The sequence below is a fragment of the Rhodohalobacter sulfatireducens genome (assembly GCF_022012475.1).
Classification (GTDB): domain Bacteria; phylum Bacteroidota; class Rhodothermia; order Balneolales; family Balneolaceae; genus Rhodohalobacter; species Rhodohalobacter sulfatireducens.
In genome coordinates, this window is record NZ_JAKLWS010000021.1 from 1 (window position 1) to 57,671 (window position 57,671).

Consider the following 57,671-nt stretch of genomic DNA (forward strand, 5'->3'; position numbering starts at 1 on the left):
CCAACGCAATTGACACTTCATGTCAATATCCATACTGTACCCTACATCTAAACTAATAACCTTAACAAACGGTCAAGTCAATCCAGGGATTGACACTCTTTAAACCTTGAACTTTAAACTAGAAACCCACCTACCTTTGGCCAGGAATACAAGCTTAGCTACATTTCGCACCCTGTTTAATTCACTCAGAAAAAGAGATTCTATTAAACCTGTGTATTATCTCTATGGTGAGGAACCTTTTCTAATTGATATGCTGCAGGACGAAATTGAAAAATTGATTCCTGAAGAGCAGAAAGATTTCAATTTTGATTTGATCTATGGCAACGAGTCGAATCCGGCAGATGTATTAAATATTGCCAGCAGTTACCCGATGATGGCTGAAAAACGTGTTGTCATTGTCAGGGACTTCATGAAACTCGATGAGAATTCGGAAGGGGAGGGGATCAAAGAGTTTTCGGGTTATTTTAAAAACCCCAATCCCACAACGATTCTTTGTTTGATCGACACAAAATTTCCTCATCGAGGCAGAGAGCCCGGAAAAACCCTCAAAGAAAAGGATAAAGAGACAGACCTTTTTGAGATTCATGAGTTTGAAAAAATTGACGAGAGAAATCTTCCCGATTGGATTATTGACTGGACACGTCACTCACATAAACGTCAAATTAACCCGGAAGCAGCCCAGGTCTTGGCTCAACTTGTAGGCCCCAATTTGAAATTACTGTCCTCAGAAATAGATAAACTGTGTACTTTTGTGGACACTTCTGAGAAAGTTAAAGTTGAGCACGTAAAAAAAATAACGCAGTCATATCGTGATTATGACGTCATAGAGCTTAAAAATGCGGTGATAAAGAGAGATTTGCATCAAGCCCTCCAAATTGCGGAACAGATGTTGCTTAAAACTAATAACAGCACGGGTGAAATAATTAAGACCGTGGGGTTCTTTTACAGTGTGTTTAGTAATATCTGGCAAATTTGTCGTTTGACAGAAAAAGGCTTGAACAAACAACAGGTTCAGGATCAATTGAATATTCGAAGTAATTACATTTTTAATATTCAATACCAGGAAGCCTCAAATTTCAAGCTTGCAGAGATGCCATATATTTTTGAAGCCTTGCTGGATGCAGATAGCGCAGCAAAGGGCTTTAGCACACTGGATACTCCATCAATATTTCTACTGCTGATTAAGCGCATCACCGGCTGATATTTCCGAGTCGGTGTTGCGAGAAATTGCAACTAAGATTTCGGAGGTAAATATTATGGACGGTGCAACAGTAGCAAAGCTGCAAAATATGAACGATGAAGACGTTATGGAGCAGCTTCAGGATGGCGTAGTTCAGGCATTCGACATCATTGTTCACAGGTACAAAGACAGGCTCCATAATTTTCTGTACCGATATACTCATAATCATGAAGACTGCGAGGACCTTGTTCAAGAAACATTCTTAAGAGTTTATCGAAGCAGACACTCCTACCAACGAATTGCAAAACTCTCTACATGGATGTATACCATCGCTTTAAACCTGGCGAAGAGCATGTATAAGAAAAAGAAAAGAATGACATTGATCTCCATTCATGCCGACGAGTCTGATCCGGATGATCGTGAAATGGAAATTACGGATACCAATATTCTTCAGGATGATGAACTTCATTTAAAAAATTCAATGGGTGAGCTTGAAAAAGCCCTTGAGGAGTTAAATGATAACTTCAAAGAAGTCATCGTATTAAGGGATATACAACAACTAACCTATGAAGAGATCTCTGAAATCACCGGAGCAGCCATGGGTACCGTAAAATCAAGAATAAATCGCGCCCGTTCACAACTTCAAGAGTTAATTGGAGATTATGTAGGGCCTGAAACATTCTAGAGAATCGGTATAGTTTAGTTCGCTGGAAACAATTTACAATTAGCGGAGTATGGATGAATGTAATATTAACAAACCATACTCCGTGTTATGGCTTCAAACATAGATCGATTATCTGATTTCGACTCTCGTCAAAAGAAATCCAATGGTTCAAATTTGGATGCTGAGGATTTCGGTGAAACACTTGATGATTATTCATCGATAAGTGAGCGATTACAGAATCTGCCCAAAATTAAAACCAGTAACCATTTTGATCAAAAAATGGCAGCAGCATTTGCTATGGAGTTACAAAAGGAGGAGATCCAAAGGAATAGAAGCTGGCTGGAAAAACATCCTCAAATTTCTCTACCCGATGTTCTCACGGATCTTACCAAGAATTTCTTGTAAGTCACTGTGATTCGGATCTGTCTCTAATCCTTTTTCCGCATAGGGCAGGGCCTCCTCAAAAGCTCTTACTTCGGTAAGTACCCAGGCAATATTGTAGTAGGCATCAACAAAACTTGATTCTATCTGAATAGCTCTCTCATAATTTTTTACAGCTTTTATGTGTTCATTCTGGCGCAATTGAAAGTTCCCAAGGTTAAAAAAAGCCAGTGCATTCTCAGGTGCCAATTTTGTAACATATTCAAATAATTCTTCGGCTTTTTCATCCTCTCCGGATGCCTCGTAGCAATCAGCGAGGTTTGTAAGCGATGGAATATGATCGGGTATAAGTTCTAATGCATCCAGGTAAAATTTTTGGGCCATTTCAAACTCTTCGAGCTCGGAAAAGGCGTTTGCAAGGTTAAATAGATAAGTTGCATTCTCGGGTTCGATCTCAATAGCAGATTTCAAATGGTGTACCGCTTCTTCATACTCTCCAATCAGGTAGTAACCCACTCCCAAATCGTTTAAAAGTGAATGATTTTTGGGTTCACCTTCCAGTTCGTTTTTAATGGTTTCGATCTGATTTTTTATATACTGTTCGCTGCTCAAAATTGATATCCTATTTGAAGTTCTGCTCTAAATTTATCCAAGCTACCTGTTGAAAGTATAACTTTTGCCGGGCCTACAATTGTTAACGCACCTAATGAAAGCGAGATACCGTGTTCAAACTCATTCGATGGAAAATTAAAACTCCAGTTATCCTGAAATCTTCCAATATAAACGTTCAAGTTCACAAATCGGTGATAAAATGGTTCAACCTGCAAACCCAGCGACCCCATCTGCACGTTTCTTGACGATATTTCATATGGTTCAAGGCCGCCAAATCGAATAAAATTATAAATTGGTTCATAGCGATTCGGAGATTTCCAATACTCCCAGGGCAAATCTCTTCCCGTTGTATACCCCAACCAAAGAGTGTTTGTAATAGAGATCTCGTCTGTCAATGCGTAGTAACCCTCATAATATAGGTCTGATGATGTAAAATCGAGTTCACTCATAATCACATCATGGCTGTAATATCCTTCAAGAACAAGTTTACGGCCCGACGTAGGGTAGGCGTTCCTGTTCAGTTTATCTCTTATAAATCGGAGAAAAACGGAGTGATAATTTTGATCGCTGGCTTCTACTCCGTTGTAGTTTATTCGATTTGAATGGCGGATCAAATCTCTTCGGATACCGATCGATACGAGATTCTGGATACTGAAATAATTCCCACCTGAAAGTTCAACTCTGAATAGTTCATCTTTAAATTGAGCGGCTCTTCTGTCCGGAAAAAACCAATCAACATTCTCAGAGTTATACTCAAGGCTTGTCATCAATCCAAGGCTGGATCCCAATGCTCCATAATAGATGTGATCTGTTTGCATATTTATTCGATCACCAAGGCGAATTTCAGCCCGGCTTAGCGACCCGTTGTGTAATAAATTCTGAAAATTTCCTTCAAACAAAACAGATGCCTGGGATCCAGTTTCATACCGAAGGCCTACATTAAAATCATCGGTTTCATTTTCTTCTACATTGATCTGAAGAGTGTAGTATTCATTCGGCCCGGGAAGTAACCGGTAAGTAACATTATCGATATATTGTGAGCTGTATAGTTTGGATACTCTCTCCTCAATGGTATTAACTTCCAGCGTGCTTTGGGGTATAAAATCAAGTTGATTTAATATAAAGGCATCATCATATAGTGAATTTCCTAGTATCTCTACATTGCTAACTGGAAATTTACCGGTATTTTCAATACCGAATCGTTTAGGAGGGGCTGACTTTTGTTTTGATGCTATCTGTTTAAAATCCTCTAAATGCTTTATTCCTGCCTTTTGACCGATCTCCAGGAACTTATCGGTCATATCAAAATCGGCGGCTGAGTAGGGTTCGAGTTCATCAACCTGCACTACATAATCTGCCATTTGACGCTGAATATCAGCATAATCATGAATTCTAAATAAAAGGCTTTGGTTCAGTACCTTAGTGATTGTGTTCAGACTATCTTTTTCCATCAGGGGTGAACTTACATCTACAGCGATGGTATAATCAGCTCCCATCTCTATAGCATCTTCTACAGGAAGATTTCGAATTAACCCTCCATCTACATACAATTTACCATCTATTTCATGTGGACTAAATATGGATGGTATTGAGATGCTTGCACGAAGTGCGTCCGGTAAATAACCCGAACGGAACACCTTGGCCTCACCGGTTTCAAGATTTGTAGCTACAGCAGCAAATGGAATGTCAAAGTCATCAAATTCTTCAACACCATGTACATTTTGGGTCAGGCGGGAGAGAAAAGTATACACATTCTGTCCGGAAATAATCCCTATTGGCAGATCAATTCTTTTCTCATTGATTGGGAATGTAGCTATTGTTCGATCATCATAAATTTTTTCATAGTTGGATATATAACGCCGGTTGACTTTCTCAGTAAAAAGCTCAGTGAAGTTATTTGATTTTACAATCTCCACAAGCTGATCACTTGTATACCCAATGGCATACAATCCGCCGATCAAACTTCCCATACTAGTTCCTGTAATGTAGTCGATGCGTATTCCTGCCTCTTCTATGGCCTGAATTACCCCAATATGAGCAATTCCAAGAGCACCGCCACCACTTAATACAAGTCCCACTCTCAAAGAGTCTCTCTCTTGCGACTCAATTTGTCGGGAGTTGAGGTTTTTAGCATCAACTGCAGCAGTTAAAAAAAGAAAAATAAGTAGGAAAAAACCCGTTACCCTAAATGATGAATACATCGATATTTTGCTTCAATTCTTAGACTCTGTCAATTTTACGAATATACAATCCGTGTTTGATTGAAATTGAAATACACTTTTTATCAAACGATATTCACAGGGGGAAAGTTACTTCACATCAGTATCAAATCCCTCTTTCTTGAGTATTTTTTCAACCTTCTTTGTATGTGAACCCTGTATAGTTATCGTTTTACCCTCAATGTGTCCGCCGGCACCACAGGAACTTTTAAGTTTCTTTGCCAACTTCTCGATAACCTGTGGGTTATGTTTGATGTTGGAGATTACCGTCATTTGATTTCCCGTTCGAGGATTTCGTTCTTCGTGAATTTTTAAAACCAAGATTGCTTTGTTTTATGCAGATTAAGATTCTAGTATATAGCAGTAAACAGTTTTAATGCGAATTAAACTGGAGTTTATCTGGTTAAATTAACGTTTTTGGTTTCAATTAAACTCTTTAAGTTTGCTAACTGTTTAAGAGGTATAAAAATAGTTAAATTTAATGCCATAGGTAAGTTTCCAGAAAGAAAAGGAGAATAACATTGCAAATTATTAAAATGGAAATATTGGGGCTTTCCACAAGTCCCAGTAGCGGTGGTGCATATGCACTGATTTTATCTGAGTCTGAAGGAAATAAACGACTTCCTATAATTATAGGCACATTTGAAGCGCAGGCTATTGCGCTAGAGTTGGAAAGTATTAAACCGCCAAGGCCCATGACGCACGATCTTTTGAAAAACCTGGTGCTCAGTTTTAATTCTGATGTTCAAAAAGTTGTGATTAACGACTTGAGTGAAGGCACATTTTACGCTCAGATTCACTATAACAGAGATGATAATGATGTACAACTCGATGCGCGACCCAGTGATGCTATTGCGCTTGCTATTCGTTTTGGTGCTCCAATCTACGTTGAACAAAAGGTTTTGGATGAGGCAGGAATAGAAACTGATGATACTTCTGAGGGCAAAAAGGGATCAGTAGCCAAACCACAAGAAGCAGAGAGAGAACTTACACAGCTTGAAAAATTGGAAAATGAGCTTCAAACAGCTATTGAGACCGAAAATTATGAAAAAGCGGCTAAGATTCGCGATCAAATAAAAAAATTAAAAGGATAAAGTGGACATATCAGAACTACCGTTTCTAAATCTGCCATTCAACAAATTATTTCAGGATTACATAAAAAACCCTCAAAAATTATCTCCCTTTTTCCAAACAAACCCTCTCTCGGAAGAAGATATTAATAAAGCCTTTGATTCTTTTTTGTTTAAAGCAAACAGGAAAAAAACCGTTTCTCTCCTAAAAAACTTCAACAACAAGTTTGGTGCTGGGAAGAAAACACTACAATCCATAGAAAAGCTTGCTGATGAAAAGACCGTAGCCGTAGTCACAGGCCAACAGCTGACACTTTTTGGGGGACCGCTTTTCACAATTTATAAGATTATATCAGCAATTCATTACGCAAAAAAATGGGAGGAAGAGTACAACCATCCTTGTATACCTGTTTTTTGGCTGGCTGATGAAGATCACGACTATGAGGAGATTTCAACTCTTGGATTTCCCCAAAACGATGATCACAAAAAAATTTCTCTTCCAAAAAAATCAGAAATCGATAAAAGAGTTGCTGAAATTGAATTGAACTCAAATTTTAAGGCTTTCAAACAGGAGGTTATTGAAAGTCAATTCGATACCGATTTCACCGATCGGCTTTGGAGGAAGCTGGACAATTATTACAAAACCGGAAATACGATTGGCAAAGCATTCGGTTCACTTGTGTTGGAGCTTTTTGAGGACTATGGTTTAATTCTAGCCGGTTCGGCTGACGATGAGGTCAAAAAACATCTCTCATCAATTTTAACAAAATCTGTTGGGAACGTTTCTAAACAGTTTGAATCCCTTCAGACCAAAACGGACGAGCTTATTTCCGTTGGATATCATGGACAAGTTCATCTCCAACCCTCTAATATTTTTTGGATTGATGATCGGGGAAATCGTACGAAATTATCTTACGAAGATGATCTCTGGATTACAGATGGTGATGGTAGAAGCTGGAGTTCAAGCGAACTTATTGATGAAATTAAAGATCAACCCGAGAGATTCTCACCAAATGTATTTTTGCGGCCTGTTATGCAGAATGCATTGTTACCCGTGATTGCTTACATCGCCGGTCCGGGTGAGATATCCTATCATGCTCAAATGAAGGACTTTTTTGAGGATTTCGAACAAACGATGCCCGTCATCATGCCGAGATTCAGTATGACCTTGATAGAATCCGGTATAGATCGAATTTTTGAAAAACTTCCATTCGATTTCTCTGCCTACAACGATCGGATCGAGGATTTAGAATCTCAGTTCATTGAGCAATCCGATTCACCTGATATTGAAGCCATTTTTGAGCCATGGAAAGCAGCTATAGACGAAATTAGCGAAGAACCGACTGAACAGATTAAGGAGATTGACCCAACATTAGAAGGTACATCCGAAAAGGCAAAAGCAACATTCTTTTCTGAACTCGATAAATTAAAAGGAAAGGTTTATCGATCCGTTAAGGACCAGGAAAAGACTCAGTTAAATAGAATTCGAAAGATTAAAGCTAATCTGTTTCCCAACAATAACTTACAGGAACGAGAAGTAGCATTTATATACTTCATGAATAAATATGGATTGAGCATCTGGGATGATCTTTTAGTGAAGCTTAAAGATCAGCAGCCAGACACTCATAAAGTAATTCGTTTGTAATGGGTGAAGATTCAATCCGAAAAGACGAGTTGCGCCGCAATTTTTTAGATAAACGGAAAAGTCTTTCTGAGGGTAAAGCAGAGCTTAAAAGCAAAATTATTGTTGAAGAACTCACTCAGCTAAACCGGTTCAAAGAAGCTGCGGTGATACACAGTTACGTATCAATCAAGAAAAACCGGGAAGTAGATACTATTAAGTTTATTAAGAGATGTTTAGAGACAGGAAAAAAAGTTGTTGTTCCAAAAATGGTGGGAGAGGGGAAGCTGAAGCATATACCTATTAATTCCCTTGATGATCTGGAGGAAAACAATTTGGGTATTCCCGAGCCGGACGAAGATAACAGTAATCCCATATCTGTAAAAGAATTAGACCTGGTTGTGGTACCTATGGTAGCCGGGGATCGTTTTAAAAACCGAATCGGATATGGAGCAGGCTATTATGATCGTTTCTTGGAAAATTGCTCTGCTTTGAAAGTCGGTCTCTTATTTGATTGCCAATTTTTTGATGGTAAATTACCGGTTCAGGAGTTTGATATACCTCTGGATATCTTGATTAGCGAATCCAGGATAATTGAATAATTGATCGAAACTGAATCTTTGGTGATTCGTAGCATAACAAGACAATCAAAAAAATAAATATCGCTGCAATGCCAAATCAGATGGAAAAAACATTAAATATATCGGACCAGGAACTGCACTCAACTCTGAATGATTTTCTTGAGGAAAAGGAGAAAAAACCCAAGAAAAGTATCTGGAATTTCTCAACTATTGCCGGACTGGTTTTAGTTCTCACTTCAGCTACATTTGTTGGAAACCTTGTTAGTACTCAGGTATTGGGATTGAGCTCTATTCCGTTGATCGGGACAGTAATGCAGGCTGCTCCCTATGTAGGTGGTGCAATTTTAGCTCTCATAGTGATTGGCATGTTCTCCAGAAGTAAAACAGAAAAAATAGAGGAGAAGGAAGAGCAGGCAAAAGTAAAAGAAACTTACGACAAACTGGATAAGTTTTTATATACAGAGCAAGAAAGTAAGAGCAGAGCAAAACAGAAGAGATCTGAAACCAGCAAGTTTGACAAATTTAAAGTCGGTGTATCAAATCGACTGATGAAATCTCGGACGGATAAAAAAATTGCCGGTGTTTGTGGCGGTCTTGCAAAACATTTAGGAATCAGTTCTACATTGCTTCGACTTTTGTTTGTAGCTGCTATTATATTGGGCTGGGGTTCTTTTATTTTAGTTTATATTGCATTGGCTGTTGTAATGCCAAAAGAGCCGGTTTATGAAATGGATGATTTTAACTCTTTCTAATTTTCTATTGTGCTGATATCGTTTGAAGGTATTGACGGTTGTGGCAAATCAACTCAGATTGACCTCCTGAAAAAATATTTCGCGAATAAGTCGATTAGTTACTTAATTTTTCGTGAGCCCGGGGGGACTGAAATATCTGAAAGAATCCGTTCACTTCTTTTACATGAGACGGATGAGATGCATCCGGTTACCGAGTTGTTACTTTTCTCAGCTGCCAGATCTCAGCTTATCCAGGAAAAAATTCGCCCGCTATTAAAAGAAAATAAAGTAGTAATCTTAGATAGGTTCTTTGATTCAACAACTGCCTACCAGGGATATGGTCGTAAATCAGCAGATCTCAGTAGCATTCGCACATTGAATGATTTGGCGACTCACCATACTACTCCGGATATCACATTTTATCTCAAAATTTCGCCCGAAGAAGCTGAAAAAAGGACAGATGGAAACCAGAAAGACCGAATGGAAAATTCTGGTGCTGATTTTTTTAGGGAAGTTAGTAAGGGATACGATCTACTTGCCAAAAAAGAAAGCCGAATTCATCCTATTGATGCCACTCTGTCCCCTGAGGTTATTCATTCTCAAATCGTGGAGATTATTGAGAACTCTTTTTGAGATTGATTTTTGGTTTCAACCAGTAAAAAAGTGCCGGCAAAAGGAATAGGTCTGCAAAGAGTGCAGATAGAATAGTCATACACACCAAAGCTCCCATCAACGTGGTGGATGTAAATGCACTTGTGATGAGAGTACCAAAACCTGCTACGAGTATTAAGCTCGTGATAATGATCGCCCGGCCGGTGCGAATGGTTGTGGTGGCAAGAGAGGGTAGAAATGCTCCACTGCGCATATTTTCAACTCTGAAGCGCGCCAGGTAGTGAATACTATCATCCACCGCAATACCCAGAGCAATCGTAAAGATAACGGCTGTAGAAGGTTTTATGTCGAGGTTCAGATACCCCATAAGACCGCCCACCATGAGTAGCGGAATAACATTTGGAACAAGCGCAATGATAATCAGACGAATATTTTTGAACATAAAGACCATTATTGCTGTGATTACAACAAGTGCAAGAATGATACTCCATGCAAGGGAATAAACAATTTTATCCGTCAAATCTGCATTCAGGATTGTAGTTCCCGTAATAATCACATTGCTCGCGGGAAATATTTCATTGATATCAGAAGAGATTTCATTTCGAATTTGGTTGATTCTCTGTGAGCCCGCATCTTCCGTAAAAGCAGTTATACGCAGTTTGCTAAAATCAAAATCAACGTACCTGGAAAGAGCTTCCGAACCATTAATTTCCAGGAGCAATACATACTGAGCAACAGCACTGTCTGATGTTGGCAACCTCTTATTCTGGCGGTCAGTTGAATCAGGGTTCATCTCTTGATGTATCTGTCCAATAAGCGTATGCAGCCCGGCAACACGGTGAATTTCGGGATATTCCCGGAGAACGCTGTCCAGCCTGGAGGCTTTATTTATGATTCCTGCTGTAATTGCAGAGTCGGGAGAGCCTGTGTCAATTACAAATTCAAGAGGAAATTGAGGCGAGATATTTTCGGTAAAAAACCGGCTGTCTCTCATCAATTGTGTGTCTTCACCTATATCATCAAACACACGTCCGTTAACATCAAGATTAGTAAGCCCGATACCGAAAAAAACCGTTACAATAATCCCTGCAATAAGAATTTTACCGTAACTCAACCGGGTATAGATCGCCAATTTTTTTAACAAGCTGTGTACCCGGGGATAGAATCCACTCGACTTTTCATCGACGATTCGTTTCTTTCGAGTTAACTTAATAGCTGCGGGTAGAAATGTAATCGTCACCAAATACGCAATCAAAACACCCACAGCTGTATAAATTCCAAACCGTTTCATTGGCACAACCGAACTGCTAATGAGGGAAGCAAATCCAATAGCTGTGGTAATACTTGTTAAAAAAGTAGCACTACCCAACGTCTTTAACATCTCAATAATTGACTTCCGTTTATTCAGCCCTGCTTCTCTTGAATCATCGTACTTTGATATCATATGAACTGAGTCGGCGATTCCCACACATAGAAGAATCGGGGCGATGGTGGTGCTCATCACTTCAAGATAACCTCCTGTAAGCTGCATGATGGCTACGGTAAGCAGCAGGGTGGTCCATACAATAACCATCGGGTATATAACACCCCATTTTGTCCTGTACATGTACCAAAGTAAAAGCATAATCAGTATAGAAGAAATTGCTATGTAGACTACAATCTCATCATTCAGCATATTTACATATTGATTCCTGAAATAGGGAATACCAGAAACGTGAAATGTATATTTTTGCTGGTAATCCTCTAATATTTCATTCACGCTGCCTATAATTCTCTCTTTCGATTCGTAAGTATTACTTGATTCCTCAATCACCAATACAATGGCGGTAGCAGTTGCTGAATCGTTGACCAGGTACCCGGAGAGAAGCGGATCTTCAGTCATCTCTTCTTTTAAACTGTTAAGGTCTGTATCATTTAAATTTTTTCCTTCGAGGTAGGATGAAAACTCAAGGGAGTTTCCGGATGACTGTACTTGTTGTGCATCCCAAAGTGAGAGGACATTTTTTATATTTTCTATCTCTTCAAACCGGCTCGTTATATTTTGAAGATCAGCGAGAACATCACTTGTGAAAAGTGAATCCGTTTTAAATCCAACGAGCATAGCATTGTCATCCCTGCCAAACTCTTGCTCAAGGAGTTGATAATCTTCAATCACCGGATCATCCTGCGGGTAGAATCCCTCAAGATCAAAATCGGTGCGAATATTCGATGCTGGATAGATAGCCAATAAGGCAAGAATTACAATCCCTGTGATGACCGTTTTGGGATAAGCTATTATAAAATTACCGAGTCGCTCCACTATGCAAAAGTTGTAGGTATGATTTGTTCAGGAGACGAAACCCAAAGTAGCAGAAATGAATTCCATTTTTTTAAAAATAGAGGGCTATCTTTGAAAAGATAAAACTATTCTCCCTGAATTGACTGAATGAGAGGTGTCCGGCAAGTTCATTGCTTTTTTCTCCGCCAAAGAGATTTGTGCCAAGAGATAGTTGTAGATTATCATTTAACTCATATTGTCCCTGCACTTGAATCCAATAATCTTCCGTATTGATGTTATATCTCGACAGTGCCAGGATTTGCAGCTTATTTCTTAAGAATGATCGTGTTGCAAACAATGTAGCGTATTTGTAGTACTCCTCCTGCATGATATCCTCTTCATAATCAAAGATCGTCTCTACAAAAAACTGGGCATCGATTGTTGTTTGAAATAGTTCTGTTCTGAATCCAGCCATAGAGTGTATCCATGGTTTTCTAGTTAAAAAATCTTGATTCGGATTGATAAGATTAAAGAGTTCGGTGAAGTCCTGAAAGGTTGATCTTAGATCAAATTCATGACTCCCGGAAAACGGAATGTTTGTGAACAGTTTTTCTTCAACAAACAAGGCCTCTCCAAGAAAAAATAGGCGAGGATGAATCTCCAGAGTCGTCGATAACCCTGCCATCCAGGAGTTCTGGTAAGATTCTACCAAATTGATTGAAAAGAGATTGGGCAGGCTATTCGTTGCAATCGATACATCGTATGCGGGAGTTGGATGTGTCCATCGCATTAAAAAGAGATCTAAATCTATAAAATTTGGAGAAAGAAGGTTATACCGCAATGCAACCTGTGCGTCGGTCAGTTTAAAATCTGAATCCTGATCATTCGTTGTGACAGGAATAGGGGAGAGAGACGATGAAATTTGTTGGGCCGGGAACCACCTGGAATCCGCGCCCGGTAAGAGATCTCTTTGAAAAAAAGGAGCAAAAACAAGTTGAAGAGAATTTTCTCCAAAGTATCGTATCGCATTAAAGGATGTTAATCCAAAGCGAATGTCTTCTGCAGATATTGTTAAAAATTCACGCAGATCGACCGGTGTTAGAATATCAGTGATGAATGTACCGTTAGCACGCCCCCAAATGATTTTTTGTTGCCCGATTCGTAAGTCATAATCCTGTAAAAACCATTCGATGTAAGCTTCCTTTAACTGAAATTCTATCTCTTGAGATTGATCAAATCTGTGGATGAGGTCCAATTCAGTCTGTAATCCACCGAAGTCTGTTGGTTTATCGAACTGTAATCTTAACCGGTTTCTTGTAGCAATAAATTCATAATCCTCGGTTGTTTGAGCAGCAAGGTAGTTTTGTAGAATACCATTAACGTTAACCTGTGATTTTGCTTCTTCCGGATAGCTTAAAAAAGGCCCTGAAAGGATCAGCAAACTAAATGTAAAAAAACGAAATAAAACCTTAGTGTATCTAATTTGAATCTTTATTTCCAAAATTATTGATGCTTAATCAAAATATGCGTAATTTTATTGCATTGTGGATGTATAGTATCTACAATCATCTACATCACTCAACTCTGAATTAAAACCTTTCATTTCCGAAGTAAATGACACTTATGGCGCACGAAAGAATTGAAGTAGACTTACCTTTAGCCAAAGTTTACGAATTATTATGCAATCCTGTCGATTTCCCAAAATTCCTTGATCGTATCGATTTAGTGGAGAAAGTAAATTCTCAAACTTTCAATTACAAAACCACTATAGGCGGCGAAGAGTTTCAATGGACAACTAATATTATCGATAATCTGAGAAATACCCGTTTTGCCTGGATTACAATCAACGGTAATCTGAATCAAACCGGTACTATTCGGTTCACTCCACTTGATAACGGGGAAAGAACACGGGTTGATTTTTCGCTGGATTACCGAACATTCTTTGGAGAAGCTGAAGAGGATTTGGCTAACTTCATTGAAGGTCTCCCGGCACAACTTACAAAGGACCTGCAAACGTTTAAAGAGCTTGCAGAGAATGATACCTTTAGTGAGGTTAAAATTGAAGACCCGGATTCAGAAAAAACTGAGAGCGAAGTAACTGCTTAATCGCTCATTAAAATTTATTGGATGCGACCCGGCCAAACCGGGTCGCATTTTTTTTGTCTCATAATTAGGAAATCAAATGGTACTCTCTTTTAGAGACTTTAAAAATTCTGCAATCACAGAAAAGCGAATTTATGCAGTGGTTGGGCACCCAATTAGCCACTCTCTTTCACCCATCATGCATCAAACCGCTTTGGATTACTACGAAATTGACGCAGAGTATGTAGCTATAGACCTACCTCTAAATCAATTACGAGAATTTATTCCCTGGTGCAATCACGACAATTTCCTTGGGTGTAATATCACTATACCCCACAAAGAAGCTTTCAATGAAATTGTAGATGAAATTGATCCATTTGCCAGGGATGTAGGCGTAATCAATACACTGGTAAAAAGAGACTATAAGCTTATTGGCTATAATACTGATGTCTATGGATTCCTGAAGCCATTGGAACCCTACATTGACGATATTGAACACTCAAGAGCTATTATTTTTGGGACGGGTGGTGCAAGTAAAGCTGTTAAAATTGCCTTAGAATCAGAAGACTTTGAAGAATTAATATTTGTTTCCCGCCGGCCAAATCAAAGAAAAATTGAGAGTGATATCTCAGAAATCAGAGTTCTCGATTACAATCAATGGCAATCTTTTGCAGAGGAGGCTGACCTATTTATCAATACAACCCCGGTCGGTATGTATCCTAATTCTGAGAAAACATTTCTAAGAGAAGGAGAAGTAGAATTGTTTGAAGGCAAAATCTGCTATGACTTGATTTACAATCCATTGGAAACAATTTTTCTGAAGCAAGCATCTGAATTTGGGGCCGTTACGATTAACGGGTTGGATATGCTAATTCATCAGGGAAGTAAATCTTTTGAACTTTGGACCGGGCATACATTCCCTGTTGAAAAAATTCGAAATAAGTTGATGAATCATTTACAATCGGATCAATGAAACTTATAAGGCCTTCAATTTTTTCCGAAATTCCCAATGTTATTGCTGCATTCACAGAATCCAATCGAGAGCTCCAGCCCGATGGCTACTCTGAAAAGGGAATTAATTTTGCTTTAAATGGTTCTCCACACAGGCCTTCCATTGAAAAAAATTACAAAGAGCTTTTGGATGAATTAGATTTAAAAACTGACTCGATAGCACTGGCTAAACAGGTTCATGGATCAAACATCCAATTGGTAGAAAAATCCGGAATTTACCCTGAAACTGATGGATTAATTACAAAGATAAAAGGATTCTCTTTAGGAATTCAGGTAGCAGATTGTGCGGCTGTTTTAATAGCGGATGATAAAAACGATGTTGTAGGCGCTTTTCATGCCGGATGGCGGGGGGCGGTTGCCAATATTATTCCAAAAGGGCTGAAAAAAATGCAATCTGTCGGCGGAGATATTAATAATTTCAAAGCCTACATCAGCCCTTGTATTTCACAATCGATGTTCGAAGTGGGAGAAGAAGTAGCCATTAAATTCCCGGAAAAGTTTGTAGATCGGCTTACTTATTCAAAACCTCATGTTGATTTAAAGGGATTTCTGAGAGATCAAATGGAAAAAGTTGGGATGAAAAAATCATTTATAGAAGTCTCATCAGAATGTACCATGCAGGATTTGCGATTTTTTTCATATCGAAGAGAACGTGAAAAAGCGGGAAGAATGTTAGCCTTGATAAGTTTGAAATAAAAAAAGAGTTCATTGCGAGTTAGTTATTCACCGCGATATGTAGCGCCTCTGCCTGAAGGGCATATTTTCCCAATGAGAAAGTTTTCGGGTTTGCATCAGTACCTTATCCAGAAAGGCATTATTGATGAAAAAGATGTAGTTGAGCCTACGATGGCAGATTTTACAGAGCTCAACCTTGCTCATACAAGCAGATATAGTCACGGCATGTGGAGTGGTGATCTCAGCCGGAAAGAGATTCGAAAACTGGGACTTCCATGGTCTAAAGGATTAGCAATTCGATCCAGGCTGGCAGTTCGGGGTACAATGAATGCTGCGATTATGGCTTTACAGGATGGAATTGCTGGAAATCTTGCAGGGGGAACACATCATTCCATGCCGGATGGCGGAGAAGGATTTTGTGTATTCAATGATGTTGCTGTTGCAATAAAAGTTCTTCAACAAACAAAATGGGCCAGCAAAGTTCTTGTAATTGATTGTGATGTTCACCAGGGGAATGGTACTGCGGAGATATTTAAAAATGATCCTGATGTTTACACATTTTCTATTCACGGTGAAAAAAATTATCCGTTTGTGAAACCACCATCCACTTACGATATTGGCTTGCCTGATGCGACGGGTGATAAAGAATATCAGCAGGTACTGACAGACGCCTTGGACAAAATCTTCAATGATTTTACCCCCGATTTGGTTTTTTACCTTGCCGGAATCGATCCTCTTGAAACCGATCATTTCGGGCGATTGGCATTGACGCTAAACGGTTTGCGCGAACGAGAACGCATTGTCATCGAGACTGTCACTCAAAAAGAGTTGCCACTTGTACTTCTACTGTCAGGAGGATATGCTCCATCAATTACACAAACCGTTGAAGCTCATGCAATTATGTATGAACAGGCAGTAGAGATTTCAAAACACTACTTTCACTGAACATTTCCTATTTTTACTCATTAACGAAAAATTATTGAATAGTTTGTCTGACAAAAAGATAGCCATATTCGGGTCAACCGGTTCCATTGGAACACAGGCTCTTGAAATACTTCAAAACAGGAAAAATCTTTTCGATGTTGATGTTTTAACAGCTAATAATAACTATGAAGATCTTGCTGAACAGGTAAATACTTTTCACCCTTCATGTGTAGTTCTCGCCAATCAAGAACATAAAAAGGAGTTTCAAGAACTACTAAACTACACACCGGAGTACCTTGCATTTGGGCAATCAGCCCTGGAAGAGGTCGCTGAGAATCATGACTACGATTTATTGTTAAACAGCCTAGTTGGATTTGCAGGGTTTATGTCAACTTACACAGCTCTAAAGAGGAGAAAAAAAGTAGCGTTGGCAAACAAAGAATCACTCGTTGTGGGTGGGGAGATTATCACAAACTTACCTGCTTTTAAAGAGGGGTATCTTGTTCCAATCGATTCGGAACATTCCGCTATGATGCAGTGCATCGAGGGAGAGAGTATGGAATCGATACAGAAAATTATTATTACGGCAAGCGGAGGTCCATTCCGGGATTATTCTGCTGAACAGATGAAATCGATCACTGTTGAAGATGCACTCAATCATCCCAATTGGGATATGGGAGCAAAAATAACTGTTGATTCATCTACAATGATGAACAAAGGGCTGGAAATTATTGAAGCTCACTGGCTTTTTAACATACCCGTTGAAAAAATTGAACCCGTTGTTCACCCACAGAGTATCATTCACTCTATTGTTGAATTTGTTGACGGGTCATCTAAAGCACAATTGGGGCCACCGGATATGAAAGTACCTATTATCTATGCACTTACTTACCCGGAAAGGGAACCTTATCCCAACAAAACCTTGGATTATTCTGAAAGAATGGAATTAGAAATCAGGCCTGTTAACTTTGAACTTTTTCCATGTTTACGATTGGCTATGAATGCGGCAAAGGAGGGAGGGGCTGCCCCGGCTGTTCTGAACGCTGCGAATGAGATTGCCATTGAACGATTTTTAAGCAAAGAAATTCATTATATTGACATCCCGAAAATAATTGAGTCATCATTGCAAAACATTTCTACAGATAAGGAATTGACCCCGGATACGTTAATGAGTATTGATGAAGAAACGCGTAATTATGCAAACACGTTATTAAAATAGTATGGATTGGATTGTAAACATATCATCTACAATTCTCATTTTTATTGCTGCAATTTTTATACTTGTCACATTCCATGAATTGGGACATTTCCTTGCAGCCAAATTCTTTAAGATGAGAGTCAATAAGTTTTCTATAGGTTTCCCCCCTAAGATATTCGGCTTCAAGAAAGGCGAAACTGAATATGTTTTAGGTGCTACACCGTTAGGCGGTTACGTACAGATTGCCGGAATGATCGATGAAAGTATGGATGATTCATTCATAGATAAAGAAGTAAAACCCGATGAGTTTAGAAGCCGGCCGGTTTGGCAGAGAATAATTGTAATTCTTGCAGGCGTAATTTTTAATATGATTCTCGCAATTCTGATCTACACGGGCATGACCTGGAATTACGGTGAGACGATGATTCCAACATCCTCAATTGATGGCGTTTATGTAGAGGAAAGTTCACTTGCCCACGACATGGGCTTTCGGACAGGCGATCAGCTGGTTGGCATAAATGGGGAAAGAGTTCAGTATTTCAATGATATTTTCAATCCCTCGAAGTTAACAGATCGGGATTTGAGCTTTATGGTGAATCGCAGCGGAGAGACTATTACCCTCTCGGCACCTCCTGATTTCCTGGATAGAATTAACCGGGAGGGAGGACGATTTATTGATGAAACTCATAGCCTTCCAAGCTCAATCTCAGAGATACAAGAGGGGAGTCCTGCAGACAGTGCAGGAATTCAAGCAGGTGATAAAATTGTAGGTGTTAACGGCGAATCTGTGAACTACTGGGTACAATTGGTAGATCATATACAAAATTCCGAGGGCAGCCTGCAGCTTGATATCAACCGTAACGGAGAAATTATTCAAAAATCAGTTACACCTGATCCTGAAACCAACACCATTGGTATTCATTCTCCAAATCCTGCTGAGTTTTTTAATTATGAAACCAAGAGGTACAACCTGGCTCAATCTTTTGCTATCGGTTTTTCGAATACAAATGATACATTCTTTGGAATTATCCAGGGATTGGGTAGAATGTTTTCAGGCGATATATCAGTAAGAGAAAATTTAGGCGGACCTGTTGCTATCGCGAGCATAACACGCGAGGCTACTGATGCCGCCGGTTGGCGCGGATTTTGGAATATCACAGCTTTTCTAAGCGTGACTCTTGCCATTATGAATATGTTGCCAATTCCTGCGCTAGACGGAGGACATTTCATGTTCCTTGCATATGAAGGAATTACCCGAAGGGAACCTTCACCAAAAGTTCGAATGGGTTTACAGCAACTTGGTTTTATTCTACTTATTGGACTTTTTATCCTGATTACCTTCAATGATATACTTCGTACATTCGGGGGTTAGTGAATGATAGCCAGGGAAGGGTACAGTACGATTCTCGTTGTCTTCTTATTTAGTATTCTTGTTGCATTTGGTGCTTCATTTGGGCCAAACTGGCTCGGAACCATCATCTACCCACTTTTGATTATTCTGTGTGGATTAATTCTCTACTTTTTCAGAGATCCCAAAAGAACTTCTCCCACAGATAATAGATTAATACTCTCGCCGGCAGATGGCCGCGTTGTCCTCATCCAACAGGTTAATGAAGATGAGTATATCGGTGGACCCGCGACTCAAATCAGTATTTTTTTATCTCCGCTTGATGTGCACGTTAACAGGGTTCCGGTAACCGGTAAACTTGAGTTTTTGAAGTATTACCCTGGAAAATACCTTATGGCCTGGGAAGATCATGCATCCGATATGAATGAACGCGCCCATTTTGGAGTAAAGCATAAAAGTGGAATGAAAATTCTTTTTAAGCAGATTACCGGTTTTATGGCCCGTAGAATTGTTTATCATTTGGAAGAAGGCGAAAGCATCCAGGCAGGCAAGCGTTTTGGTATTATGAAATTTGGCTCGAGAATGGATGTATTACTGCCTGAAAACGTTAATATCAGGGTTCAAAAAGGGGACAGGACCGTTGCCGGAGAATCAATTATTGCTGAAATAAGTTAAGTTTAATCAACTATTTATAAATTCAAGCTAATTTTGTTAGTTACCGAGCAATCATAGATGAAATATCCAATCCAAAAAAAGAGATTTAGAAAAAGACTCAGAAAAAAGAAGCTGAAACCAATCCCAAAGATTATTGTACCCAGCTTCTTTACCTTGATGAATCTCTTTTGCGGGTTCCTTTCTATAATCATGGTTCATGAAGGGAATTTCGTAAATGGAGCTTGGCTTATTGTGCTTGCCGGTATGTTCGATGCTATGGATGGATTTATGGCCAGGCTCACCAATTCAACCAGTGAGTTTGGAATGGAGTTAGACTCCGTAAGTGATGTTGTATCCTTTGCTGTTGCTCCCGGTTTTTTCCTGTACAATTTTGCATTTCATGAATTAGGAATCATCGGGATATTACTGAGTGCACTTGCGCCCCTATTTGGCGCAATACGTCTTGCAAGATTTAATGTAGAATCAAAGGTTAAGGAGATCAATTACTTCAGGGGTTTACCAACCCCGGCATTCGCAGTAATGATTTCTGCTTTCTATCTAACCTTTCGAAATCGTCTTGATTGGTTTTCAGGATTTGAAAACGGTGTAATTTCAATTCTGATTCCGGTCGTTATTCTTCTCTCTTTCTTGATGGTAAGTACAATTCCTTTTGATAAAATTCCCAAGTTCGACAGGGAATCAATCAAAAAATATAAAAATCGTCTTATTCTTCTTGGGGTTTACTTTATTATCATTGTGCTATTACAAGATATCGGGCTCATGATTGTATTTACATTTTTTATCCTGAAAGGATTAGCTCTTGGTGCTTATATCTTTTGGAAACAGGCATTTACAGACGATCCTGATCCGCTTGAAGATAACACGATCTAATAGGTAGATGCCTTTTTTAAAAAATTGTAGAGATTTGATGCATTCTCTTTGCTCAGTGGTATGACCCGACTTTCAATTTCGTTGAAATAATACCATGCATTTTCATTTTCTCTCCTGAATCTTACACATTTATCACTTTTCACAAATTGATTGTAAAGACTTCTATCCGGCATTTGATCTACTTTCAATTTATAGAAGTCTGATGCAGGGTGTTTTGCCTGGAAAATTATTTCATCGCGAACTTTGTAAACCGATTCTATATATCCTTCATCATACCAAACAGTGATTTCAACCTGACCGTCCTTCACTTTAAAGTAACTAAGCAAGGCAATAGCAAAGAACGAGAACGATGCAAGACGCACATATCCTATCCAAAGCACGTTATCCATCAATTGATATGCCAGAAACAGAACGACAGCCAAAATTAAACTTACTACCGAAATTATCGGCCAATATTTTGAGTATTTCTCCTTAATTACCAATTTATTCATGATAATATTCGCTTTTCAATACTTTTGCCATCTTTAGTAGAATATTGATCATACAGATTTGCTGTTAAACAGGAATGAATAGGGCAGACCCATACATATGAGTCATCGTCCGGGATTCCCCGGATTGTCCCATGTTCTTGCGATATGGCTGAAATAGATAGGTCTGTCTCGGAAATATCATTATTAGCAGAATAGTGAACAATCTGTCCAAAATTATTCTGATCATTGTCTTGAAGAAACTCTTTCGAGAGATGAACGGCACCTCCGTGAACAATGGTTCGTCCTGGTGTAGGAATTTTTTGTGCAATGGGCAACACGGCATATAAGGCCACGTCATCAAGGGAACAACTCCCAATTTGTACTTGCATAAAATCATAAAATACAAAATTTCCGGGGGTCATCTCATCCAACTCATCGAGTCGATTGGATGTACTGGCTGATGGAGTATCTCCCATGGATATATTGGCCATAGGAAATGAATTTTTCAGCTCAACCAGGATGTCAATCGTTGGGTTGATTTTTTGCTGAATTTGTTCAACAGATCGTGCGGAATAGGTCCGTCCATCATGAATATAAAATCCGTGAAATCTACTTTTTGACTGATTTAATGATGTGTCAATTAATTGAGAAATTAACTCTGTATTCTCATACGAAACTCCGCTTCGGCCGGCTCCGGGATCAATCTCAATAAAAAATTTAAATGGATTTGATAGTTGTTGGTTCAATAGTTTCAGATCTTCAACTGAATTGACGAATAATCGAAGTGAAGCTGCCTTCTCAATCTCTTTGAGGCCTTTTAATTGTTGCGGAAAGAATGGAAACGCAATGGTAATATCATTCCAACCACCTTCAATAAAATATTTCGCCATTGAAACGGAAGAAACAGTGATACCCGTAACTCCCGCATCTCGAAACCAGCGGCCAATTGTGTTGGATTGATGTGTTTTGAAATGAGGCCGAAATATACAACCAGCTTTTAGTGCACGCTCAGCCATGCGATTGATATTTCGCTTACATCGCTGTGTATCCAGGACCAGAATAGGTTCTTGTTGTGTATTGCTAAAACTCATAGGTTCTTCATGTGTTGATATTAGAGCACTAAAAATAGAAAATGCACGCGAACGATAAAGGTCTTATTTTGGGGTTGAAATTAAAGAAAAATATTGCAGGCAAAAGAAAAGAAAATTATCGGCCGGATTGAGAAGATCGACCTGCCAAATCTCTCTCTCTATAAACTTGATGCAAAGATTGATACGGGCGCATACACATCCAGTCTTCATTGCCATGATATTGAACAGTTTGTAAAAGAAGGAAAGAACTGGGTGAAATTTTATGTCTTAGATCCGGATCATCCCGAATACGAAGAGACTCAATTTAAGTGTGCAATTCATAAAGTGAAAAAGGTCAAAAGCTCTAATGGACAGATTGAAGAGCGAGTTATTATCAAACAACAAAGTCAGTTTGATAAGGATAACAGAACCATTGAACTGTCTCTTACCGACAGATCAGTAATGAAATACCCGGTATTAATCGGCAGAAAGTTTTTAAAAGGTCAATTTATCGTAGACGTTTCGAAAAAATATTTATTAAAGTAGTATAAGTACATGACAGACAATCAATTAACGATTATAATTCTATCAAGAAATAAGAATTTGTACTCTACAAAGCGACTTGTTGAAAGCATTGAAAAAAGAGGGCACAGGTCCGTCGTTTTAGATCACTTGAAATGTGACATTGTAATTGAGCAGGATAAACCGGTTATCTATTATGATGGAGAAAAAATTAAAAATGTTGCAGCTGTTATCCCCAGAATTGGTGCATCTGTAACGTTCTATGGTGCATCTGTTGTTCGACAGTTTGAAATGATGAACGTACCTTCGGCCGTGGAATCGCAGGCATTGGTTCGTTCAAGGGATAAATTGAGAAGCCTTCAAATTCTTGCACGTTCGGGTGTGGGGATGCCAAAAACAGTGTTCACAAATTATAGTAAAGAAGTTGCAAAAATCATCGATAGTGTTGGCGGCGCTCCTTTAATTGTGAAGCTTCTTGAAGGCACACAAGGCTACGGAGTAGTTTTGGCACCAACCAAGAAGGCGGCGGAATCGATCATCGAAGCTTTTCATAGCATGAAAGCCCGTGTTATTGTCCAGGAATTCATTTCTGAGGCAAAAGGGGCAGATATTCGTGCATTTGTTATTGGAAATAAAGTTGTCGGGGCAATGAAGCGGCAAGGTAAGGAGGGAGAGTTTCGTTCAAACCTGCACCAGGGCGGTAGCGGAAAGTTAATAAAATTGAGTAAAAAGGAGCGAGAAGTTGCATTAACGGCCGCTAAAGCTATGAATTTATCCATTGCAGGGGTAGACCTTCTTCAATCCGACCGAGGCCCTCTCGTTTTAGAGGTAAACTCCTCGCCGGGCCTTGAGGGAATTGAAAAGACCACCGGTAAAGATATTGCTGATGAAATCGTTCAATTCGTTGAAAAACTGATTGAACGCTCCAAAAGGAACTCCGGACGACGAAGAATTAAAAGCGATGCCTAAATATTTAGAAATTAACGGTGAAAAAATTTCTCCGGGTGAAGACAAACAACTGAATCTTCGCATCGCAAGGCTACCAACCTATACAAATATAGATCTGCCCGTAAGAGTTATCCGTTCTGAAAATCCGGGACCTGTAGTACTGCTTACCGGAGGTTTGCACGGTGATGAGATCAACGGAATTGAGATCGTTCGTCGTCTGATGTCAAATAAGATTTTAAAGCTTCAAAAGGGCTCGGTTGTTGCGATTCCTTTGATGAATATTTACGGTTTTATACAAAATGTTCGCGGTGTTCCGGACGGGAAAGACATCAACCGAAGTTTTCCGGGCAGTAAAAGCGGGTCTTTAGCGAAATTGGTGGCTCATACTATTATGAATAAAATTATTCCCCTTATAGATCTGGGAATTGATTTTCATACGGGTGGCAGCAGCCGTGCGAATTTACCCCAAATACGGTGTGTTCTGAATATTGAACAAAATATTGAGTTGGCTAAGGCATTTGCCCCGCCGGTCATCATTCATTCCGGTTTAATCAACAAATCATTCAGAAAAGCAGTAAATAGGAAGGGGAAACAGATTTTGGTGTTTGAAACCGGAGAATCGCTGAGATTTGATTCTAACGGCATAGAAGAGGGAATTAATGGTACACTAAGGCTATTAAAGCACCTTGAGATGGTTAAAGAAGCTCCAAAACCTCATTTATCTGAAATTTATGAGAAATCAAATTGGGTACGAGCCTCATTTGCAGGGCTGTTTCATCCCAAAATAGCGCTCGGAAATCTAATTGAAAAAGGAATGACGCTAGGAATGATCACTGATCCATTTGGAAATGAAAAGAAACTACTGAAAAGTAAATTTGAAGGTCGCGTAATTGGTATCAACAATTGCCCGGTGGTTCACAAGGGTGATGCAATTCTTCATATCGCAACACAAAAAGTTAATTAGATCTAACAATATAAAGATGAGTTCAAATTTAATATTTCATGCTGTATCAAAGCGAAATTGGAATGAATTTAATAAGGGTGGATTCTATAATCCTGAAGGAAGTAAATATGATGATGGAATTGTTTGCGTAAATGCGAATCAACTTAAAGATTACATCAATCAGAACTTCAAGGGAAGAAGACAAGTTCTTGTTTTAGTAATTGATAAACTACGATTGATCCCCAAAACTGTTTATGAAAAAGAGAAACAGATATATCTTATTAAGGATAGAATTAATATGGATGCAATACTTGACAAGATCTATGTAAAGCCAAATGAGGAAGGAGTTTTCGATATTGAGATCACGGAAGACTAAAAGTCTTTATATGCATTGTTATTCAGGGATACATATAATTGTCGTATAATATATATTATGTAAAGTAGAGTATTTAAATATTCTTATGATATCTACAACAACTTTTCTTATCCCCCTCTCTTTGTCACTTCTCCAATACTTTCTGAATAGCTTTAAAATCAGGCAGTGATCCTGAATCTTCTAACACTTCGGCATATTCTACGACATTATCCTTGTTTATTACAAAGGCAGATCGTTTAGCCACTCCCTTCATTCCATAATAGTCTTCATACAACACACCAAACTGCCTGGAGACTTCTTTGTTGAAATCACTTACAAATGGAAACGGAAAGTTATTTGCTCTTTTAAATTCTCTTAATGTAAAAAAACTATCAACACTAATTCCTAAGATATTAGCATTCATTGAGTTATAAAGTTTTTTATTGTCCCTGAAATGGCACATCTCATCCGTACAGACACTACTGAATGCCAATGGGAAAAACAGAATTAAAGCTTTTCCATTCTCAAGTAGTTCTGATAGGCTTAGAGATTGACCTTGGGTATCATGTAGTGCAAAGTCTTTAACAGTGTCCCCTACTTTCATTAACTCGTTATTTAAATGTTTTCGTTTATTCTAAGTAGATCTGAAAATGAATATATACATGCAATCATTCCACCGCTGTTTGTAAGCCCCCAGGCCCAGTCGAATACAATAAAATAATCTTGCAATATCCAATAGAAGCAGAAGCCCCAAACCAATAGTATAACACCGACAATTGTGATTAACTTATTTTTTAATTCTGAACTATAACCTATTGATAATAAGATATATACAAGAATAGCCACTCCCTGCAGAGTCATGAATATAATTTCACGAATAACTTGTGTATCTAAAACAATTAATTGAGTAAATGGGATCAACATCGGTATGAAAACCATATAGTAAGGATACCTGAATATCACAGGTTTACGCTGCCGTATAAATATCAGGAATATTATTAGCAGTAAAGAGACAGAAGTTGACTGTAGAAAGATGTTAACAAATTCCCCGTATGGCAGGTTAACTGTTCCGGCAAGATCCCCTATCAACCAGGATAACAAGGCTCCAATAGATATATATTTTACATCAGTAAACTCTGGAGGAAATTTTTTCAGAACAATAAATGCAGCAACAATAATTGTGATGATAGAGAATAGCTGAGTCCACAAAATGATTCCCTATGAAGATTTTCGTTGAGAGGATTTTTTGTTGATTTCCCGCTGATGCTCTCTCTCATTTTGATAAATCAATACAAGATCAGCGATCTCTTTTAAAACTTTTCGTTCATCTCGAACCATTTTATTCGCCAGATCAAAGAGTATAAGATCTTCACCACTTTCACCCCGAATCTCTCTTTCCCAATCAATGAGCGAGATACTTTTAAAAACATTAATTATGGCCGCCCGATGCTTAATGATCTTGCTGAGAGTCTTCTGAATATTAATCTCTTCTTCATCTGTAACCTCTTCAAATGATTCTTTGAAATGCTCAAAATCAGATAGTTTAATAAGCCTGTTTTCTGAAACTACACGTTCGGTAATTGGCCTGTAATAATTTTTTTGTGCATGGTCGATAAGCTTTAGCATGTTGTAAATCGACATACCATCGGGAGGAGTTTCTGTATACGGAACAGAATCGATTACATATTTGAGAGCCTCTGCTTCATCGAGAAGGTATTCGGTATCGCTGATTAACTCACTAAGTTTTTCTTGAGTAATTTCCTGGTTAGTCATTTGAGATTTGATCTATCTTAAACAGACCAGTTAGACGATGCTTCGGAAGCATCGTTTTTCTTTTGTTGCTCAAGAAGATCCACTAATGAGAGCCCTGTATTCCAATCTTGATCTCTGTCTCTAACGGAGTGAATATTATTCTCTTCCTGGAAGTCCCAAAATTGACCAAATTGGTTGTTTTTATATTCTTTTAGAAAATCGAGTCGTTCTTTTAGGTCTTCTTTGGGAACCATCAGTCGATCTTTATCATAAACCGCATCTTCTCTTGATTCAAATACAATATCATAATCTTTACTCATCACAATCGCTTCCTCAGGACATACCTCTTCACAATACCCGCAATAGATACACCGAAGCATATTAATCTCAAATTTCTCCGGGTAACGTTCCTTGGGATCATCTGAGTCTTCATTCGCTTGCATACTTATTGCCAATGGCGGGCAAGCTCTCGCGCAGAGTCCGCAGGAAACACATCTCTCCTGCCCGTTATCTTCCACAAGAACAGGCCGGCCCCTGAAAATTGATGGTGGTTCCCACTTTTCATCAGGATAGTTGAGTGTAAATGTGGGAGCAAACATCTGTTTAAAGCTATACCATAGTCCTTTAAAAATTTCCGGGAGATATATCTTCTCAAGAAAAGAAAGCTTACGCTCCCGCTGGTAATCTTCACTTATAGCATTAGCAACTGGTTGATCAAGATTCTCTGGCATGCTGTACCTTTATTAATAGTGTACTTGTGATTATCAGTTTGATAAAATAACCCTTTGGATGATTCTGTTCAAAGATTAATGTGTAAATTTGAATACTATTTTTGGCGGAAAACCATAGTGATTGGGACACCTTTAAAACTGTAGTATTCACGTATCTTATTTTCCAAGAAACGTCTGTAATTGGGAGGAAGTTCCTGAGGATTATTCATAAAGAATTTAAAAACGGGTGGATTCGATTTGACCTGAACGGCATACTGAATTTTAAGCTGTCGTCCCCGTTTCACCGGTAATGGACGCTCTTTAAGAATTTTGCTAATAGTGTCGTTGAGCTCCGGTGTCGGGATTTTCTTTTTACGCTCCTGGATAACCTTTTTTGAGTAGTCGAGCACTTTTTCAATTCGCAGACCGGTTAGGGCCGATATTGAAATAATAGGTATATAATCCATTGTGCGAACTTTACCGTGAATATACTCCTCAAACTCCTTCAAAAGGTTTGAATTTTTCTCAGGCACATTATCCCATTTATTCAATACAATGATGATGCCTTTATTGAAATTTTCAGCTTCTCTGAGGATTCGCTTGTCTTGTTCGTCAAAACCCTGCATGGCGTCCAGCATTACCACAACAACGTCGGCTTCTTTTATAGAGCGATCTGTTCGAACCGTGCTATAAAACTCAATATTTTCTTTTACTTTTGCCTTCTTGCGTAAGCCGGCAGTGTCTACAATGATGTATGTTTCACCATTATATTCAAGTTTACTGTTGATTGCATCGCGGGTTGTGCCGGGTATATCGGTTACAATACAGCGATCACTCTTCAGAAGAGCGTTCATCAAACTGCTTTTCCCAACATTGGGGCGTCCGACAAAAGCAATTTTCGGTAATTTGTCCTCCTCTTCCCCATTGTCATCGGGAAGAAGCTCCACAACTTTATCAAGCAGATCACCTGTTCCTGTTCCGCTGATCGAAGACACTGGATAGATCTCATCGAATCCAAGTCCATAAAATTCAACGGCTTCCATTCTCTTCTGTTCGTTGTCACACTTATTCACCACCAATAACACGGGTTTATCCTGTTTTCGTAAAACTTCGGAAACCGCCTGATCCAGCGGGTGAATTCCCATCTCCGTATCTACGATAAACAAGATCACATCCGACTCCTCAATCGCCATATGAACCTGCTCACGAATTCCGGAAGTGATCGCATCTGATTCATCCGGCAGATAACCACCGGTATCAATTACTGAAAAATTCTTTCCATTCCAGAAACTTTCTCCATAATGGCGATCTCTTGTCACGCCATACTCATCGTGCACGATGGCTTTTCTCCGGCCGATTAAGCGATTGAATAGCGTTGATTTTCCAACGTTGGGACGGCCTACTATGGAAACCGTTGATGACATAAGGTTTTTTTGAAAGATTAACTCTTTGCTTGAACTGCCATATCTAAATAGAATATGAACCAGTTTTGCGTTAAGTTTGAAAGGTAATTGATTACTATTGAAGTTAAGAATTTTTTAGACAAAGCATATGCTCGAAACTGTACATAATATTTTTGGATTTGCCGGGACTCTCCTATTCTCTTTCCTGGTATTTATGTTCTTTGTTTTCTGGATGGCCGGTGTTGCCGGAATCGTTCAAGGTGACAGAAAACCATCCAGACAATTCCTCTTTTATTCTTTAGCTATATTTGTACCCGTATATCCCGTCATCTGGCTCATTGCTGATATGATTCGGCAGAAAAGACAGCTTCGCAAATTATAGAATTGGATTTTGCGAGTGGTCAGTTAATGGTTACACAATAAACAACAGACAACTAACCACTTACAAAGTACAGATTTTTATCCCAACGTAAACTCCGGTAATTTTTTTATTTCTCCGCCATTCATCGAAGATTCGTGCGCCAGAAGGCCAACACACGTCCAGTTCGCAGACTGAACGGCATTTGGATAAGGCTCTCGGTCTTCAACAATCGAAGAGACAAACTCATGCGCAAGGTGTGGATGCGAACCGCCATGTCCCCCTCCCTGGATAAATGACAAATGTGCTGAGTCTTCAGCATCATAAACTCCGGCTTGGGTGAATGGAGCAATTTCATCCGGTAAAAGGTGTCCATAATCAGGAACTTCCACCCGTTCCGGAATTTCGGGTTCAGGTTTCTTTGCAGTGTGAATTACAGGCTTCTCACCTTCTATGAGCGGCCATTCGTAGGATTTTTTCGATCCATAAGCATCAAAACTTTCCCGATACTGGCGAGCCGTATCAAATAGACTTCTGTAGATGTGTGCGGATACATTCGATCCCTTTAATTTGATTTGCGCAGATTGAACGGCAAACGGGCAGCCGGATTTTTCAGCCAGATCATCACTGATGGCTCCCGAGCCAAAACATGAAACATATTCAGCGGGCTTATTCATCAACCCAAGCACCGGACTTACCACGTGTGTTGCGTAGTGCATTGGCTTCATTCGCTCCCAATATTCCGGCCATCCTTCCATATCTTGCGGGTGACTGGCCTGAAGATACTGGATCTCCCCCAATTCACCTTTCTCATATAGCTCCTTCACAAATAGAAATTCACGGCTGTAGACTACTGTCTCTGCCATGGTGTACTTTAAACCGGTTTCTTTGACTGTTTTAACAATCTCCTCGCATTCCTCAATCGTTGTAGCCATTGGTACAGTACAGGATACATGCTTCCCGGCTCGGAGGGCCATCAAAGAGTGTTTGGCATGCAATTGAATGGGTGTGTTAATATGTACTGCATCAATTTCAGGATCTTCCAGCATCTCCTCATACGACGAATATCGTGTTTCAACACCAAACTGGTCCCCTATTTCATGTAAACTATCTTCAGATCTCTGACAAATCGCGTACATATTTGCGTTTGGATGCCTTTGATAAATGGGTATAAATTCAGCTCCAAAACCTAATCCTACAATTGCAATATTTACTTTTTTTTCAGCCATAGTCAGATAGTTTAATTTATAAGTTAAAATTTATTAAGTTACTGAACATCAATGTTTTGATATATTTATCAATATTATTTCAAGAGTTTTTTAAGAAACGGTAATCCATCTCTTGCAAGTTGATCCGGGCTCTCTGCAAGCGGTCGCCATATTGCTGCAGCCTTTGCCAGAAGTTCATTATCCTGCGTGAATGTTTCAATAATAATGTGCCGGTCATATCCGATCTCTTTCAGAGCCTTTGCAATTCCTTCCCAATCAAACTGACCCGTACCGGGAGTCCCGCGATCATTTTCTGCAACCTGGAAATGGTAGAGATTGTCGCCGGCAGATCGGATCGCATCACCTAAATTCTTTTCTTCAATACCGGCATGAAAAAGATCAATCATCACTTTACAGTTTGGATGGTTCACCCGATCAACAACATCACAAACCTGGCTGGTCAGATTCAAAAAGCTTGTTTCAAATCGGTTAAGCGCTTCAAGACAGATAATTATATCTTTTGATGCAGCATAATCAGCCACTTCCCGTAGTTGTGAAACCAATAATTGAGTTTCTTTTTCTCTTTGTATGTCGTCCGATTCCCAAAGTCGACCTACTTCCGATGCCAGCGGCCCCACAAAAAGCTCCGATCCCAATTTTTCAGCGGCATCCAGCGATTCCTTCATATACTTCATTCCGTCATCACGGACTGATTTTTCAGGATGTATCAGATCGCGTCCTCCTCCCATCGCTGCACAGGTAGTGAGCGAAAGTCCGCTGTCTTCAACTGCTTTTCGTGCTCTATAACAATCCAGTTCAGTTGGGTCTTCAAGTGGAATCTCAACCGTATCAAACCCTAATTCTGCAATTTTTGGGGCATAATCTTCAATCACTTCGTTTGTTACAGGGGCTGTCCAAAGCCAAAGGCTGACACCAAATTTCATAGTACTTAACTGTTTTTAAATTTATTCGGAAATTAAATCACCCTGCATCATCGTAAAATGACCGGCGTATGTACAGATGTATGGATACGTACCCGGAGGTGGCACTGTAAATGTTAAGAACACCGTTTCTCCGGGTTTTGCTAGTTCCGTATATGCTATTATTCTTTGCTGATTCGCCTCATCCTGTGGGATGTACCCCGTTTGCGAGGCCTGTAATGCCGCAATGCCCACCGGGTTGATATCCGAACGCTGTTTTACAACTACTACGTTATGCGGTAGATCTCCCCTGTTTACATATTGAATGGTTAGGGTGGATCCGGCTTCTGCTCGAATTTCTGTTACATCAAAACTAAGGTTTGCTCCTTCAGAGCCCACAATAACCGTATCGCCTTCAGCCTGTGTGAATGATTTTTCAAGTGATTTAGACTTCAAATCAAAACCATTTGCATCCGGCACCATGATCAGAATTGCAGCGAAAGCAAAGTAGAGTGTTGATACCCGTTGTATGATTTTACTTCTGATATTCATTTACATTTGTTAGATCAACTATTACTTATTCTTAGCAATAATGACTTACTGAGTTCCAAAAAGACCGGGATAATCCCAGGTCTCTGCCAAAGATGTAAGGTGCTCTTGTGCTTCATCCGGCAGAACTCCGCTTAAACCACTCAATCGATTTATCACATCTTCGCTCAATTCAGGAGCAGATTCGTCCGGCCACTCAGTAGCCAATCCTCGAATAAATGCTGTCGCAATCATCGGATCTGCCGGTTCAATAATCATCGTAAGATAATCAGAAACTGAGCTATGCGGCGACTCTCCCAATGCGTAATGTCCGGCTACATGTTCTATCACAAAGCCTACATTTGCTTTGTATGTACTGTCAGCATTTTCAGGAAGTTGTTTTTGCAACACACGATTTAAAAAGCTGTTTTCATTCTTAGCGCCCGCTGCCATAGAAGCATGCCGAATCCCCTGGTCATTGGCATTTTCCTCGGTCACAATCAACTCAGCAACGGTTTGGCCCACTTTTTCTGATGCCGGCATTTCAGCCACTGCCAAAAGAGCTGCGAGTCGAACTTGAGAATCAGATGCATCCATTTGAGTTGCCGGAATCATATACCCCATAGAACCGGGTGCCGTTGGATCTGGTAAAAAATCGGCAGCCAAAACGGCTTCAAGTGTTTGTTGATTTCTCGGAATTGTCATCAATGCAGCTCGCCGAACCGACGATGCCGGATGATGTAAAGCTCCAATGAGAGCATTGTATACCTCACGATTTGAATCATCCAGTTCTCCCAGTCCTTCCAACGTCCAAATGGCGTGAAGCGCTCCGGGGTTTAATCCCAACTCATCCAGATGTTCATTTTCAATGAGTTCAATTAACTGAGGAACTACATCCGTTTCCCCTCTTTCAACAAGCAACCTTTGGGCTGTAAGTCTCCAAAACAGGTTATCATCGCTTAGAGTCTGTACGAGCTCCTCGGGAGACGCATCGCCGAGATTTACATCCTGGGAATGATCTGCTTCCTTATTTACTACCCGATAGATTCTTGCATGCTGGCGATCCCTTAAATCGTTGACGTATGCATTACCCTCTCCTGTTTCCTTGCCCGCGGGAGTTGGATTGTGCTGAATAACGATATTGTACCAATCCAGAACCCACAAAGCTCCGTCGGGACCTACACGGGTTTGGATTGGGGAAAACCATTCATCCTGGCTGACAAGAAAACTGCCAATATTTTCTGCTTTGTAACTGCTTCCATCTTTACTCATTATAAATTCTCCGGTCAAATGCCCGGTTGGATCGGAAACAAACGCATGCCGATTCCAATACTCCTTTGGGAAGTCGCGTGCAGTGTACATTTGGAATCCGGAAGCAGATGTATATCGCCCATGCTGATCCACCTGGCGAACTTCATCGAGCAATGGATATATTCGGTTTGAATTGGCGATCATCTGGATTCTGGGAGCCTGGCCGAATCCGCGAACGCTGTTATAGAATCGATTCGGAATAGCACTGTGTAACGGAAGGTCCCGATTCGCAGTTGACCCAAAAACAATACCTTCTTCATTGAATCCTATTCCCCACGTGTTATTTGTGGTGCCTGATATATACTCAAGACTGGAACCGTCCGGTTGGAATCGATAAAAGCCACTGCTGAATTGGTGTTGCTCTTCTCCAACAGTTCCATCAAACGCGGAGTAACCGACTGTTCCCCATATCTGGTTGTCAAAACCATATCGAAGGTTGCTTGGCCCGGCGTGTGTATCGAACGTGCCCCAACCGGTGAAGAGCACTTCTCTTTCATCGGCTACATCATCTCCATCCGTATCTTTGAAATAGATAAAATCCGGGGCTTGTGAAACTATCACTCCATCTCTGTAGAGTACAAGACTTGTGGGAATGTTCAGGCCATCAGCAAAAACAGTCACTTTGTCTGCCCTGCCATCATTATTAGTGTCTTCGAGAATCTTTATACGATCGTTGCCTTCACGGTTTTCTGTAAATTTATTAGGGTAATCAACCGTTTCAGTCACCCAAAGCCGACCTTTTTCATCCCAAGTGAGGTCGATCGGGTTGATCACCTGGTCTTCTGAAGCAAAGAGTTTCAATTCAAAGTCAGGATCGACCATAATGTGATCTCTCGATTCTTCAGGATCCAACGGGTTCTGAATTTTCGTGATTGGTTCACCAACAGTGCCCCAAGGTTCGCCGGGTGGATAATATGGAAGCTCCCCTTCACCAAATGTAAATGTTGGATGATCGAATATTGTATCCATGGCCCAGTCGCCAACCGTCCACCGCAGGCCCTCTTCAATTAATTGTTTGAATGCAATTTTACTCCATGTTCGCTCGTCATGCCCCCAGGCCGTATAAAAAACCCGCCCGTTTCCCTGGTTTCGAATCCATGTCCACGGTTCCTCGTGCTCACCTTCAACCCTCACAGAAAGTACCTGTTTGTCGGGATTGTGCTTCATGTGAACATAGGTTTCATCCCAGCTGACTAATTCGGGCAATCCAGATACTATGGGATGACCTGTTGCCACATGTTCTACAGAAACTGTATCTGTACCATGAGCTTTAAATGCACCGCCAATTAAATTGATGTATGCATCCGACTCCGGAAACATGGCCGATGCCGAATGGATAGCTACCAAACCTCCACCCTCATTTACATATTGATAGAGGGCTGATTCTTGAGCCCCGGTTAATCCTGTTCGATTTCCGTAAAAGATAACTGAATCAAACTGGTTCAGATTTTCGACACTCAAATCTTCCTGCCTCTCGGTATAGTGAACATAGATTCCCCGAGATGCCAAAAATGGAATAATTTGTTGAGCTCTCTCCATCGGTTGATGATGTCCATCATCTCCTAAAAACAAAATATGCAGTTGATTGCCGGAGTCTTGTGCAACTGAAGTGGAGCCAAATACTGAAAATATTAGTGATAAAAATAGAAAGAGGAAGGCACGTTGAAATAGTTGAAGTTTTAGTATCATAGCGGATTTTGGGATTTAGGAGATGCATCTCAGGCATAATGCGATTGAGATACAATAATACTTCAATTTGTGATATGGAACTCTTTTATATCACAAATTGACGGATGGTATTCATCGAAAATCAGACTTCATATTCACTCAAAATTGCACTTTATAATTGTTTAAAGCCAAAACAATGTAATTAGTAATTTGTACGTGTTCAAATTACACTTATAAAAATTTTTAAATTAAGAGCAGAATAAGTCAGTTAAGTAACTGCAAAAAGTTTAGAAAACAGGAGAGAGATTGGAAATAATAAGGCCACAATCAATCCTAATATCAAACCTGAAAATCCAGCTGCAAGTACACTGTTTAAGAATATCAGGGAGAGAACCCCACGTTTTACAGCATTTTTTATGGTCAACGCTTCCGGATTGATCGCTGCATTTAAATAAGCCGGGAACACCATCCATGCAAATAGTAAAAGAAATGGCAGAGCAGTCAATAAACTATATTCGGGAATAAATGCAAATATCAACAGTGCAATCATCACGGCAGTTAGCATACCAACGGCAATGAAGCCATGCATTCTACTTCCACCTGATACCTCTCCCCGACTGATCAAAGTGATGGATGCGATATACACAATCGGTATAAAAGCCAGGAACCAGCTTTGAAAAAGTATACCAGGTACAATACTGACACCGAGTAATAAATTTCCACCACGGCACAAGCCCATAAAAAGTGGACCGGAAACAACTGAATGTTTCGCTTTACTGTCGTATATAATCGTTAGTAATGCAATAGTGATAGCTATAAAACCGGCCGTTTGATTGACTTGGAAAGCTGTAATCACTCCAATTAAATGTAAGAGAGTTCCTAAGAGAGATGCCTGCAGTTTAGAGACACGCCCGCTTGGAATAGCTCGCTCCGGACGCTCTTCGGCATCTAATTCAGCATCAAAAACATCATTAAAAACAACGCCGCCTCCGTAGAGCCCGAATGTGGAAAGCAATAACCACCATAACCCTTCATGTGAAAAAAGTGCAGATTCCCCCGTAAAACTGATAACACCACCGGCAACGGCAAAACCTGCCAGAATATCGGCAAATGCCGTCACAATGTTTGCAGGGCGCATCAGTTCGAGGTAGGCACGCATTTTTTGGAGCATATACGAAAACTTTTGATGGAGGAAACATGGTATGTCTTCGGAGTTATTCAGAATTCATTTGGGAGATAAGAAAGTAGCTTGGTCTTAGAAAAAGCCAAATTCAGACATACCATGTTTAGTTATGGTTAAGAATTATCTATAATAGACTCGAAGTACAATATTCAAACTACCAATATAAAGTAAAAGTAGGCAATTGACAGTTGACAACTTTTCTATTGGCTTTATAATTGCCTACAGCCAATTGTCTACTTTAATTTAGTGCTTAGAATTTGGAGTTTTTTTCGCTTATTCAATAATCAAATCATCTTCATCGGGATTGTCCAATTCTTCTTCGGTGAGTGGACGATGACCACCTCGTAAAACGGTATTTCCACTAAATGTCTGAGACTGATCAATCGGCGGACGATTTAGCCAGTCCTCTTCATTAAACCGACCGCTTTGTCCATATGCATCCAGCGCATTTTGATAGGTCACTTTCTTTACATCCTCTTTTGATATCCCCCGTTCAAGCATCAACTTTGCAGTTTTTGGAACTCCCAGCGGATCGCTGTGTCCCCAATCGGCAGCGCTGTCAATAAAGATTCGCTCAGTTCCGTACTCTTTGACGATATCAACCATCCGCTCATTTCCCATCTTTGTCCCCGGGTAGATGGTGAAAGCTGTCCAGTATCCTCGATCAAGAACCGCTTTAACTGTTTCCTCATTATTGTGGTCGATAATCACTTTTGAAGGATCCATTCCATGGGCTTCACAAATATCCATACTTCGAATGGTTCCCTCCTTCTTATTCCTGTGAGGTGTGTGAACCAATACCAGCATATCCATTTTCTTTGCAAGCTGAACCTGTTCGATGAAATATTTTTCCTCCAGCTTGGTCATGTCGTCGTACCCGATCTCCCCAATCGCCACTACACTTTCTTTACCGGCGTATCGCGGAATCAAATCCATAGCCTCTTCAGCCAGCGCTTCATTATTCGCTTCCTTTGCATTCAGGCCGATGGTACAATAGTGCTGAATACCAAACTGTGATGCCCTGAATCGCTCCCATCCCACAATCCAGCTAAAATAATCGAGCATGGTTCCGGAGTTGGTACGAGGCTGGCCAACCCAAAAAGCGGGTTCAATTACGGCTTTGACCCCTGCCTTTCTCATGGCGTTGTAATCATCAGTTGTTCTTGAAATCATGTGGACATGTGGATCGATAAACATCATATCGTCATCAGACATCTTACCTCCAATATTTAATTCATAAAAAGTTTATATCAATATAAAACAGCTTATTAACTGTCTTTCTCTTCAAATTCCTTACCGATATCATCCCAGGTTAGGTTTTGATCTTTGATCTCATTAACCAAGTTCTTGTGCTTATCAATCAATTCATCTTTCCCGGAATAATCACTGCTCATCAGTGCCAAAAGAGCCGAATATTTCTGAATCTTATCAGGATGATCTAACACTTTTTTGATATCATCTGAATACTCTTCATCAAGAAATGGCCCCACCGGTCGCCAAAGTTCGGGGGAAACTTCTCGTCCTGCTGACCACCGCTCATGTGCATACTCAACGAGCATTTTGGCAAGCGTTTTATTGGCTCGACCATCTAAACCCACGATTTTATAAAGTGCACTTTCAACAAACAGGGCTTTTAAAACAATCTGATTCCATGCTTCCTCATCCAAATACTCTGACGGATATGGATTGTAATGAGCCACTGCATTAAACACAGTCGTCATATTGCTTCGTACTCCTTCAGCTGCTCGATTTTTAAACTCCTCCGGAAATGGATATAGAGCAAGTCCTTTGTATAAAGCAACAGCTTCACCGAGATCACTTGTCACAAAGATCTTCTCAATTTTTTCCAGGAATTCCGACTTACCATTTTCAGCAAAGTTGAGGAGCAGATAAACACGTCCGAGTTGATCGGCAGCCCATTCAACAGGTTTCCAATTCTTTCGTAAAGATTCTGCTTGATCCATCTCTTCATCCGAAAATTCCAAAACGTTCTTCCCGGTGTGTTGTGGTACGCCACTGAAAGATGTATATAGTTCCCAATCCTCGGGCTGATTAGCTAAGTTTTCAGCTGTTTCCTGAATCCATTTGAAAGTATCTTTATCGAGGCGATCCTGCAGCCAATTCTCCAGCAGATTTCTGATTTCCCGGTATTTATAATCCGACTGTTTTGATAGGTTAGTCATAGCAGATGATTTTATATTTTTTCATCAACAAAGGTAACACTTCTAAGCTAAGTCGATTTTAAAAGAATGAAAAATAGATTTCAGTTCGTTGTATGTTGTAAGTTGATTGTTGTCTCAGTTTAAAATCGATTGAAGATTTAGAACAACTATCAACAATCAACCAACTACCAACAAACAATAGTTCTTATTATTTTTTAACAGTTTAAAAATTAAAAATCATCTATATACAGCGTACGTTGAGTTACGGAGTTTAAAGAATCTACAATGCAAGAAATTAACCAGAAGTTCTCTGTTCCATTTCAGTATAAGACACTTTTTACAGAGAATATGTTTGATGTTGAAAATGATTGCTTAAAAACGGTATTGGAACAGCAATCACACAATCATTCAAAAAAGATATTATGTGTATTTGACAAGGAGATGTCGCTTCATCATCCCGGATTATTTAACCGGATTTGCAAATATGCAGAGTATCACAACAACCTTTTTGAACCGGTTCGATCTCCAATCATTATCCCGGGTGGTGAGACTGCAAAGAATGATAGAACTTACGTCGATAAAATTCTGCAAGCCATTGACGACGGCGGGATTGACCGTCACTCATATGTAATGGCCATCGGCGGTGGCGCTGTGATTGACACGGCGGGCTATGCTGCTGCAATTGCTCATCGCGGAATTCGTACTATTCGAATACCCACTACAGTCTTGGCTCAAAATGACGCCTCCCTCGGTGTAAAAAACGGTGTAAATGCTTTTGGAAAGAAGAATTTCCTGGGAACATTTGTCCCTCCGTTTGCCGTCATCAACGACTCTTCTTTTCTGAAAACTCTCGATCAACGGGATTGGATTTCCGGTATCTCAGAAGCAATTAAAGTTGCACTCCTGAAGGACAGCTCCTTCTTTGAATTTATTACATCTCATGCAGGGGATCTTCAAAACCGGGATATGCCGGCGATGAAAAGACTGATCTATCGTTGTGCGGAATTACACCTCGAACATATTGCTACAAGTGGAGATCCGTTTGAGATGGGATCCTCTCGCCCGCTTGATTTCGGGCATTGGTCGGCTCATAAATTAGAACAATTAACCAATTTCGAACTGAAACACGGCGAAGCAGTTGCGATTGGAATTGCCCTTGATGTAGTCTATTCAAGCCTTCAAGGCCTAATTGATGATGAGTCTTGCAGCCAAATTTTGAATGTGATTGAAAATTGCGGGTTCAAATTGTTTGTCCCTGAATTAAAATCAAAATTAGATCAACCCAATAACACCGACTCTCTGATCCACGGGCTCACTGAATTTCGTGAGCATTTAGGCGGACAACTTACCATCATGTTACTCGAAGGAATCGGGAAAGGAATTGAAGTTCACGAAGTTGATTTTGATGTTTATCGAGAAGCGATTGATAAACTTGCTGTATTTGAATCTGCTAACAACGAATTATTAAATGCGACTTAAAAACCACTCCTCTTTAAAGACTGTGTAAAAATACCCAATCAAACATATTTTCAATATCTTTTTTACCACGAGGTCACGATGATACACCTGTGTGCAGAAGCACTTCGGTGCGCAGGCACAAAGGAGCACAAAGATCAATAAAATCAGACGAACAACCTTCGTGAATTCTTCGTGTTTTCGTGTCTTTTTGGCCCCGTAAGTCGGGTTTAAAATTTAATCGCAAAACAGATCCATACTTCAGCGCACTGTATTAATCATATAAAACTATAATGATACTACCTGGACATCCGGAAAAACATCTTAGCTATTGTACCAATATTCATCCCGGAGAAGACTGGAGAACTGTTTTCAGTCAGCTCAAGTCTCATCTTCCGAATTTAAAACAACGACTGTCCCCTGATAAACCCTTTGGCATCGGGCTACGTTTATCTGCCCGGGCTGCTGAAGAACTGCTTAAGGATGATCATATCAAAGAGTTTAAAAATTGGCTTGATGATGAAGCTCTTTACGTCTTCACCATGAACGGGTTTCCATACGGAAGTTTCCATGGTGAAAAAGTAAAAGATGATGTTTATAAGCCGGATTGGAGTACAAAAGAGCGTGTCGAATATTCATCGAACCTTATTGAGATTCTGGCCAATCTATTACCGGATGAAGCGGAAGGAAGTATCTCCACTTCTCCTATCTCCTATAAATATTGGGGACAATCGGCTGAGAAGTTTACAAAAATCAAGAACATTGGTTCGATACACCTTGCACAATTGGCCTGGCAAATGGCAGAGGTTTTTGATGAAAACGGTAAAGAGATTCATATCGATATCGAACCGGAACCCGATTGCCTGATTGAAAACAGTGAAGAGTTGATTCGGTTTTATAATCATTATTTACTTCCCAAAGGTTCTGAATTCCTGATGAATGAACATCAGATTACAGCAAAAAGAGCCGAAGAGATTCTTCGGAGACATATTGGCGTTTGTTATGATACATGCCACTTTGCGTTGGAGTATGAGAATCCGGCTGAAGCGATTCAGTCTTTTGTTGATGAAGGAATTCGAATTGGGAAAACACAAATAAGTGCAGCTTTAAAGGTTAAATTGGACGATGAGCGTGCAAGCAGGCCTGATATTGCTGATCATCTGCAGCAATTTGATGAACCGACATATCTTCATCAAGTAATTGTAAAAACTAAAGGAGGAGGTTTGGTTCAGTTTCGGGATCTGCCGGAAGCTTTACCATCTATAGAAAATCAGCACGCAGATGAATGGAGAATCCATTTTCACGTTCCCGTTTTCTTGAAAAAGTATGAAGAACTCTACTCCACTCAGGATGAGATGATGGAAAGCCTTCAAATCATTTTGGATGGTGATCATTGTAAACACTTTGAAATTGAAACTTACACTTGGGATGTTCTGCCGGATGAGTTGAAAACAAATGTCACAGATTCCATTGAGCGAGAGTTAAGATGGATATTGGATGCGATTCAGTGAGATCTCCCCTGGAGGGGAGTGCCTGAGTATAACGAAGGCGAGGGGTGTAAATTGAACGCTGTTTTGGGCAAAACACCCCTCTGTATTTCTCAAGAACATTTGAGAAATTCTTTCTCCCCTGAAAGGGAGAATTTTCTCGATCCGAAGGTCTCCTTCGGATCGCACCGCTTGAAGCTCTGCTTCAGATAAGACATCTACAGGATTAGATTGCTGTTAAGCTGTAAGATAAGTGAATAGATGCAGAGCTTCTTTCCTAACGTTCCAAAGCAGGAGCTTTGGAACGAGAAACAAGCAAGACGCTTACGCATCTTTTAATCAAAATTTATTTAAATATAACCGTGAAAAATACAGCCGTTTTAAATGTTGTTGGATTAACTCCAGATCTGATTGGTGAGCATACTCCCTTTTTATCTGAATGGATGAGGAAAGGAAATATGGCCTCCGTAAATTCTATGCTACCGGCCGTAACATGCTCTGTACAAGCAACTTACCTGACCGGAGAGATGCCGAAAGATCACGGAATCGTTGGCAACGGATGGTATTTCCGCGAGATGGATGAGATTAAGTTCTGGCGACAGTCAAACAAGCTGATTCAGTCGAAGAAAATCTGGGAGAAAGCGAAAGAAGAGAATCCCGACTTTACCTGTGCCAACCTGTTTTGGTGGTACAATATGAATTCTTCCGTGGACTATCTCGTCACACCGCGACCGATCTACCGGGCCGATGGTGTTAAAATTCCGGACATCCTAACCTATCCGGCTGATCTTCGCGATAAACTTAAAAGTGAACTCGGTCAGTTTCCCTTGTTCAATTTCTGGGGACCCAATACCACAATTTATTCCAGTCAGTGGATTGCTGATTCTGCCAAATGGGTCCAAAAAGAGTTAGCCCCTACCCTTTCACTCGTCTACCTCCCGCACCTCGATTACAACTTGCAGCGAATCGGTCCGGATGATCCAAATATCAAAATAGACCTTACAGAGATCGATAACCTCTGTAAAGATTTGATAGAATTCTACGAAAACAATGGCACGCAAGTGATTGTTCTGTCTGAGTATGGAATAAGTTCAGTAAATCAACCAGTTTCGATCAACCGAACATTGAGAGAACATGGATTTATCACAGTTCGAGAGGAGAAAGGCGGTGAGATACTGATACCCGGAAGCAGTAAAGCATTTGCCGTAGCTGATCACCAGGTAGCTCATATTTACATCAAGGATGATAAGGACATAGAGTCAATCAAAAAGCTCATCGAAGAGATTCCCGGCGTAGAAACCGTTCTGGGTGAAACCGGTAAGAAAGAATATCAATTGGATCATCACCGTGCAGGTGAACTTGTAGCGATCGCTGATCAAAACTCGTGGTTCACCTACTATTACTGGCTGGATGATGAGAAAGCTCCCGATTTTGCTCCCACTGTAGATATTCACACAAAACCCGGCTACGATCCGGCCGAACTCCTGGTCGATCCAAAAATCTCCTTTCCAAAACTGAAAGCCGGAATGCGTCTCCTTCAGAAAAAACTCGGTTTCCGATACACGATGGATCTCATTCCGCTCGATGGTTCAGGCGTAAAAGGCTCGCACGGCAGAGTGGAATCAGATCGAGGAAAAAACCCAATGATCGCCTCTCAAAACAAAGAGTTATTATCAAATGATACACTGCAACCTACGGACGTTTTTGAGGTGATTTACTCGCATATTTTCAATTAAATCGGTTTGCCTGAGCCGATCCAACACATTGAGATCACGGCTCAGGCGAGCCGTGCTACTTTATTAATCTCAGCGTAACTCTGCGCACCCCGCGGTTAATATAAAACCGGAGGGTACCCAGAGTTACGCTGAGAAAGTTCAAGCAAGACTGATCAATTTAATTCTCTATACTCATATTCACGTAAATCGGTTCGCCTGAACCGATACCACGTACTAATGATCTAACGGCTCAGGCGAGCCTTGCTACTTTCCTACTCCTCCAACTGCTTCTGCTCTTCCTCACTCTCCTCCACTAACAACCACGGCTCTAAATAATCCTTTTCAATATCTTCAATGAATCTCGAGGGATTGGTAAAATAATCCCCATAACGGCTCTGAAAGAGTGCAGGATACGTGATAAAAAGCTGCTCTTTGGCTCGGGTAACTGCCACATACAATAGCCGAACCTCCTCATCTATCTGCTCTTCATCATCGATGGCATAGCCGGATGGCAAGATTCCGTCCAGGCATTGAATCAGAAATACGGTGTGCCACTCCAACCCTTTTGCAGAGTGAATGGTGCTGAGAATCAGCGGTGGCTCGTCTTTTTCTGTGGTTTCTGTATCGATGGCAGTGGCTTCGATCGGATCGAGTGCAACTTCTTCGATCATTTTTTCGAGGGATCGATAGGTGCCGGAGATATCGACGAATGTTTCTAAATCTTTCATCCGTTTGGGATGATCATCAAACCGTTTTTTGCAGAATTTGGCGTAATAATCCACAACGGTTTGGAGTTGCTCAGGGACGGATCCATCCAGTTTTTTGAGTTCTGAGAAAAGATTTCCCAACGCTTTTAGTTGGGTGAGATATCGGTCGCTAGTATTGGGCGCCTGGTCCGGCCGATATGGATTCCCTCCGGTTTGAGCCCAAGAAAACAGTTCTTCTGCAGTCTTCGGACCAATGCCGTCAATCAGCATCAACACCCGGTTCCAGGAGATGGTGTCTTTCGGGTTGACCAGCACTCTCAGATGAGCCAGCACATCTTTCACGTGAGCCGCCTCGGTAAATTTTTGACCGCCATATTTGATGTATGGAATATTTTTTTTGTTGAGCATCACCTCCAGGTCAAACGAATCGCGGCCGTTTCTAAACAGGCAGGCGATCTCATTCAACTCATGCCCCTGTTCCCGCAAATTCAGAATCATCTGTGTGAGAAACCGGCTCTGATCATTCATGTTGGCTGCTTTTACCAATCCGGGCATGTCTCCCTTTTCTTTGACCGTGTACAACTCCTTCTCAAACTTCTCTCCGGCTTGTTTGAGCACACGATTCGCCACATCCAAAATTCGCTGCGTGGATCGGTAATTCTCTTCCAGTTTGATAATTTTCGTGTCCTCAAACAACTCCGGGTAACGCATCATATTTTTGTGGTCGGCACCTCGAAAGGAGTAGATACTTTGGGCGTCATCCCCGACAGCCATCACGTTGTTGTGAATACTGCTGAAAAGTTGTGTGAGTTCGGCCTGGAGTGCATTGGTATCCTGGTATTCGTCTACCAAAACATGTTTGTGTTGGGCGGCTACTTTCTTCCGAACCTCCTGCTGATCGCGAAGCAGATCACGTGTTTTGACCAGCAAGTCGTCGAAATCCATCACGAAGTTTTGCTCTTTGTAGGCCGCATATTTATCAGCCAACAGTTCGATGGTTTCGGTGTAATTCACAAACTGCGGGTACTGCTGTTCTATAACATCACGGACGGTCATCTGCTTATTGACCGATGTACTAAAAATGTTATAGAGAGTAGATTTCTTGGGAAACCGTTTTTTCTGAGTGGGAATATCCACCTGGCTGCGGACCAGGTTCACGGTGTCCATCGCATCGCCGGCATCGATAATGGTAAACTGTTCGGGATAGCCGATCTTCTCCGCATACCGATGAAGAATCTTGCTGCAATAGTGATGAAACGTCCCTCCTTCCACGCGCTGACACCGTTCATCCAATATTTGGCTGGCACGGCGAAGCATCTCGCTGGCAGCGCGTCGCGTAAAGGTGAGAAGCAAAATCTGCGTCGGGTCCACCCCACTTTCCACAAGACGAGCCACCCGATAGACCAGCGTTCGGGTCTTCCCGGTTCCCGCCCCGGCCACGATAAGCGCAGACCCTTCATCAAACATAACCGCTTCCAATTGCGCCTCGTTGAGAAGGTCCTCATACTGAATGGAATACTCCGCCGGAGTGATATCTTCTTGTGAGAGGACAAATTTCTTCATGCCTTAAACTACAGAATAATCTGTATATGTAAAAAACATGTTATCGCTATTTTTTTCTATTGATAATGTAAAGTTCAATAATTATTTATCTGAATCACATATCTGAACATTTTGCACTAATACCCTTGAATTCTGGACGTAAAGCTAATCTTTGAGTTGTTTATCGAAAAAAAGTAAGTTCGTCAAGAGTATGTCATAGAGCTAAAATCGAACTATGATTTTTTGTCAAACTGAGCAGTTATTTAATGAATAAGATTTTTTTAAAAATAAAAGAAAATTGGAGTGATCCTGTATGGAGCATAGTAATAGCTACTATTATAATTTCAGTAGGTGGTTCTATTCTAGCAATGCTTTATTCATTTGCTCTCTCTTTATACTATTCTATATCATTTAGCGAAGCATTTGGTGTAATTACTACATTTCTAAATGAAACAGTTGAGATTAAAATATGGCTATTTCTAGTTTTATTAGTTACATATTTCATATTGGTTTTTACCCCATTTATAGAATTTGCAAAGAATATAAAATTGAAAGTAAAAAACTATTACAATTCATCTAATGCTGAAAAACAAGAACTCCCTTCTGCACCAAGTCATTCAACACCTTTTTTTAACCATAGAATGGCTAGTGCATTCCCAGGAATTCGAGAACTAACATGGTTTGAAAATCCAACTGAAGCAACAAAGCGGTTAGAGATATTATTAAGAAAACCGATAAAATTTGACCCAGTAAATTCAAAATTCGAATCAAGACCTATTTGGTGGTTTCGGGGAGGTCGTGCACTTTATATTGAAGAATTTAAAAAAATGGGCCGTAGAAAAGTTCTAATGAATCACGATCAGTTAAAAGTTAAACGAATAGCTGCATATCAAAGTGCTTCATATTATAAGGACTTTGTTTATGTAGAAGTTGTTGGAGAAAAGCAGACAGGCTTGTATTCGTTGGATAAAGATGATATCAAAAGACATATTGATACCTATGGTTACAGCAGAGAAGAATACGGAATAATCAAAAATAAAATTGGATAGCAAATTCCTATTCGAAGAGAGGATTATGATGATGGTGCTACTGTAATTAATGGCAAAGTCAGAAATGCAATGGATGCAAAATTAAGATCGAGATATCTGACTGACTATAATTTTATTATTGCTGCTAAAGGCTCACCCTATAATTCAACTAGGTTTGATAAAGAATCTTTAAGCATTTTTAATAGAATTCTAAAAAACGAAATTGAACCAAGCGTACTTTTCGATTTTTTAAAAGGATTTGAGAAGCATGAAGGCAAACTACTTTAATTCGCTCTATAACCAGCAATTCCTGCTGACGGGTTACCGTCAATTATTCAATTTCAGGATTAATCACCCGCAGCAGAATTGCCAAACCGTTAGGCTTCACAATTAAGAATACATCATGGGAAAAGCTCTTATAAAATTTAAGAAGCATAAAACTGCCAAAAAACAGATCGACGAACTTTTTGAAGAGTCTACCTATGCTAATGTTATTCATTACTCATGTGAAAGCTTCTATGATCGACCTGACGGAGCTACTCCAAGAATAACATCAATTGCAGTAAGAAATTTAGGTTCGAGACAAACGAAATCATTTTCAATCCACAAGATTGCTGAGAAAGAGCAAGTTCCATTAGACAAAATTTCTAATAATTATGATGATTTAGAGCGTGAAATGCTTGATGGATACTTTGAATATGTGAGAGAACATGCTACTTATAAATGGTTGCATTGGAATATGAGGGACATTAATTATGGCTTTAGTGCAATTGAATATCGATATGAAGTACTTGGTGGACAACCCACTAAAATTGATGACGGAAAAAAATATGATTTGGCTAAAATATTAATTGAGGCATATAGGGCCAATTATATCAATCATCCTAGACTAGAAAGCTTACTAAAGAAAAATGATATTACGGCACTGAATTTTCTAAATGGAGCTGAAGAAGCTGAAGCATTTGAGAATGGAAATTATGTGAAACTTCACCAATCAACTCTTCGGAAAGTTGATGTAATGGCTAATATTGCTGGTAGATTTAGAGAAGGGGATTTAAAAACTAATATTTCAAATTTAGACTTGTTTAGTTTGTACCCGAGAGCAGCTTTAGAATGGCTTAAGGAACATTGGATCATTTCACTTTTGGGTATATTAGCTGCGTTGTTTCGTATTATTCGGTTTTTATTTTGGATATTTGGTGATGCCTAACAACGGTTTCAACACGATCTTGACCGCTGTTTACCGGTTTAAAAAATGTGGGCTAAAAGAAGTTCCGAGTTTAAATTAGATTAACGGCCAATAAGATTAAACCGCATGCCATTTTAGAAAAGTGTATCTAATACCTGCCTTTCACTCCACCGGTAAAGAAAAAATAAAATGCATCACTTTCACTGTTTCCTGCACGAGTGCCGCCGGTCGCTGCTATGATTACATACTGTTTGCCGTCAATTTCATAGGTGGAGGGCACGGCATCTGACATCGCTGACTCATTCTATTCTACAACATTCATTTTTTCAACTTCACATCGACCGTAATATTTGGTTCATTTTTTCGGTTACTTCCTGTGCGTTGTAACGATTGAAGATAAGCGGCGGCTTAGATTTGATAACATTGTCAAAAGGACCATCCGTGCTAACCAGTACATGTAGGTTCCGCAACTCATTTTTAAGTCTTTGAGCCAGTTGTGTGTCAGGTTCCTTGCTGCCCGGCTTCACCATTTCCACCCCTAAAAAGAGGCCCGATCCCCGCACATCACCAATGCAGTTGTGTTCTTTTTGCAGTTCCAGAAATAGGGATTTATAGTAATCACCAACAGCCTTTGCATGCTGTTGCAATTCTTCCTCTTCTATCACATCCAGCACAGATAGCCCAATTGCACAAGTGACCGGGTTCCCGCCAAATGAACTAAAAAATTCTACTCCATGGCTAAAGCTTTCGGCAATCTCATCTGTACAAACCACAGCACCGACCGGGTGACCGTTACACATTGGTTTTCCTAAAATCACCATGTCTGGGATTACATTCTGAGCTTCAAACCCCCAGTAATAATCTCCCAACCTACCGAAGCCTGTTTGTACCTCATCAGAAATAGTAACACCGTTCTGCTTTCGGATCGCGGGATAGATCTCTTGCAAATAACCCTTTGCAAGAGGGACTTGTCCGCCACACCCTACAATCGGCTCTGAAATAAAAGCGGCTATGGATTCGGCTGAATTCTCTATCTGCCTGATGGAATCCTCTGCATAAGCCGCACCGGCTGTACCATCATTCTTAGTATAGCGGCCATGATAGGTATCCGGAATAGCCGTTTTGAGGATATGTGCTTTTTGGCCCTGCCCTTTCGGGTCACTAAATTTATAATCTGAAATATCGGTACCAATCAGGGTATTACCATGGTACCCGTGCTCCAACACCATCATCGTATCTGCACCGGTATAGTGCCTGGCCATACGGATAGCCAGGTCGCTGGCTGCGCTGCCAGAATTCACAAAAAAAACCTTATTGAGTGAAGGAGGAAAGGTTTCCAGTAGCCTTTCAGCGTATTCCGGTAACAAGTCATACAGGTAACGGGTATTGGTATTAAGCCTTGCCATCTGTTTCTGGCCGGCTTTAACCACTTTAGGGTGGGAGTGCCCAACATGGGGAATATTGTTGTAAGCATCCAGGAAAGAATTTCCGTACGCATCATACATATACTGGAAGGCTGCTTTTTCCATATATATGGGTTTTTTATAGCTGATCGAGAGGGCTTTGCTGATGGATTTGAATCTCTTTTCAAGCCTGTTTTCGATCTCCGGAGGAGGCTGAACCGTGATGTTGAGCGATTTTTTAAATCGATTTTCAGCGCCTTTCGGATGAATCCCCAGCCAACGCTTAAACAGTTCCCATGCTTTCTTTTCGCTGCTCAAAGCGTAGCGATTGTCCGGTTGGTCCAGACGTGACTGTGCTGAATTACAGACGCTGATACATAGACGGGCTGCAATCAGGTAATATAGCAGATGGAGTTCAAGCTCTTCCAGGGGATTGATTTCGTGATACGCCTTCAAGATGATGCAGGCCCATTCGAGCGGATCATCTTTATCATAAATTGCATAGGTAATCGCCACAGCCAGCTCATTGATCAGTGGTGAATATGCCAGGTCCCCGAAATCGATGATACCACTGATTTCATGGTTTTTGGTCAAAACATTCCATTCATTGGCATCATTGTGAATGATGGACTTCCGAAGGTTTGGCAGTTCAGGGACAACTACCTCATCAAACTGCTGAAAAAAGTAGCGGACAATGCTCCGGTCTCTTGCGGATGGTATAGCCTCAATCAATGGTTTATTCAGATGAAGATATTGGATATCCCATTCCCACTGCCGGGATTGTATATCAGGATGACTAAGTGAGTTCAGATCTTTATCCATCCGAGCCAAAAAGCGTCCGAGTGAGGCGTAAACTTTAGGATTAGCCGGAATGTCACCTAAAAATTCACCTTCCAGGTAGGTGAGCATTCTATAGATGGTTTTTTGGCCATCCAAATCCGCGATATCAAGGTCATCACCTGATGAGATCGCAATTGGTTCAGGAATAGATCCTCTAAAAGAGCTTTGCAGGGCGTACAAAATTTCGTTTTCCGCTTCCAGCAGGTTGAATGTCTCTCGGGTGTAGGGATACGTTTTTAGAATAAACCGATCATTTCTGTCTGTAATCAGATAGTTGGCATTATTATAACCCGCCAGTTTTTTGATGGATGAAGGTTCAAATCCGTAACGTTTCTGTATCAGGTTTTTCATGCTAGGATGTTTTCATTTGGGCGAAAAATATCACTCTTGAATAAAAAATCGTAAAGTTTTGATAAACTGTCTCGTTATGCCTCTCATCGGGGTAAACTGGTCTTTTCTTTTTAATATTCTGGTAAATTTTGTTGTTCATATGATGAAGAAGCACGTGCATTTCAAATAACATATAATCTACTCGGCGCTATAACCGTCCATTAATAATATGTGATTAATAATTTAAACAGATAAATCCCCGAACCCATTTTACGCCATTGCTTTATAGTAATTTCATGTGGTTTTCGCTACAATCCAAGTGTTAAATACCATCATACTCACAACCATGATTCTATATTTATGAACCAGACAAAAATATTCACCCTCATCTCACTGTTATTATTTGCTACATCCATACTTTTCTTCACTGCATCTGCGATAGCCCAAGACGGGACGATCTACCCGCTTGATGCCCCTGAAGAACCAAACGCTATTCCATTGATCACCGGCGGCGTTGAGGATCAACCCGCGTCGGAGACCTGGTTTCGTCAGTGGGGAGACCCCATGGCGAGGAATATCACCGAGGCAACCCTCACCCCTTTTCTGCCTGATCCCGCTAAAGCGAATGGCGCAGCCGTGATTGTAGCGCCCGGCGGTGGTTTCAGATGGCTGTCGATGGGTAACGAAGGCTGGGAAGTTGCACAAGCACTCGCTGACCAGGGGATTGCTGCTTTTGTATTGAAATACAGGCTTCACCCAACCCCGGTGTCACTCGATGATTTCCGGGACTGGATGAATCGACCTCGCCCCGCTCCATCTGATTCTTCCGATGATGATCAAAATGATGATCCGCCAAGTCCCCCGCGTATGGACCTGGCAAACCAGCTTGAAGATGCAGAGTCTGCATATGCCATGATTGTTGACCGTGCAGAGGAATGGGGCGTGGATACCGATCGAATTGGTATGATTGGATTTTCAGCCGGTGCCGACCTTACGATGCACTCCACACTCAATTCCGAAACCATGAAGCTGGCTTTTATCGGTCCGATTTATGGCGGCATGGGACCGGTTGAAGTTCCGGATAACGCTCCTCCAATGTTTAATGTAATCGCCACCGATGATTTTCTGTTTGGCGGACAATTTGGAGTCATTAAATCGTGGTATGAAGCCGGGATTCCTGTGGAGTTTCATCTGTACCAAAATGGCGGCCACGGTTTTGGACTCGGAAATCCCGACCGTACCAGCAACCGTTGGTTTGATGCTTTCATCCATTGGTTAGATGTGAACGACTTTCTCGCTGCCGATTCAGAAAGTTAAAAAAAGAGTACTCGTACTTTATCTTTTCATGAACTCATTTTGAATGATTGTTAAACGTGAGTTCGTCTTAAAAACTTTGAATATTTCGCTCCTCTCCTACCTGCCCTCAACACGTCGGTGTGTAAGGAGAGGTGAGATAAGTAACCTTGTGAAATCAGGCTTCAAACTTAATCTGATTTTGGTTTTCACACCGGGATACCTCTGGTACAACCACCCCTAAATCCCCTCCTTTTTAAAAAAAGAGGAACTGTTTCAGTGCTTTTACATTCATTTTATATCGAACTCAGGTTAAGTATATAATCAATAATAAAGCCGGTCACTGTTCAGGCAGAGAGAAAGCGATAAAGGCGTCACTTTCACTGTTACCTGCTCGGGTGCCTCCCGTCGCTGCAATGATCACATACTGCTCGCCGTCGATTTCATAAGTGGATGGCACGGCATACCCAACAGCTGGCAGTTGATATTCCCAAAGAATTTCCCCGGTATTTTTATCAAAAGCCCTGAATTTTTCATCTGCAGTTGCACCAATAAACACCAATCCACCGGCTGTAACCAGGGATCCACCCATATTAGGTGTTCCTGTTACCGGAATTTCCCGTTCAGTCAGTTCAGAATACTCACCTAAAGGCACTTTCCAAACAAGTTCTCCCGTATTCAGGTCAATAGCATTCAGTGTTCCCCAGGGTGGTTTTGTTGCCGGGTAGCCCTCTTCATCAAGAAATGACCGGTATGCAAAATCCACGGTATACGTAAAACTGGAATCGACCTCTGTGCCCTGCTCATTAGAAGCTTCTACGGGTTCAATTTCATCTACATTAAACAGGTATTCAACAATGGCTTCTTTTTCTTCTTCTGAGAGATAAGGGAAGGCAGGCATTTTACCACCCTGACCCGTTTCCATGATTTCCATGATCTGAGATTTTGAGAATCGCTCTTTTACGTTGACCATTGATGGAAACTGAGTGGGCTCGGGGCCACCCGGCTGGCTGTGGCAGCTTGCACAATTTACTCGATAGATATTTTGTCCCCTGGCCAACGAATTATCTATATCTATTGATGGTTCACTTACCTTTGTCAGACGAAATGTATTGCCATATTCATTTGCATTGATATAGAGCATAGCGGTTTCGGGATCGAATGAGGCTCCTCCCCAGAGAGCTCCCCCGCGGGTTCCCGGAAAAAACAGGGTTTCCCGTTCTCCAACAGGCGTAAACAACCCTTTATAGTTTAATTCCCTGTATCGCTGCAAAGCAAATTCCCTGGCTTCGGGAGAAATATTCGTCAGATCATCTTCACTAATATGTTGACGAACAAACGGCTCCGGTTTTACAGGAAATGGTTGCGTTGGCCATGATTCTTCTCCATCAATATTCGATTGGGGAACTGCCCGCTCTTCAATTGGAAATATAGGTTCACCGGTTTCGCGGTCCAGTACAAATACAAAACCGTGCTTGGTCACTTGCGCGAGGGCATCTATTTCCCTTCCATTTTGCTCAATTGTAACCAGGTTCGGAGGAGCCGGCAAATCATAATCCCACAAATCATGATGAACAACCTGGTAGTGCCAAACATATTCTCCGGTATTGGCATCCAGGGCAAGGATTGAGTTTGCATATGAATGTTTTCCCGGTCCGCGAGTACCCGGTGTGTAGAAGTCAGGTGCAGACGACCCCGTGGGTACGTACACAATTTCTCTTTCAACATCCAGGCTCATCCCGGACCAGTTATTGGCTGCACCCGCTACCTGCCATGCCTGTTCTCCCCATGTTTCAGCTCCTTCCTCTCCCGGATGAGGAATGGTATGAAACATCCATTCGATCTCACCGGTTTTTGTATTGAATGCACGAATATGACCCGGCGACGCATTAAATCCTTCTCCAACGGATGAACCCAGGATGAGAAGATTTTCAAAAACAATTCCCGGCGAGGTTGCTCCGACTGAAAGCAGAGCCGGATCTCTTTCGAGCCCCTCTCTTAAATCAACCGACCCTTCATTTCCAAATGTAGTAACCAGAGAACCCGTTTCTGCATCAAGAGCATATAAATAGGAATCTGCCGTAAAGAAAATTCGCTTGTCCTCATTCTCCTCCCAGTAGGTCACTCCCCTGTTCACAGATACAGGATTTTTTCCTTCAAATGGATCGAATATCCAGAGAAGTTCTCCGTATTTCGCATCCAGTGCGGCCACTTTTATTCCGGGGGTTGTCAGATAGACCACGCCATTCACAATAATTGGATTAGCTTGACTTCCAGCGGGGCGCTGATCTCCTGAATTGTATACCCACGCCACTTCAAGATTATTCACATTTTCCCGGTTGATCTGATTTAATTGCGAATAGCTGCTGCTTGTGGGATCGCCCTTATAAACATTCCACTCAATATATGAGTTTTCGTTGATTTGACAGCCCATAGCCAAAAACAAAGAAAGAAGCGGGAGTACAACGTATATATTTTTTATTAGACTCAATCTTCGGTAGATAATTTAGAGATTTCTAATTCATCTTAAGTTAGTACATCAGGCATAAAAAGGTCTAAACGAAACATACTTTTTGTAATGAATCCTCTGATTGAAAATTTCTCATCATTGTTTCATCACTAAAAAGTTAAGAATTCAAATAGCTTTTTAACTTTTCATTAACTCATATTGATTGATTATTTATATCGTTATACTATACATTATCAGTTCAATCACAAGAAAATGAAACGTAGTTTTACAAAATATATGAAGGTCTTTCAAAAAAATGCCGGTAATCGATCCTGGGTGATCATATTCACAATCATCCTGAGTATTCTTTTCAGTCCCCAGTTGATCAGTCAAGATCATAATCATGATCACGAACATGAGCACGTCCATGACTCCGATCGACAGTGGCTGGCGGGAGATCATCATATTCATTCACGCTACAGTGTTGGATGGGATTATGAAACCGATCCTCCGTCACCGATCATAGCCGGTGATGCGATCTACCCTACACCCATGAATGCGTTGATGGCGCGATATTATGGATTGAGCTGGATGGTTACGACTGATCACGGCGGACCCAATCACAGCAAGGTAAATCTCGAGCAGGCATATCCTGAGCTACTCACATCGCGAAAGGCGGTACCAGAAGTGATCCAGTTTTACGGCATGGAGTTCGATACACCCGGCGCCGATCACTCGAGCCTGATCATTCCGCATACGCATGATGAAGCGGACCGTCTTTACGAGATTGAATCTAATTTTAACAAGCGTGAACCCTACCCTGCTGATTCTACCTGGGATACCGAGCCCCGCATGATTGAAGCGCTCCAGGCGATGGATCAATTTCCTTCCAAACCTGTTGTGATTGCCAATCATCCCTCGCGATCCGCACCGGCACTTGGTGTTTATGGGCTTTATGATCCTGCCGAACTGCGCGACTGGAACGACACAACACCCGATATTGCAGTCGGAATGGCGGGTGCACCGGGACACCAGGCGGCTGCGTTAAATAGTGACGGTTCATTAATCCAATATCCGCGGGGTGGCTATGGAAATTTTCCGACCATGGGGGGTTTTGACCAGATGACAGCCCGGCTTGGTGGATTCTGGGATTCAATGCTTGGAGAAGGACGTCATTGGTGGATTACTGCAAACTCAGATTCGCACGTCCACTGGAGAGAGGGTGGCAGTGATTTCTGGCCCGGTGAGTATTCCAAAACCTATGTATGGGCGGATAAAAGTCATGATGATATCATCAACGGAATTCGAAACGGCCGGGTGTTTGTTACTCTCGGTGATTTGATTTCAGAACTCTATGTAACCGCAAACAGCGTAACCGATGAAGCGAGTATTGGTGGAACCATAGCCGTTGAACCGGGAAGTGATGTTCAAATAACCATTCGTTTCCTTGATCCAGATGCGATGAATGCGGCCGATCGAAATCCATCGGTAGAGCGTGTAGATCTGATTATTGGCCGGGTCACAGGACCGGTCACGGATCGTACTGCAGATACCAATCCTACTACAGAAGTGGAAGCAAGATTTTATGAGGATGACTGGGAAACGGACAGAATGTATAAAGAGATTACCTATCTGCTGGAAGATCTTGATACCAACAGCTACATTCGTATCCGTGGTACCAATGGAGAGGAGCTCGAACCTGAGATAGATCCTGCCGGTGAAGATCCATGGGCGGATTTATGGTTTTATTCGAACCCGATTTTTATAGAGGTGGAGTGATTTTTGCCCCTTAACGTCAGTTTGAGCGTAATGAGGAGTATGCGACAAATGAAGACGAAAACAAGTCATAGAAGCATCTCGTCTTCACTCCACTTTGTTCCGTTGCGCTCGATCGACGCAAATAAAAATACGTCAGAACGCAATAAGGGAGTGATTACGAGTGAATGTACACGAGACCTCTTTTGAGATTGAATCATGATGACTCAGTTCAGGAAAAACTCTGATTGAACGATTTTTGAGATGTTCAATATTCGATATTCGATCTGAGTATAAACATATCGAATATCGCTCAATCGAACCGTCGGAAATCGAAGAGCGTTTAATAGAGTATTCTGTTAAATAGCGTGTTTACAAAGCTCTTCATATAGCGGAAGGCATTCCTCTAATAACGGCTTGAGGTACTCCGGAAAAGGCTCTTTTTTGGGTTGATGGGGTTTAAATCCGGTTGAATTGTGAACGCTTTGATACCAGTATTTGGCCCAGCTACCATCCTCGGGACGAGCCCCCTTTTCCCATCTCAGCATCGATCTTTCAAATGGAATTCCGATTGAATTACAGAGTCTGTTTAACATCTCCCCGGGATTTTTTAATACTTTTTCGGAAACAAGCACAATTGGCTTTTGCCCGATTTCCTGCAGGTACTCCAGCAGTTCCAGGTGTTTGGCATACCCTACATCTCTCATTGTCGGGTGTTTAACCTCTTTAGCATACGATGGCAGCATCTCCCTCGGATCTCTTGTCAGGATAATATTCTCAGTATGCTCTAAAAACGACCAATCCAGGTTGACCAGGTGATGCGTCATCTGTTTAAAAAAGAGGACCGGTTTCTCGTGTGCCCCAAGCATCCACTGAACCACTTTTTGGCCATCGTTTTCCATCTCTTTTAGAACCTCCTCTGCCCCGGGATGGTACTCGTCTGCATTCGTTTCGCTCAAGTAATGGGCATAGAGAGGTTCATCAACCACTTGGGTATCTGATCGCTGAGCAAAGGAATACATCAAAGCTGTGGAAATATTCCGAGGGCCGGACCAAAGGCAAATTCGTTTTATTGGTACAGTGTTCATTTACATTCATTTCCCATTAGCAAAGGAAAATACACTTTCAGCGTAGAAAGTGAAATAATGACACAACCATTAACAAGTTTCAATGAATTTTAAACACAAACTAATTCTGTGCTTCTCCAGTCATAGGTACAAACCGAACAGCCATCAGGCTCTCTGTTTGAACTTGACCACTCTCCGATTTAGTGACTTTCATCAGTGTCTGTGTTTGATAGGGGCCGCCTATGGGAATAACGATTGTACCTCCTGGTTTCAACTGTTGTACCAATGGAGTGGGAATATGACCTGCAGCAGCGGTCACAATAATTGCATCAAACGGGGCATGTTCTTCCCATCCGTAATACCCGTCATCAATTTTTACATTGACATTTGTATAACCCAACTCTTCCAAATCCTGCTCTGCCCGGTTTCCGAGTGCTTCAATGATCTCAATGGAATATACATTTTGGGTGATATGTGAAAGAACAGCTGCCTGGTACCCGCTTCCTGTTCCAATCTCCAGCACCTTGTCGCCTTGGTCGAGGTTTAGGATTTGAGTCATAAATGCCACAATGTAGGGCTGAGAAATAGTTTGCCCATGGCCAATAGGCAGAGGACTGTCCATGTATGCCCGACTCCGGTTGCCTTCAGGAACTAGAAGGTGCCGAGGAGTTTCCCGCATCGCATCCAATACTTGTTGATCGTTGATCTCCCTTGGAATCAACTGGTCCTCAACCATCCGATTTCGGTCACTTTGCCGCTCTGAGAAATTTGGGGGACTCCAGTCGTCAGATTGTGCAAAAATCAAAACCGGGATTAAAATAAGTGATAGAAACAGTGTAATAAATTTTGCTTTCATAACTCTCTGATTTCATTATTTGTATCCGTTTAGCATTATAAAAATCTACTGTATAAATAACAGTTTATACCGTGTTATTGTTTGCCACAAATATGTTATGGAATCATGGTTTTGTTCAATAATTTTTTGAAACTACATCCCCTTTATCTCTGTTTAAATACTTATAGCAAACATATTTAACAATAATTTTGAACTAAAACAGCTATTTTGAACCAAGATCAGCGTAAGAAGTCGAACAATGATCATTCTTCAGGGTCAAATCAAGAAGATGACCCTCGCTCATCAAAAGAAAAAGACAAGAGAAAAAGACCCGGTAATTATCCATCCTGGATG

54 protein-coding genes (1 of these 54 running past the window's edge) are annotated in these 57,671 nt (G+C 40.8%); 29 read left to right on the forward strand and 25 right to left on the reverse strand.

From position 1 onward, the window contains the following. The first annotated feature begins 136 nt into the window (after positions 1–136). The 3 genes from holA (at position 137) to L6773_RS14340 (ending at position 2,249) form a co-directional block, all read left to right on the forward strand. Positions 137–1,201: a DNA polymerase III subunit delta gene (gene holA / locus L6773_RS14330; RefSeq protein ID WP_237855127.1), complete on the forward strand. Its 1,065-nt coding sequence runs from the start codon at positions 137–139 to the stop codon at positions 1,199–1,201. Between the two features lie 55 nt (positions 1,202–1,256). Continuing rightward, positions 1,257–1,865, forward strand: a complete 609-nt coding sequence (locus L6773_RS14335; RefSeq protein ID WP_237855128.1) for a sigma-70 family RNA polymerase sigma factor — start codon at positions 1,257–1,259, stop codon at positions 1,863–1,865. An 87-nt stretch (positions 1,866–1,952) separates the two neighbouring features. Further along, positions 1,953–2,249, forward strand: coding sequence for a hypothetical protein (locus L6773_RS14340; RefSeq protein ID WP_237855129.1), 297 nt, complete (start codon positions 1,953–1,955; stop codon positions 2,247–2,249). Here the strand turns inward: L6773_RS14340 and L6773_RS14345 are convergent. The 3 genes from L6773_RS14345 to L6773_RS14355 all read right to left on the reverse strand — a co-directional run bounded on the left by L6773_RS14345 (position 2,208) and on the right by L6773_RS14355 (position 5,377). Next, positions 2,208–2,837, reverse strand: coding sequence for a tetratricopeptide repeat protein (locus tag L6773_RS14345; protein ID WP_237855130.1), 630 nt, complete (start codon positions 2,835–2,837; stop codon positions 2,208–2,210). The two genes, L6773_RS14340 and L6773_RS14345, sit on opposite strands and share 42 nt — an antisense overlap. Further along, the gene (locus L6773_RS14350) at positions 2,834–5,038 is read right to left on the reverse strand and encodes a patatin-like phospholipase family protein (RefSeq protein WP_237855131.1); all 2,205 of its coding nucleotides are present in this window, start codon (positions 5,036–5,038) and stop codon (positions 2,834–2,836) included. Before L6773_RS14350 ends, L6773_RS14345 begins: the two co-directional genes overlap by 4 nt. Positions 5,039–5,146: 108 nt before the next feature. Continuing rightward, the gene (locus L6773_RS14355; protein ID WP_237855132.1) at positions 5,147–5,377 is read right to left on the reverse strand and encodes an SUI1 family translation initiation factor; all 231 of its coding nucleotides are present in this window, start codon (positions 5,375–5,377) and stop codon (positions 5,147–5,149) included. A gap of 200 nt (positions 5,378–5,577) precedes the next feature. Here L6773_RS14355 and L6773_RS14360 point away from each other — a divergent pair, with 200 nt between their 5' ends. The 5 genes from L6773_RS14360 to tmk all read left to right on the forward strand — a co-directional run bounded on the left by L6773_RS14360 (position 5,578) and on the right by tmk (position 9,692). Then, complete coding sequence (locus tag L6773_RS14360; protein ID WP_237855133.1) at positions 5,578–6,150, forward strand: bifunctional nuclease family protein; 573 nt, start codon at positions 5,578–5,580, stop codon at positions 6,148–6,150. Between the two features lies 1 nt (position 6,151). Beyond that, positions 6,152–7,771 (forward strand): bacillithiol biosynthesis cysteine-adding enzyme BshC, encoded by a 1,620-nt coding sequence (gene bshC, locus L6773_RS14365; RefSeq protein ID WP_237855134.1) that lies wholly within the window; start codon positions 6,152–6,154, stop codon positions 7,769–7,771. Further along, the gene (locus L6773_RS14370; protein WP_237855135.1) at positions 7,771–8,349 is read left to right on the forward strand and encodes a 5-formyltetrahydrofolate cyclo-ligase; all 579 of its coding nucleotides are present in this window, start codon (positions 7,771–7,773) and stop codon (positions 8,347–8,349) included. Before bshC ends, L6773_RS14370 begins: the two co-directional genes overlap by 1 nt. A gap of 80 nt (positions 8,350–8,429) precedes the next feature. Then, complete coding sequence (locus L6773_RS14375; RefSeq protein WP_237855136.1) at positions 8,430–9,080, forward strand: PspC domain-containing protein; 651 nt, start codon at positions 8,430–8,432, stop codon at positions 9,078–9,080. Between the two features lie 9 nt (positions 9,081–9,089). Further along, positions 9,090–9,692, forward strand: coding sequence for a dTMP kinase (gene tmk, locus L6773_RS14380; RefSeq protein WP_237855137.1), 603 nt, complete (start codon positions 9,090–9,092; stop codon positions 9,690–9,692). Here tmk and L6773_RS14385 read toward each other — a convergent pair. Further along, positions 9,673–11,970: an efflux RND transporter permease subunit gene (locus L6773_RS14385; RefSeq protein ID WP_237855138.1), complete on the reverse strand. Its 2,298-nt coding sequence runs from the start codon at positions 11,968–11,970 to the stop codon at positions 9,673–9,675. The genes tmk and L6773_RS14385 overlap by 20 nt on opposite strands. A gap of 70 nt (positions 11,971–12,040) precedes the next feature. Next, positions 12,041–13,429, reverse strand: a complete 1,389-nt coding sequence (locus tag L6773_RS14390) for a hypothetical protein (RefSeq protein ID WP_237855139.1) — start codon at positions 13,427–13,429, stop codon at positions 12,041–12,043. Positions 13,430–13,551: 122 nt separating this feature from the next. Here L6773_RS14390 and L6773_RS14395 point away from each other — a divergent pair, with 122 nt between their 5' ends. From L6773_RS14395 to pssA, 8 genes are all read left to right on the forward strand, one after another. After that, positions 13,552–14,034, forward strand: a complete 483-nt coding sequence (locus L6773_RS14395; RefSeq protein ID WP_237855140.1) for an SRPBCC family protein — start codon at positions 13,552–13,554, stop codon at positions 14,032–14,034. A 76-nt stretch (positions 14,035–14,110) separates the two neighbouring features. Continuing rightward, positions 14,111–14,983, forward strand: coding sequence for a shikimate dehydrogenase (gene aroE, locus L6773_RS14400; RefSeq protein ID WP_237855141.1), 873 nt, complete (start codon positions 14,111–14,113; stop codon positions 14,981–14,983). Continuing rightward, positions 14,980–15,717, forward strand: coding sequence for a peptidoglycan editing factor PgeF (pgeF, locus tag L6773_RS14405; protein WP_237855142.1), 738 nt, complete (start codon positions 14,980–14,982; stop codon positions 15,715–15,717). The genes aroE and pgeF overlap by 4 nt, the downstream gene beginning before the upstream one ends. Before the next feature lie 72 nt (positions 15,718–15,789). Next, the gene (locus tag L6773_RS14410; protein ID WP_237855143.1) at positions 15,790–16,641 is read left to right on the forward strand and encodes a histone deacetylase family protein; all 852 of its coding nucleotides are present in this window, start codon (positions 15,790–15,792) and stop codon (positions 16,639–16,641) included. Between the two features lie 43 nt (positions 16,642–16,684). After that, on the forward strand, positions 16,685–17,839 hold the full coding sequence (locus tag L6773_RS14415; protein WP_237855144.1) for a 1-deoxy-D-xylulose-5-phosphate reductoisomerase: 1,155 nt from the start codon (positions 16,685–16,687) through the stop codon (positions 17,837–17,839). 1 nt (position 17,840) lies between these two features. Further along, on the forward strand, positions 17,841–19,190 hold the full coding sequence (rseP, locus tag L6773_RS14420; protein WP_237855145.1) for an RIP metalloprotease RseP: 1,350 nt from the start codon (positions 17,841–17,843) through the stop codon (positions 19,188–19,190). A gap of 3 nt (positions 19,191–19,193) precedes the next feature. Then, entirely contained in the window at positions 19,194–19,841 is a 648-nt protein-coding gene (locus tag L6773_RS14425; protein ID WP_237855146.1) for a phosphatidylserine decarboxylase family protein, read from the forward strand. 57 nt (positions 19,842–19,898) lie between these two features. Further along, complete coding sequence (gene pssA, locus L6773_RS14430) at positions 19,899–20,711, forward strand: CDP-diacylglycerol--serine O-phosphatidyltransferase (protein WP_237855147.1); 813 nt, start codon at positions 19,899–19,901, stop codon at positions 20,709–20,711. Here pssA and L6773_RS14435 read toward each other — a convergent pair. Together L6773_RS14435 and L6773_RS14440 are read right to left on the reverse strand one after the other, a co-directional pair. After that, on the reverse strand, positions 20,708–21,202 hold the full coding sequence (locus L6773_RS14435; protein ID WP_237855148.1) for a hypothetical protein: 495 nt from the start codon (positions 21,200–21,202) through the stop codon (positions 20,708–20,710). The two genes, pssA and L6773_RS14435, sit on opposite strands and share 4 nt — an antisense overlap. After that, entirely contained in the window at positions 21,199–22,272 is a 1,074-nt protein-coding gene (locus tag L6773_RS14440; protein WP_237855149.1) for an alanine racemase, read from the reverse strand. Before L6773_RS14440 ends, L6773_RS14435 begins: the two co-directional genes overlap by 4 nt. Positions 22,273–22,365: 93 nt before the next feature. On the opposite strand from L6773_RS14440, the gene L6773_RS14445 reads away from it, so the two are divergent. From L6773_RS14445 to L6773_RS14460, 4 genes are read left to right on the forward strand one after another with little or no spacing between them, the layout of a single operon-like run. After that, complete coding sequence (locus L6773_RS14445; RefSeq protein ID WP_237855150.1) at positions 22,366–22,797, forward strand: ATP-dependent zinc protease family protein; 432 nt, start codon at positions 22,366–22,368, stop codon at positions 22,795–22,797. 9 nt (positions 22,798–22,806) lie between these two features. Then, entirely contained in the window at positions 22,807–23,742 is a 936-nt protein-coding gene (rimK, locus tag L6773_RS14450) for a 30S ribosomal protein S6--L-glutamate ligase (RefSeq protein WP_237855151.1), read from the forward strand. Continuing rightward, positions 23,690–24,685, forward strand: a complete 996-nt coding sequence (locus tag L6773_RS14455; protein ID WP_237855152.1) for a succinylglutamate desuccinylase/aspartoacylase family protein — start codon at positions 23,690–23,692, stop codon at positions 24,683–24,685. The genes rimK and L6773_RS14455 overlap by 53 nt, the downstream gene beginning before the upstream one ends. Positions 24,686–24,701: 16 nt before the next feature. Continuing rightward, entirely contained in the window at positions 24,702–25,040 is a 339-nt protein-coding gene (locus L6773_RS14460) for a DUF952 domain-containing protein (protein ID WP_237855153.1), read from the forward strand. 124 nt (positions 25,041–25,164) lie between these two features. Here the strand turns inward: L6773_RS14460 and L6773_RS14465 are convergent, their stop codons facing one another. The 5 genes from L6773_RS14465 to der form a co-directional block, all read right to left on the reverse strand. Beyond that, entirely contained in the window at positions 25,165–25,623 is a 459-nt protein-coding gene (locus tag L6773_RS14465; protein WP_237855154.1) for a redoxin domain-containing protein, read from the reverse strand. Positions 25,624–25,634: 11 nt separating this feature from the next. Further along, positions 25,635–26,228 (reverse strand): hypothetical protein, encoded by a 594-nt coding sequence (locus L6773_RS14470; protein ID WP_237855155.1) that lies wholly within the window; start codon positions 26,226–26,228, stop codon positions 25,635–25,637. Positions 26,229–26,237: 9 nt separating this feature from the next. Then, positions 26,238–26,792, reverse strand: a complete 555-nt coding sequence (locus L6773_RS14475; RefSeq protein ID WP_237855156.1) for a hypothetical protein — start codon at positions 26,790–26,792, stop codon at positions 26,238–26,240. Positions 26,793–26,809: 17 nt separating this feature from the next. Then, on the reverse strand, positions 26,810–27,502 hold the full coding sequence (locus tag L6773_RS14480) for a NuoI/complex I 23 kDa subunit family protein (protein WP_237855157.1): 693 nt from the start codon (positions 27,500–27,502) through the stop codon (positions 26,810–26,812). Positions 27,503–27,597: 95 nt separating this feature from the next. Further along, positions 27,598–28,905, reverse strand: a complete 1,308-nt coding sequence (der, locus tag L6773_RS14485; protein WP_304622112.1) for a ribosome biogenesis GTPase Der — start codon at positions 28,903–28,905, stop codon at positions 27,598–27,600. 127 nt (positions 28,906–29,032) lie between these two features. On the opposite strand from der, the gene L6773_RS14490 reads away from it, so the two are divergent. Then, on the forward strand, positions 29,033–29,266 hold the full coding sequence (locus L6773_RS14490; RefSeq protein ID WP_237855158.1) for a hypothetical protein: 234 nt from the start codon (positions 29,033–29,035) through the stop codon (positions 29,264–29,266). Between the two features lie 77 nt (positions 29,267–29,343). Here the strand turns inward: L6773_RS14490 and L6773_RS14495 are convergent, their stop codons facing one another. The 7 genes from L6773_RS14495 to L6773_RS14525 all read right to left on the reverse strand — a co-directional run bounded on the left by L6773_RS14495 (position 29,344) and on the right by L6773_RS14525 (position 38,243). After that, positions 29,344–30,471: a Gfo/Idh/MocA family protein gene (locus tag L6773_RS14495; RefSeq protein ID WP_237855159.1), complete on the reverse strand. Its 1,128-nt coding sequence runs from the start codon at positions 30,469–30,471 to the stop codon at positions 29,344–29,346. Positions 30,472–30,545: 74 nt separating this feature from the next. Further along, entirely contained in the window at positions 30,546–31,394 is an 849-nt protein-coding gene (locus L6773_RS14500) for a sugar phosphate isomerase/epimerase family protein (RefSeq protein WP_237855160.1), read from the reverse strand. A gap of 21 nt (positions 31,395–31,415) precedes the next feature. Further along, on the reverse strand, positions 31,416–31,922 hold the full coding sequence (locus L6773_RS14505) for a plastocyanin/azurin family copper-binding protein (RefSeq protein WP_237855161.1): 507 nt from the start codon (positions 31,920–31,922) through the stop codon (positions 31,416–31,418). A gap of 45 nt (positions 31,923–31,967) precedes the next feature. Beyond that, complete coding sequence (locus L6773_RS14510) at positions 31,968–34,898, reverse strand: PVC-type heme-binding CxxCH protein (protein ID WP_237855162.1); 2,931 nt, start codon at positions 34,896–34,898, stop codon at positions 31,968–31,970. Positions 34,899–35,145: 247 nt separating this feature from the next. Further along, on the reverse strand, positions 35,146–36,048 hold the full coding sequence (eboC, locus tag L6773_RS14515) for a UbiA-like protein EboC (protein ID WP_237855163.1): 903 nt from the start codon (positions 36,046–36,048) through the stop codon (positions 35,146–35,148). Between the two features lie 285 nt (positions 36,049–36,333). After that, positions 36,334–37,275: a TatD family hydrolase gene (locus L6773_RS14520; protein ID WP_237855164.1), complete on the reverse strand. Its 942-nt coding sequence runs from the start codon at positions 37,273–37,275 to the stop codon at positions 36,334–36,336. Between the two features lie 53 nt (positions 37,276–37,328). Then, positions 37,329–38,243, reverse strand: coding sequence for an EboA domain-containing protein (locus L6773_RS14525; protein WP_237855165.1), 915 nt, complete (start codon positions 38,241–38,243; stop codon positions 37,329–37,331). A gap of 264 nt (positions 38,244–38,507) precedes the next feature. Here L6773_RS14525 and L6773_RS14530 point away from each other — a divergent pair, with 264 nt between their 5' ends. The 3 genes from L6773_RS14530 to L6773_RS14540 all read left to right on the forward strand — a co-directional run bounded on the left by L6773_RS14530 (position 38,508) and on the right by L6773_RS14540 (position 42,900). Further along, complete coding sequence (locus tag L6773_RS14530) at positions 38,508–39,701, forward strand: 3-dehydroquinate synthase (RefSeq protein WP_237855166.1); 1,194 nt, start codon at positions 38,508–38,510, stop codon at positions 39,699–39,701. A 269-nt stretch (positions 39,702–39,970) separates the two neighbouring features. Then, positions 39,971–41,188 carry a metabolite traffic protein EboE gene (gene eboE, locus L6773_RS14535; protein WP_237855167.1) on the forward strand — a complete coding sequence of 406 codons (1,218 nt, stop codon included), beginning with the start codon at positions 39,971–39,973 and terminating at the stop codon, positions 41,186–41,188. A gap of 338 nt (positions 41,189–41,526) precedes the next feature. After that, positions 41,527–42,900 (forward strand): alkaline phosphatase family protein, encoded by a 1,374-nt coding sequence (locus L6773_RS14540; RefSeq protein ID WP_369431578.1) that lies wholly within the window; start codon positions 41,527–41,529, stop codon positions 42,898–42,900. A 251-nt stretch (positions 42,901–43,151) separates the two neighbouring features. Here the strand turns inward: L6773_RS14540 and L6773_RS14545 are convergent, their stop codons facing one another. Next, positions 43,152–45,149, reverse strand: a complete 1,998-nt coding sequence (locus tag L6773_RS14545; RefSeq protein ID WP_237855169.1) for an ATP-dependent helicase — start codon at positions 45,147–45,149, stop codon at positions 43,152–43,154. Between the two features lie 245 nt (positions 45,150–45,394). Between L6773_RS14545 and L6773_RS14550 the strand changes: the two genes are divergently transcribed. Together L6773_RS14550 and L6773_RS14555 are read left to right on the forward strand one after the other, a co-directional pair. Further along, complete coding sequence (locus L6773_RS14550; RefSeq protein ID WP_237855170.1) at positions 45,395–46,177, forward strand: hypothetical protein; 783 nt, start codon at positions 45,395–45,397, stop codon at positions 46,175–46,177. Positions 46,178–46,559: 382 nt separating this feature from the next. Then, the gene (locus tag L6773_RS14555) at positions 46,560–47,366 is read left to right on the forward strand and encodes a hypothetical protein (protein ID WP_237855171.1); all 807 of its coding nucleotides are present in this window, start codon (positions 46,560–46,562) and stop codon (positions 47,364–47,366) included. Between the two features lie 127 nt (positions 47,367–47,493). Here the strand turns inward: L6773_RS14555 and L6773_RS14560 are convergent, their stop codons facing one another. Together L6773_RS14560 and L6773_RS14565 are read right to left on the reverse strand one after the other, a co-directional pair. Beyond that, positions 47,494–47,637 (reverse strand): hypothetical protein, encoded by a 144-nt coding sequence (locus L6773_RS14560; RefSeq protein ID WP_237855172.1) that lies wholly within the window; start codon positions 47,635–47,637, stop codon positions 47,494–47,496. Positions 47,638–47,677: 40 nt separating this feature from the next. Next, positions 47,678–49,939 (reverse strand): aminotransferase class III-fold pyridoxal phosphate-dependent enzyme, encoded by a 2,262-nt coding sequence (locus L6773_RS14565; protein WP_237855173.1) that lies wholly within the window; start codon positions 49,937–49,939, stop codon positions 47,678–47,680. Between the two features lie 339 nt (positions 49,940–50,278). Between L6773_RS14565 and L6773_RS14570 the strand changes: the two genes are divergently transcribed. Next, positions 50,279–51,235: an alpha/beta hydrolase gene (locus L6773_RS14570; protein WP_237855174.1), complete on the forward strand. Its 957-nt coding sequence runs from the start codon at positions 50,279–50,281 to the stop codon at positions 51,233–51,235. 316 nt (positions 51,236–51,551) lie between these two features. Here the strand turns inward: L6773_RS14570 and L6773_RS14575 are convergent, their stop codons facing one another. After that, a complete protein-coding gene (locus L6773_RS14575) occupies positions 51,552–53,645 on the reverse strand; it encodes a pyrroloquinoline quinone-dependent dehydrogenase (RefSeq protein ID WP_237855175.1) in 2,094 nt (697 codons plus the stop codon). A gap of 288 nt (positions 53,646–53,933) precedes the next feature. Between L6773_RS14575 and L6773_RS14580 the strand changes: the two genes are divergently transcribed. Further along, entirely contained in the window at positions 53,934–55,439 is a 1,506-nt protein-coding gene (locus L6773_RS14580) for a CehA/McbA family metallohydrolase domain-containing protein (RefSeq protein WP_237855176.1), read from the forward strand. A gap of 335 nt (positions 55,440–55,774) precedes the next feature. Here the strand turns inward: L6773_RS14580 and L6773_RS14585 are convergent, their stop codons facing one another. Continuing rightward, on the reverse strand, positions 55,775–56,503 hold the full coding sequence (locus tag L6773_RS14585; protein ID WP_237855177.1) for a sulfotransferase-like domain-containing protein: 729 nt from the start codon (positions 56,501–56,503) through the stop codon (positions 55,775–55,777). Between the two features lie 100 nt (positions 56,504–56,603). Beyond that, positions 56,604–57,338, reverse strand: a complete 735-nt coding sequence (locus L6773_RS14590; protein WP_237855178.1) for a protein-L-isoaspartate(D-aspartate) O-methyltransferase — start codon at positions 57,336–57,338, stop codon at positions 56,604–56,606. Between the two features lie 330 nt (positions 57,339–57,668). Here L6773_RS14590 and ftsH point away from each other — a divergent pair, with 330 nt between their 5' ends. Continuing rightward, positions 57,669–57,671: the 5' portion of an ATP-dependent zinc metalloprotease FtsH gene (gene ftsH / locus L6773_RS14595; RefSeq protein WP_369431579.1), read on the forward strand. It continues 1,809 nt past the right edge of the window; 3 of the gene's 1,812 nt are visible here — the first part of the coding sequence; it begins with the start codon at positions 57,669–57,671; its stop codon lies beyond the right edge, outside the window.

Coding starts and splice junctions, on each gene's coding strand:
- L6773_RS14495 (WP_237855159.1), bottom strand. CDS start 30,471: ATGGCTGAAAAAAAAGTAAATATTGCAATTGTAGGATTAGGTTTTGGA.
- L6773_RS14530 (WP_237855166.1), top strand. CDS start 38,508: ATGCAAGAAATTAACCAGAAGTTCTCTGTTCCATTTCAGTATAAGACA.
- L6773_RS14480 (WP_237855157.1), bottom strand. CDS start 27,502: ATGCCAGAGAATCTTGATCAACCAGTTGCTAATGCTATAAGTGAAGAT.
- aroE (WP_237855141.1), top strand. CDS start 14,111: ATGGTACTCTCTTTTAGAGACTTTAAAAATTCTGCAATCACAGAAAAG.
- der (WP_304622112.1), bottom strand. CDS start 28,905: ATGTCATCAACGGTTTCCATAGTAGGCCGTCCCAACGTTGGAAAATCA.
- L6773_RS14370 (WP_237855135.1), top strand. CDS start 7,771: ATGGGTGAAGATTCAATCCGAAAAGACGAGTTGCGCCGCAATTTTTTA.
- L6773_RS14570 (WP_237855174.1), top strand. CDS start 50,279: ATGAACCAGACAAAAATATTCACCCTCATCTCACTGTTATTATTTGCT.
- L6773_RS14525 (WP_237855165.1), bottom strand. CDS start 38,243: ATGACTAACCTATCAAAACAGTCGGATTATAAATACCGGGAAATCAGA.
- L6773_RS14490 (WP_237855158.1), top strand. CDS start 29,033: ATGCTCGAAACTGTACATAATATTTTTGGATTTGCCGGGACTCTCCTA.
- L6773_RS14440 (WP_237855149.1), bottom strand. CDS start 22,272: ATGAGTTTTAGCAATACACAACAAGAACCTATTCTGGTCCTGGATACA.
- eboE (WP_237855167.1), top strand. CDS start 39,971: ATGATACTACCTGGACATCCGGAAAAACATCTTAGCTATTGTACCAAT.
- L6773_RS14565 (WP_237855173.1), bottom strand. CDS start 49,939: ATGAAAAACCTGATACAGAAACGTTACGGATTTGAACCTTCATCCATC.
- L6773_RS14590 (WP_237855178.1), bottom strand. CDS start 57,338: ATGAAAGCAAAATTTATTACACTGTTTCTATCACTTATTTTAATCCCG.
- L6773_RS14555 (WP_237855171.1), top strand. CDS start 46,560: ATGGGAAAAGCTCTTATAAAATTTAAGAAGCATAAAACTGCCAAAAAA.
- L6773_RS14500 (WP_237855160.1), bottom strand. CDS start 31,394: ATGAAATTTGGTGTCAGCCTTTGGCTTTGGACAGCCCCTGTAACAAAC.
- eboC (WP_237855163.1), bottom strand. CDS start 36,048: ATGCTCCAAAAAATGCGTGCCTACCTCGAACTGATGCGCCCTGCAAAC.
- L6773_RS14335 (WP_237855128.1), top strand. CDS start 1,257: ATGGACGGTGCAACAGTAGCAAAGCTGCAAAATATGAACGATGAAGAC.
- L6773_RS14575 (WP_237855175.1), bottom strand. CDS start 53,645: ATGGGCTGTCAAATCAACGAAAACTCATATATTGAGTGGAATGTTTAT.
- L6773_RS14465 (WP_237855154.1), bottom strand. CDS start 25,623: ATGAAAGTAGGGGACACTGTTAAAGACTTTGCACTACATGATACCCAA.
- rseP (WP_237855145.1), top strand. CDS start 17,841: ATGGATTGGATTGTAAACATATCATCTACAATTCTCATTTTTATTGCT.
- L6773_RS14350 (WP_237855131.1), bottom strand. CDS start 5,038: ATGTATTCATCATTTAGGGTAACGGGTTTTTTCCTACTTATTTTTCTT.
- L6773_RS14375 (WP_237855136.1), top strand. CDS start 8,430: ATGGAAAAAACATTAAATATATCGGACCAGGAACTGCACTCAACTCTG.
- L6773_RS14520 (WP_237855164.1), bottom strand. CDS start 37,275: ATGTCTGATGACGATATGATGTTTATCGATCCACATGTCCACATGATT.
- L6773_RS14505 (WP_237855161.1), bottom strand. CDS start 31,922: ATGAATATCAGAAGTAAAATCATACAACGGGTATCAACACTCTACTTT.
- L6773_RS14475 (WP_237855156.1), bottom strand. CDS start 26,792: ATGACTAACCAGGAAATTACTCAAGAAAAACTTAGTGAGTTAATCAGC.
- pgeF (WP_237855142.1), top strand. CDS start 14,980: ATGAAACTTATAAGGCCTTCAATTTTTTCCGAAATTCCCAATGTTATT.
- L6773_RS14560 (WP_237855172.1), bottom strand. CDS start 47,637: ATGTCAGATGCCGTGCCCTCCACCTATGAAATTGACGGCAAACAGTAT.
- L6773_RS14460 (WP_237855153.1), top strand. CDS start 24,702: ATGAGTTCAAATTTAATATTTCATGCTGTATCAAAGCGAAATTGGAAT.
- L6773_RS14435 (WP_237855148.1), bottom strand. CDS start 21,202: ATGAATAAATTGGTAATTAAGGAGAAATACTCAAAATATTGGCCGATA.
- pssA (WP_237855147.1), top strand. CDS start 19,899: ATGAAATATCCAATCCAAAAAAAGAGATTTAGAAAAAGACTCAGAAAA.
- L6773_RS14580 (WP_237855176.1), top strand. CDS start 53,934: ATGAAACGTAGTTTTACAAAATATATGAAGGTCTTTCAAAAAAATGCC.
- L6773_RS14550 (WP_237855170.1), top strand. CDS start 45,395: ATGAATAAGATTTTTTTAAAAATAAAAGAAAATTGGAGTGATCCTGTA.
- L6773_RS14410 (WP_237855143.1), top strand. CDS start 15,790: ATGAGAAAGTTTTCGGGTTTGCATCAGTACCTTATCCAGAAAGGCATT.
- L6773_RS14510 (WP_237855162.1), bottom strand. CDS start 34,898: ATGATACTAAAACTTCAACTATTTCAACGTGCCTTCCTCTTTCTATTT.
- L6773_RS14340 (WP_237855129.1), top strand. CDS start 1,953: ATGGCTTCAAACATAGATCGATTATCTGATTTCGACTCTCGTCAAAAG.
- L6773_RS14545 (WP_237855169.1), bottom strand. CDS start 45,149: ATGAAGAAATTTGTCCTCTCACAAGAAGATATCACTCCGGCGGAGTAT.
- L6773_RS14395 (WP_237855140.1), top strand. CDS start 13,552: ATGGCGCACGAAAGAATTGAAGTAGACTTACCTTTAGCCAAAGTTTAC.
- L6773_RS14425 (WP_237855146.1), top strand. CDS start 19,194: ATGATAGCCAGGGAAGGGTACAGTACGATTCTCGTTGTCTTCTTATTT.
- rimK (WP_237855151.1), top strand. CDS start 22,807: ATGACAGACAATCAATTAACGATTATAATTCTATCAAGAAATAAGAAT.
- L6773_RS14585 (WP_237855177.1), bottom strand. CDS start 56,503: ATGAACACTGTACCAATAAAACGAATTTGCCTTTGGTCCGGCCCTCGG.